The following is a 57406-nucleotide window of genomic DNA, read 5'->3' as shown; positions in this document are numbered from 1 at the left end:
GCTTGTTCGAGCGCGCGTACATGTCGGCGATGAAGATAGCCAGTTGCTTGCCGTCGGCGTCGAACACGTCGAACACACGCACGTCCGGGTTGTACACCGGCAGATCCTTGCGCTCCTTGAACGACAGGCCATACAGCTTGTTCGCTGCATAGAACACGCCGTTGGTCAGCACATTGTTCAATTCGAAGTAAGGCTTGAGCTGATTCTCGTCGAAAGCGAAGCGCTGTGCGCGCACCTTGTCGGTGTAGTAGGCCCAGTCGGCGGCGCCGATCTGGAAGCCGCCTTTTTCCGCATCGACCACGGCTTGCAGGTCGGCCGCTTCTTTCTTGGCGTTGTTGACGGCCGGCTTGGCCAGTTCGCCCAGCAGCTTGTTGACCGATGCGGTGTCGTGCGCGGTCTGGTCTTCCAGCGAGTAGGCGGCGAAGTTGGCATAGCCCAGCAGCGCGGCTTTGTCGGCGCGCGCCTTGGCGATTTTCAGCACCAGCTCGCGGCTGTCGAATTCACCGCCATGGCTGCCGCGCGCCAGCGACAAGGCCATCAGCTTTTCGCGGGTGGCGCGGTTGGTCAACTCGGCCAGCGGCGGCTGGCCGCTGGTGTTGACTACGGCGACCAGGAATTTACCGTCCATGCCTTTGGCCTTGGCGGCAGCAGCGGCAGCATCGATGGCGGCGTCGCTCATGCCGGCCAGTTCGGCGCGGCTGTCCACCACCAGCGACGATGCGTTGGTTTCTTTCAGTACGTTCTGGGTGAACGCGGTTTGCAGCTTGGCGATGTCGCCGTTGATGACTTTCAGCTTGTCCTTGTCGGCGGCCGACAGGTTGGCGCCGGAGCGCACGAAGTCGGTGTGATAGCGTTCCAGCAGGTGCCTGGATTCAGCATCCAGTTTGAGCGAGTCGCGTTTTTCGTACAGCGACTTCACGCGCGCCCACAGTTTCGGATTCAGGAAGATGGCGTCATTGTGCGCGGCCAGTTTGGGCGACATTTCGCTGTCGATCGCATCCAGCTTGTCGTTGGTGTTGGCGCCTTGCAGGTTGTAGAACACGGTCTGCACACGGATCAGCAGCGCGCCCGATTTTTCCATCGCCACGATGGTGTTGGCGAAAGTCGGCGCAGCCTTGGTGTTGACGATGGCGTCCACTTCCTTCAGTTGCTGGCGCATGCCTTCGTTGAAGGCTGGGATGAAGTGCTCGTCCTTGATCTTGTCGAACGCTGGATAGTGGAATGGCAAGCTGCTGGCGGTCGCCAGCGGGTTACCGGCCAACACGGCAGCAGGAGCCGCCAGAACGGTTTGCGAAAACGCCACGCCAAGCGCAGCGGCAATGACAAGCATGTGAGGACGGGTCATGGGCTTCTTTCTCTGAGGTGCAGGAAAAATGCTGGCACGCAACAAGGCGCAGCATAGAAGCCGATGATCATATCAGGGGAGTTACGCACGCGTCACCCGTAAAACGTGCTGCACTGCAATTGGTTGGAAAGCGCTGTCGTTTTCCAAACATTGCTTGGCAAAACAGGAATTTAGGCGATGGATGCAGGAAACCCGCCGGCCGTAGCCGGCGGCGCAAGTGCTTCAGGCGGGGTGTGAGGTATGGCGGCGACGGCGGCTAGTCCAGCCCAGCAGGCCTAGGCCGGCCAGCAGCATGGCCCATGTGCCGGGTTCCGGCACGGGGCTGGTCAAGTCCCAGCCGATGGCGTCCATGGCGGCCAAATCCTTGTTGCTGGCGTCATACCATTCGCCATCGCCAACAAAGGGACGCATCAGGTTGACCTGGTTGGGGCCGAAATGGCTGGCCTGCCAGCCGTTGCCGTGCTCGGTGCCGGTGGAGAACGGCGCGATGCTGGTGACGCCGCCGTCGACCGAGAAGTAGGGCGTGCCGCCCACGCGCACATCGGCCACGCCGGCGGCGGAATAGCGGAACAGGTCGAGCGGCTCGTACCACCAGTCGCCCTCGAAGCGGTCGGCGGTGTTACTGATGCCGCAAGCCGCGCCGTTGCGCGGCGCCATGCAGTAATCGATGTCGTCCACGCCCGAGGTGAAGCCCAGCGCGTGGCCGATTTCATGCTGGGCCACGGTGATGAAGTCGACCTTGTCGCTGGGGATGCCGCCGGCGCGGGTGTAGACGAAATCACCGGCGTAGGCATTGGCAAATACGATGCTGGCGTCCGGCGACGCGATACTGGTGCCGATACCGAAGCCCATGGCCTTGGCGTTGGCGGTGGTCATGCCGAGATAGATGTTGTTGGCCGAGCCGTCGTTGTCAAAACGCGAGCTTCCGTCGCCCTGTGTGGCCCAGAATTTCAGCGCCGGGCCGCTCTGCATGTGCGCCATCGCGGTGTTGTCCAGCGCCGAGCTGGCGTCAGCCAGCAGTGCGTTATGGATGTTGTTGTAATCCGTGATCGCAAAAGTGGAGCTGGTACTGCCCAGGATGTTCTGGCCAAGATTGTTAAAACCTATGTCGAGGTAGATCGTGACAGGATCGCTGAGCTTGCCCGACCAGTAATTGGCGGCGGTCTGGAACGCCGCCAATTGCTGGGCGCTCATGCCGCCGGCAGAAACGTCATGCAGGACAAAGGTCAGGGCGTGCGCGGAAGGTGCGAGAAAGGCGAGGGCGAGCGAGGCCGCCAGCATTGGGCGCTGGTATATCTGCTTCATGGTAGATCCCCTTTATTGGAATTATTTTTTTCCCACTGAAACAGATAGATTGTGTGAGTATCGCTATTGAAAGTCTAAGTGATAATTTCTATGCGACTTTCTAGCAACAACTCACTCACGACTTGTATCGTGATTCGATCCGGCGGTCGGGGAGGAACCAGATGATGGCCACCAGCACGTAGACGGCAAAGCCGAGCAGCGGCGTGATGCAGGCGGCGCCGATGCCAACTGCGTACAGCAGCATCGAAATCTTGCCCTTGCGGTCGCTGCCGAGTGCATCCTTCAACGCCTCGTTGTGCGATTCGAGGCAGCGCACCAGCAGCAGGTAGGCAAAGCTGGACATGAACAGCACGAAGCCATACGCCGCCAGCGGCACCGCCGAAAAATGGTGCTCACCGACCCAGCCGGTCACGAACGGGATCAGCGACAGCCAGAACAGCAAGTGCAAATTGGCCCACAGCACGCCGCCGGTGGTCTTGGTGACGGCGTGGATCAAGTGGTGATGGTTATTCCAATAAATCCCGACGTAAATAAAGCTCAGCACGTAACTGAGGAACACCGGCCACAGCGGCTGCAACGCATCCCAATCGGCGCCATGCGGCACCTTCAACTCCAGCACCATGATGGTGATAATGATGGCGATCACGCCATCGCTAAATGCTTCCAAGCGGCCTTTGCCCATGTGTATCTACCCGAGGTTGTGATGACCAGCACTTTACGCGATCCGCCAACGCCAAGGCCAGTGCATTTTGCTCAAAGCCGCTGACCTGCCTCAATCGTGCGCGCTACGCAGCCCGCGCGCGTAAAGTAGGAGAAGATTCGTACCGTAGATTTCCGCATTCTCGTAGGCGTCAATCTCTTTTCGGCCATCGGTACCTTGGTTCTGGTAGCCAAGATTTATTCCTAGTCAAAGCAAGGTGACAGCAACCCCTAGGGTTGCTCCAGCTAGCGCCATACCTCGATCAAGTGTGTATGTTGTCGCGCCATGGCCGCTAGATATCGCCAAGTGCAAAGAGTCTGCAGCACGCACGCTAGTTTTCCAACCGTCCAAAAGCATCGCAGCCCTCTTGAGGTCTGCATCTGTAACCGGGATGAGACGTACGTGCGACGATATCGATTGCCTGTACTGATGAACAATGCTGTCGGCTAAAGACTTCGTCAACTGCTTGGTTCGCAGTTTCTTACCGAGGGCAGATAAAAACTCGACTTCGGTCCAAGTGCTCATGACCAACGGTGTGCCTTGACTCAGCATAAATGCTTCTGCCTCCACGCTGTGGGCCTCACGCGTGAGATAAGCCACCAACACGCTGGTGTCGATGTAACGCATCAGTAGCGATCCGTATCGCGCAACTTACGAATGAAATCGCCGGCTGATTCACTTTGCCATGGCTGCTGTGCACGAAACTCGGCCAAACTGGGCAACCGCTGAAGTCGTGATGCGCTGGCGACGACGCAGGCAACTGCCACGCCATCCTTGATGATCGTCACTTCTTCCCCGGCCTCAACGAGCGCGATCAGGCGGTCTAGTTGTTCTTGGGCTTCGGCTATGGTCACTGTTTTCATGATGTCCTCCACGGTCTTTTGAGCTTAGCACCGGGAGGCAAAATGACTATGACATTTGTCTACTCGCGGATTTCCGGCTCCACCAGCTGGGCCAGCAGGATCAGCGATTCTTGCCAGCCGAGGTAGCAGGCCTCGGCCGGGATGACGGCGGGGATGCCTTCCTGTACCACCTTCATCTCGACGCCGCAAAACACTTCGCGCAAAGTGACCGTAGTTTGCATTTGACCCGGCAGGTTGGGATCGTCGAATTGCGCGGTGTAGCGCAGCTTTTGGCCCGGCACCAGTTCCAGGTATTCGCCGCCAAACGAATGGCTGCCGCCGGTGGTCAGGTTGGTGAACGACATCCGGTACTTGCCGCCCACCTTGGCGTCCATCTCGTGCACAGTGCCGAAAAAGCCGTGCGGCGGCAGCCACTTGGCCAGCGCGTCGGGATGCACAAACGCCCGGTAGACGCGGTCCGCCGTTGACTTGAACACGCGGTGCAGTTGTACGGTATTGGTAGTCATGATCGATTCCCTCAAAAGAAGTCAGAGGACAGCCCTCTACAAGCCACGACGAACGAGGGTAGCGGAAATCGACACCCGGCGCTAGCCGATTTCCAGCGCCTGTTCGTCCAGCGTCATGTTCCGGCCCAGCATCTTGGCGCTGTAGAGCAGGGAGTCGGCACGGCGCAGCATGGATTTCACCGTGTCTTGCGGATCCAGCAGGATGGCGATGCCGGCGCTGTAACTGAGCGGCACCCCCAGCTCGCGCGGCCCCGCCTCCTCCAGCCACGCGCGCAGCCGTGCATCGTAGGCGCGGATCAGATCCAGACCGGCACCGCGCTTCAGCACGCAGAACTCGACGCCACCGTAGCGGCACACCAGGTTCTGCTCGCGGCTCACCGCCTGCATGCCTTGCACCAGCAATTGCAGCGCCTTGTCGCCGGTCTCGTGGCCGTGGGTGTCGTTGATGTCCTTGAAGTGGTCGAGCTCAAACAGCATCACGCACAGCGGCTGCTGCAGGCGCTGGGCCTCGGCGACGAACGCGGTTGCTTGCGCCTCCCATGCGCGCCGGTTCAGCGCGCCGGTCAGGCCATCGGTGCTGGCCAGCCGCTCCAGCTCGCGCGCGGCTTCCTCGCGGTGCGCCAGCAAGATGGCCACCATCGACATCACCACCGTCACGTTCGCGGCCAGCGCAAACAGCATATTGGCCGGGTGCGGCGCAAAGAAGTTGGGGAACTGCCCGGTGTACAAGGCGCCCAGCACGCCGCGCGAGGCAGTCACCACCAGTTGCACCAGCAGCGACACTACCAGCAGCCAACGCCAGCGCCCCACCGGCAACACGGGCCGGCGGCATAGCGTCAAGGCCACCAGCGCCAGCTGCAAGGCCAGCAAGCCATTGGCCCAGCCGACGCGGAACGCGTAGTGGTCGAAGCCGATGCAGTAGCCGGCCGTCATCACCAGCGCGATCACGCCCGGCGCGCGCGCCATCGCTACCCGGCCGCACCACAGGTCGAAGGCCATGGCGCTGTAAGCCAATCCGCTGGCGATGCCGGCCATGGCCAGTGTCGACAGCAAGCGGTCGCTCCACGTACCGGCCGCAACCAGCCCGGAACCCAGCAGCAACACCCAGCCTGCCGCTTGCAACACGATACCGATCTGTGCCCGGCGCGCGGCTTGATTCACCCTGCCCATGACAGCCAGCAGCGCCACTGCCATGGTCAGCAGGTTGAGTGTCATGGCAATCAGCAAGGAAGCGACGTCGATATACATGGGATAGCGAGCGGGACCAGGAGCAAACAGTATATCTCGGCTACACTCTAGCCTGGCAACTAACTCAGAAAGCAAGCATGGAAAACTACGCGGACCTGCTGGACACGATCACGCAGCAGGAAAAGGAATTGCAATTTACCGCCTTCAGCAGCGATACCGCGCTGGCGCTGGGCTTGAAGCTGGTGGAGCTGGCCAAGGCCGGCGGCAAGATCATCACGATCAACATCACCATCAACGGCAAGGTGCTGTTCCACCATGCCATGCAGGGCGCGTCGGCCGACCAAGCCGACTGGATCCGCCGCAAGAACAATGTGGTGGCGCGCTTCGGCCGCTGCTCGTTCTACGTCGGCATCGACCACAAGCACCGCGGCGTGGTGTTTGAGGACATCAAGTATCTCGACCCGCAAGACCACGCGGCCAACGGCGGCGCTTTCCCGATCACCATCAAGGACACCGGCATCATCGGCACCGTCACCGTCTCCGGCCTGCGCCAGGCCGAAGACCACGCCCTCGCCGTCGAAGCCCTGCGCTCAGTACTGGCTTAACCAGCCCAGTTGTCCCACGCCTCCTGCATGCCTAGCCAGCTGCTTGGAGTCGTCCTGAGAAAAACTGCAAGGCGGTACGCCATATCAGGCGTAAGCGGGCTTTTTTCATGGAGAACTTCGGCCATAGTCCGCTGGCTCACACCGATACGCTCAGCAAATTCTACTGGCGATAACGCCAATGCTGGCAGGACGTCTTCACGCAAGATAGCGCCGGGATGCGTTGGACGCCGATAGGGATCACGTAGCGAGTTCATCAGTGATAATCCTCCAAATTAACGGCAACCGCATCATGGTTATCAAAGCCAAATGTGATGCGCCAGTTACCTGACACATGCACGCTGTAGATTCCCAGCCGCGCCCCCTTAAGCGCATGGAACTTATAGCCGGGCAAATCCATATCATCAGGATTGTGACTGCTGTCCAAGCGATCCAGCATGCGCTCGATCCGGGGTGCAAATGCGGCAGGAATACCACGCAGGTCTGCGTGTGCAAAGAATCTATGCAATCCTTTGTGTTTGAATGAGACGATCACGATACCACCTCGGTAGGTTAGATCTAAACCTACCGGATCGCAATCGGAACACGTTTGCGCTATGTCAGGCGCAGCGCTTTTTAGTAATGCGGCGGGCGCTCGTGGGGGAGTTGGCCGCCGTTGTTCTGGGCGGCGTTGCGCATGTGCTGGACTAGCGCCGCGCACATTTGTTCCAGCTTGTCGATCTGCTGTTGCTGCTCGTGGATGCGCTGGCTCAGCGAGTCCACCATGTCCTCGGCGTAGGCGAGCTTGATTTCGATGTCGATGAAGCGGTCTTCGGTAGTCATGGTTGTTCCTTGTCGGGCTTGGGCGTGGCCAGCAGTTCCTTCATGCGCGCCAGGCGTTCTTTCGGCGTCAGCACTTCGGATTCCATCGGCGGCGCAGTGCCCTCGTCCAACTTCATTTCTTTGATAAAGCGCGATGGATCGCAGTGCACCTGCTCCCCTGCGCGCTTGCGTTTCTTGCACCACGTGATGTGCAGCGTGCGCTGCGCCCGCGTGATACCGACGTACATCAGGCGCCGCTCTTCCTGCACCCGCGCCGCAATCGATTCGGCAGGCGCGTCGGCGTCGCCCTTGTGCGGCAAGATGCCTTCCTCGCAGCCGACCAGGAACACGTGCGGATACTCCAGCCCTTTCGATGCGTGCAGCGTTGACATGCGCACCGCGTCCGGGTCTTCGTCCTGGCCTTCCAGCATGGACATCAAGGCCACCATCTGGGTCAGTTCCAGCACGTTCTTTTCTTCGCCGTCGCGATCCTTGCCGCCGCGCCCGCGATCCTTCAGCCAGTTGACGAATTCCAGTACGTTCTGCCACTTGCTCTGGGCCGCGCGCTCGTCAAACATATCGTATAAATAGTTTTCATAGTTGATCGCTTCCAGCAGATCATCGAGCACCTGCGCCGCATTGTCGCCGCTGCCCGAAGGGCCGGGGCGGCTGGCGCGCGATTCCAGGTTGTTGATGAAGTTGCAGAAGTCGCGCAGCGGCGTCAGCTGGCGGTCTTGCAGCAAGGCCTCGATGCCGCCTTTGAACACGGCCTCGAACAGCGAGCAATTCCACTGCGCCGAGAAGGTGCCCAGCGTTTCCAGCGTCGACTGGCCGACGCCGCGGCGCGGCGTGGTCACGGCACGGATAAACGCCGGATCGTCGTCGGTATTCGCCAGCAAGCGCAGGTAGCTGATGATGTCCTTGATCTCCGCCTTGTCGAAGAAGGACTGGCCGCCCGAAATCGTGTAAGGAATGCGCTCCTTGCGCAAGGCCTGCTCGATAATCCGCGCCTGGTGGTTGCCGCGATACAGGATCGCATAGTCCGACCACTTGTTCTTGCGCGTGAAATGGTCGACCGAGATCAGCATGGCTACCTGGTCGGCTTCCGCATCGTCGGTCGGCATCGAGGTCACCTGGATAGGCTCGCCAAGGCCGTGCTCCGACCACAGCGACTTCTCGAACAGCTTGGGATTGTTGCCGATCACCGCATTGGCCGCTTGCAGGATGCGGGTGGTGGAGCGGTAGTTCTGCTCCAGCTTGATGACTTCCAGGTCGGGGAAGTCGGTCTGCAGGGTTTTCAGGTTTTCCACCGACGCGCCGCGCCACGCGTAAATCGCCTGGTCGTCGTCGCCCACGGCGGTGAACATCGGCTTCTTGCCGATGCCGGTTACCAGCAGCTTGACCAGCTCGTACTGGCAGGTGTTGGTGTCCTGGTATTCGTCCATCAGCAGGTAACGCAGGCGGCGCTGCCACTTGTCGCGCACCTTTTCGTGGTCGCGGAACAGCTCCACCGGCAGGCGGATCAAGTCATCGAAGTCCACCGCTTGATAAGCAGACAGCGTCGCCACGTAGCTGGCGTAGACGCGCGCCGATTGCGCCTCGTCTTCATCCTTGGCGAGGCTCAGCGCCTTGACAGGATCGATCAAGCCGTTCTTCCACAGCGAGATATCGGTCTGAATGCGCCGTACCACCTGCTTGTCGGTGGTCAGCGCCATGTCCTGGATCAGCGAGCCGCAATCGTCGCTGTCCATGATGGAGAAACGATCTTTCAAGCCCAGTTCATTGCACTCCTGCCGCAAAATCTTCACGCCCAGCGAGTGGAAGGTGGAGACGGTCAGCTGCTTGGCCTGTTTCGGCTGCTTGAGCAGCTTGGCAATCCGTTCCTGCATCTCCAGCGCCGCCTTGTTGGTGAAGGTCAGCGCGGCGATGGTGCGCGGGTCGTAGCCGCGATCCTCGATCAGGTGGGCGATTTTCTGCGTAATCACGCGCGTTTTGCCCGAGCCGGCGCCGGCCAGCACCAGGCATGGGCCATCGAGGTAGGTGACGGCCTGACTTTGCGGCAAATTTAGGCCGAATACTGGAACTTTGGTGGACATAGCCCCACATTGTATCAGTCGCAGGGGCTGCTACTGACCTGCCGCATGAAGCGTTTGTGTCATTTGCGTTACCATGCGGAGATTCGGGGCGCCACGCCTAACCTTACATTGGTTGCAATCATGAAATTTGAACATTTAATCGAAGTTAACGACCCGCTCAATCCGCTGATTGACGCTCTCACCGTGCAGCAAGTCTGGCGCGGCCTGGTGCTGCGCGCCGAGTCGCCCAAGCTGTTCGTGCCGCATCTGGACGAAAGCACCATCGACCAGCGCACCGACAGCGGCTTCCGCCGCCGCCTGCGCTACGGCGAGCTGGTGGTGGAAGACCAGGTCGAACTGGAGCCGATGCGCAGCGTGCGCTATCGCGTGGCCGCGCAGCAGGACATCGCCGAGTCCAGCCTGACCATGACCATTGAGCAGCCGACCGAGGACACGCTGTTCGTGCGCTTCCAGTACGAGGACAGCCACGACGCGGCTACCGACGAGGCCAACGCCATGTACGATGAGTTCCGCCGCTCGGCCTACGTGGAATCGGACATCGACACCATCGGCATGCTGCGCGAGCTGGCGCAGCAAGGCCGCCTGGACGCGCTCTTAAATTAAGCGACCGCCGCCCGCCCCCACACCTGCGCCATGCGCAGCGGCGGGGCATCCAGCGCGGCCACCTGCGCATTGCTCAGCACATCGCGGATGGTGTGCAGCTCATTGCGGGTATCGCGCTGCAAGAACACCTCCAGCGGCGCGCCGCGTGGGCCGATCACCGATTCCACGTGCGGCGTGGTCGATTGCAGGCCGCGCCGCGCCACCACGCCCACCTCGCCGTTAATCATGCGCACGTAGCTGCCGATCGGGTAGATGCCGAGTTCGCGGATCACCAGCGACACCAGATTGGTGTCAAGCGTGGTGCGCGCCTCCATCAGCATATCGCGCAAGGCGCCGTGCGCCGTCATGGTCGGACGGTAGCTGCGTTCCGACACACGGGCGCAATAACGGTCGGCCAGCGCCACCAGCTTGGACAGCAGAGGAATCTGCGCGCCCACCTTGGCGTGCGGGTAGCCGGTGCCGTCTTCATTTTCGTGATGATGGAGCACGCAGTGCAGCCACGCCTCGTCGTTGACGCCGGCCGCGCGCAGCAATTGCACGCTGAGTTCCGGGTGCGCCAGCTTGCGCGCATGGTCGGCCGAGTCCAGCACCGCGCTGCTGTCATGCCAGCGCTGGTGATGTTCGAGCATGCCGGTATTCATGGTCAGCGCCGCCAGGGTGACGGTCATGACGTCGTTGCGCGAGCGCTGGCGGGCGCGCGCCAGCAGCATCGCAATGATGGCGGTGTTGACGCTATGCCGCGCCGCATACGGCGCCTGCTCCTGATTGTGCAGGATGCTGGCAGTGGCGATGTCCACGTTCAAGTCGACGGCCGCTTGCACCATCAGCGCAATGTCGTCCAGCCTGCGGCGGAAATCCGGCGGCGCAGCGCCCTGCGACGCCGCCAGCAGCAGCGTGTGCAATTCGAGATAGGCGGCGTTCAGCTTACGCAGCACGGACGGCGGCTCGGACAGTATCGAACTCGGCTGGCCGTCTTCAAACACGCCGCGTTCAACCAGATACTCGATCTGATTGGCGCTGGCAATCATGTGTCCCTTGCGAACCAGCAAAGCGCCATTTTCGCCGTAGACATCCCACGGCAGCAGCATGCCCAACTTTAAATCGGCTGCTGTCACTTTGCGTATATTCATGGGCGCAGGATAAGGCTTTTCGCTTGAGAATGTGCGACTATTTTGTATCTTTGCCTGAACAACCAAAATTCATGGCGCAGGCGTGCAATCGACGCAAGGACAGTCGTGCGCAGGCGGCTTTTCCAGCTGCACTGCGAGGTCGCGCAGCGCGGTGCGCACGCCTTCCTCCACCACTGGGTGGTAGAACGGCATGTCCAGCATCTCCCCCACCGTCAGCCGCGCTTGCACCGCCCACGCCAGCAAGTGGCCGATGTTTTCCGCGCGCGGGCCGATCATCTCGGCGCCGAGGAAGCGGCCGCTGTGATACTCGGCGTAGACACGCAGCATGCCCTTGTTCTGCAACATCACGCGGCTGCGGCCCTGGTTTTCAAACGACACCCGGCCGATGGCGAAACAGCCGGTGTGCGTCACGCACAGCTCGGCAAAACTGGCGCCCATGGTGACGATCTGCGGCTCGGTGAAGGTAATCGCCAGCGGCGTGCGACGCAGGCCCGGCTTGACATCCGGGAAGCGCGCCGCGTTGTCGCCGGCGATGCGGCCGTGGTCGGCGGCTTCCGGCAATTGCGGACGCTCATCGTTGGCGTCGCCGGCGATGAAGATGGCGCTGTCGCCGCATTGCATCGTTTGTTTGTCGTAGACAGGAATGCCGTGGTGATCGCGTTCCAGGCCGGTGTGTTCCAGCCCCAGCTTGTGCACGTTCGGGCGGCGGCCGATGGCCGACAGCAGGTAGGCAAACTGCTCGCTGCGCAGGTTGCCGTCGGCATCTTCGCTGGTGACCAGCAGGCCTTCGCCTTGCTGCTCCACCTTGACGACCTTGGTTTGGAAACGCACGTCCAGTTCATCGGTCATGGCGCGGCGCGCCACGTCCAGCAAGTCCGGGTCGCTGATCTGCGCCACGCTGCCGCCACGACCGAAGATGGTCACGCGCACGCCGAGCCGGTGCAGCGCCTGGCCCAGTTCCAGCCCGATCACGCCGGTGCCGGCCACGGCCACCGATTCCGGCAAGTCGTCCCAGTAAAACACCTCGTCGCTGGTAATCACGCGCGGGCCGGCGGCACGCCATTCGTCCGGGACAATCGGCGTGGAGCCGGTGGCGATGACGAAGCGCTCCGCCTCCACCACGGTGTGGTCATCGATCTGCAACCGGGTCGGGCTGAGGAAGCGGGCGTGGCCATGGATTTTGTCCTCGGCCGGGTAGCCTTCCACGCTTTCCACCACGAAGCCGACAAAACGGTCGCGCTCACTGCGCACGCGCGCCATCACCGCTTTGCCGTCGATACGCACCTCGCCCGCGTGCACGCCGAAGCCGGACGCCGCGTGCAGCGTGTGCGCCGCGTCGGCCGCAGAAATGAGAAGCTTGCTGGGCATACAGCCGACCCGCGCGCAGGTGGTGCCGTAGACATTGCTCTCGATGAGCAAGGTGCGCTTGCCGCCGGCCTTGGCGGCGCGATAGCCGGTCATGCCGGCGGTGCCTGCGCCGATGACGGCGACTTCTGTGCGTAGCGTTTTCATGGGGAACTAGTCTACTCCTAACTGCGTTTTACGTTTTACTTTGCAACAAAACGGTATTAGTATGGCTTATCGTTTTCAAATTTTATAAGCTTGACTTATGGATAATCTGGATTACCGGGCCTTGGCCGTGCTGGATGCCGTGGTCAGCCAAGGCAGTTTTGAGAAGGCGGCGCTCGCGCTCGGCATCAGCCAATCGGCGGTGTCGCAGCGCATCAAGGCGCTGGAAGATGCGGCCGGCCGCCTGCTGATCGTGCGCGGCCAGCCGGCCGTGCCGACCGGACTGGGCCAGCGGCTGGTGTCCCACCACCGCAACGTCAAGCTGATGGAAGCGTCGCTCGATATCGATTTGGGCAACAAGATCAGCATGCCGGAGATTTCGCTGGCGGTGGATGCGGCCAGCCTGGCCACGTGGCTGCCGCTGGGCTTGCAGCCGTTGCTGTCGCCGCCGCGCTGCCAATTGAATGTGCAGTTGGCGACCACCGAGATGGCCTTGCACCTGGTGCGCGAGGGCAGCGTGTTTGCTTGCGTGGCGGCTGGATCGCAGGAAGCGCAGGCCAACGGGCCGCAGGTCACGCCGCTGGGCCGCATGCGCTACGTGTGCGTGGCAACCAAGGCGTTTGCCGGGCACTGGTTTGGCGATGGCTTTTCGGCGGAGGCGGCGCAATTGGCGCCGGCCGTGGTCAGCGACCGCGACATGATGGGCGGATTCCTGCACCAGGTGCTGGGCTGGCGCGGCGCCTATCCGCATCACACGCTGCCGCTGTCGGCGGCTACCAGCGAGTGCGTGTTCGGCAGCCTGGCGTATGGCTTGATGCCCTTGCAGCAGGTATCGGCGGCGCTGGCGGTGGAAAAGCTGGTCGATCTGGCGCCTGATCATTACGTTGATGTAGCGCTGAACTGGCATGCGTGGAATTTGGATACGCCATTCACGCGCGCGCTGTCTGAACAAATCGTCGCAACAGCGCGGCGTTATCTGCTGCCTGCTTAAATATCGAGCGGGTCGACTTCCAGCGACCACTTCACGCGGCTCTTCATTTCGCGCAGCGCGTGCATCCACTCTTTCAAGAACGCCTGCAAGGCCGGGCGTGACGGCGACTCCACCAACAACTGCGCGCGGTCGACGTTATGCACGCGCGTCATGGTCATCGGAATCGGATCGTTGATGGTGATGCCTGGATGCTCAACGCAATCGCGCGCCATGTTGAGGAACTCGATGGCCGTCGCCAGCTCGCGCGCCTCGGCCCGCAGCAAGGCCTGGAACAGATAGGGCGGCAAGGCGGCCTGCTCGCGCTCCTCCAGCAAGGCCGAGGCAAAGTGATCGTAATCGTGATGCACCACCGCGCCGTACAGCGGATGCTGCGGATAGCGCGTTTGAATCAGCACCTCGCTCGGAATGCCCGCCCGTCCGGCGCGGCCGGCCACCTGCATCAGCTGCGCGAACAGGCGCTCGCTGGCGCGGTAGTCTTGCGAGAACAGCGCGGTGTCGGGATTCAAAATGCCGACCAGCGTCAGCTTCTTGAAGTCGTGGCCCTTGGCGACCATCTGCGTGCCGATCAGGATATCGACCTCGCCCCGGTGTACGGTGTCGAACGCCTCCTGCGCGCTGCCCTTCTTGCGCGTGGAGTCGGCGTCGATGCGCAGCACGCGCGCTTCCGGGAACATGGCTTGCAAGCCTTCTTCCACGCGTTGCGTGCCGCGCCCCAGCGGCTGCAGGTCGACGTTGCCGCAGGTCGGGCAATGGCGCGGGATGCGCATCTCAAGGCTGCAATGGTGGCAGCGCAGCCGATGCTCGGGACGATGCAGCACCATGAACGAGGTGCAGCGCGTGCACTCGCTGATCCAGCCGCAAGACTCGCAGCAAATCACCGGCGCATAGCCGCGGCGATTGAGGAACAGCAGCGATTGCTCGCCGCGTTCCATGCGCTGCTTGATGGCAGCCACCAATTGCGAGGTCAGGCCGTCGCTCGGCTTGTCGCGTTCCATGTCGATCAGCTTCACTGTCGGCAGCACGGCATTCTTCACCGCGCGTTCACGCAGCTCCAGCTTGCGGTAGCGGCCCGATTGCGCGTGGTGCCAGCTTTCCAGCGACGGCGTGGCGGAGCCCAGCACGATCGGAATCTGCAACTGCCATGCGCGCCACACGGCCAGGTCGCGCGCCGAATAGCGCAGGCCTTCCTGCTGCTTGTACGACGGATCGTGCTCCTCGTCGATGACGATCAGCTTCAAATGCGGCAGCGACGACAAGATCGCCAGGCGCGTGCCCAGCACGATGCGCGCCTTGCCCTCGTGCGCGGCCAGCCAGTGCAGCATGCGCTCGCCTTCGGACAGGCTGCTGTGCAAAGTGGCCAGCATCACGCCGGGGAAGCGCGCGCGGATATTGCCCTCTAACTGCGGCGTCAGGTTAATCTCGGGCACAAGGATCAGGATTTGGCCGTCCGGCTCACGCGCCAGCACCTGGGCGCAGGCTTGCAGGTAGACCTCAGTCTTGCCGCTGCCGGTTACACCGTACAGCAGCGAAGGCTTGAAGCCCTGCGCACCGCCGATGGCGTCCGCCGCCTCCTGCTGCGAGGCGTTCAACGACGGCGGGTTGGCCGGCGTCGGATCGTGCGGCACCTCCAGCTTGGCCAGCTTCTTGATGGCGCGATCCAGCGCCACCGTGGTCAGCACGCGCAGATTCTTGGGCAGGCCGGGCAGCGCCACCTCGCCCAGCGGACGCTGATAGTAATCGGCGGCAAAGCCGGCCAGCGCCAGCCACTTGGCCGACAGCGGCGACAGCTGGCTGCGCACCGCCAGCGCATCTTTCAACTTATCCACCGGCACGTCGGTGTGATCGGCCACGCCGACGATCAGGCCGACCACCTCGCGCCGCGCAAAAGACACCAGCGCCAGCTGGCCAATTTGCGGCCGCTGGCCGGCCTCGCACTGCCAGCGATAGTCAAAGACGGCGTTGAGGGGCGTATCAATCGCAATTTGCAGGTAGCAAGGGCGTGGATTATTCATGCTGCACCTTGCGAAAATCCTGATGCTGTATGTATCCACAGTTTCTGTGGATAACTTTGTGGACAATGGAAACTTAATGCCCGGAAAGCACTGACATGCATGTGGATATCATTGGAAACCGGGCGAAAATTCAAAATTTTTTCTCTTTAAAATCAGTCACTTGAAAAATGCTTCATAGGAGAGCCAAAAACGCTGTCGCTCGACCCTGGCTGTGCATAAGTGAAGTATTTAGGATGCTTTTTTTGGCGAAATCAAGCACTTTTTGGGGGCTGATTCACCATATTGCACAGCACAAGAACACCAAATTTTATACTTATGCGCAGACCAAGCTTTGTGCTTTGATAACTAGCTTGGCAAGCCTGCTATTTTTGCCTAAAAATCGTGCAACGCAACATGAATCTCAGGCAAAACAGCAATATTATGGCTAAGTCACGGTTTACTAAGTCATTTTATTTTTTATCCACAGTTTTTGTGGATAACTTTGTGGAAAATGAAGAAATAAACTACACGAAGCTTAGTTTCGGTGTTTACGGCTTACTAAATGTTGCATGATGAGCCACGAAATTAGACCTTAATAATCAAGCACTTAGTACATGCTCACGGGCTAGCCAAAAGCTGCTGCCTATTATTTCCGCAGCAAAAAAATTTGTGCATAAGTCGCCATGACTAGTCCGTTCGCACCAATGAAAAAGGGCACGCCCGGTACTGCAGCGTGCCCTATCAACGCCGGATTAGCTTAAGCGCGCTGCGCCTTGCTGTAGCTGTGCACCGCCTCCACCATGGCCGCCACGTTTTCTGGCGGAGTAAACTGCGAAATGCCGTGGCCGAGGTTGAATACGTGGCCATTGCCTTTGCCAAACGCATCCAGCACCTTGTGGACTTCGGCTGTGATCTGTTCCGGGCTGGCGAACAGAATCGCCGGATCCAGATTGCCTTGCAGAGCCACTTTATCGCCCACCAGGGCGCGCGCCTTGGTCAAGTTGGCGGTCCAGTCCAGCCCCAGCGCGTCGGCGCCGATAGCGGCGATTTCCTCGACCCAGTGGCCGCCGCCCTTGGTGAACACGATGGCCGGGATTTTCACGCCGTCTTTTTCGCGCTTCAGCAGGGAAATCACTTGCTGCATGTATTTCAAGGAGAACTGCTGGTACGCACCATCGGCCAGCGCGCCGCCCCACGAATCGAAGATCATCACGGCTTGCGCGCCGGCGTCGATCTGGGCGTTCAGGTAGTCGGCCACCGACCTGGCGTTGATGTCCAAGATGCGGTGCATCAGGTCAGGGCGGTTGTACAGCATCTTCTTGATGGTGTGGAACTCGCGCGAACCCTCGCCTTCCACCATGTAGCAGGCCAGCGTCCACGGGCTGCCGGAGAAGCCGATCAGCGGCACGCGGCCGTTAAGTTCGGTGCGGATCTGGGTGACGGCGTTGAATACATAGTCGAGCGAACCGGCTTCTGGCGCGCGCAGGGCCAGCACATCGGCTTCGGTTTTCAGAGGGCGCTCGAATTTCGGGCCTTCGCCTTCCACGAAATGCAGGCCGAGGCCCATGGCGTCCGGCACGGTCAGGATGTCGGAGAACAGGATGGCGGCGTCCAGCGGAAAGCGATCCAGCGGCTGGATCGTGACTTCGGTGGCGTAGTCCGGGTTGGTGGCCAGGCCCATGAAGGAGCCGGCCTTGGCGCGGGTAGCGCGGTATTCCGGCAGATACCTTCCAGCCTGGCGCATCAGCCACACAGGGGTGTAGTCGGTGGGCTGGCGCAACAACGCGCGCAGGAAGGTGTCGTTCTTGAGCGGAGCAAATTGTGGCATGGAAGGCAATCAATGACGTTCAAAGGAGCTATTATCGCATCCCGCGCGGTTTTTTTCCGGCGTAACAATTCAGGGTCAGCTCTGTCATTTGGACATCCAGACGCGAAGTTTGAGAAATATCAATATGCTCCACTAAATGCCTGCCAGCCAAGTCCCCGTTGAAAATCTTTTGTTTGGTCGGAAAGCACGGCAGCATTGAGAAAGATCAAAAGTGCGTTCTGCGTGTCCAAATGACAGAGCTGACCCTGAATTGCTGCTTTTTTTTTCGCTGGCCTTTCTCTATCATGCCTAGCACTGCGCAACGACCATTTCTGGAGCCGCTTTCATGACCTCTCAAGCTTCTGCCACTATCGCTCCGTACGGCGCTTGGCCTTCGACCATCAGCGCTGCGCGCGTGGCGGCCGGGGCGACGCCTTTGTCGTCGCTGATGCTGGGCGGGGCCGATGGCAGTGATATTTTCTGGCTGGCCGGCCGGGCGGCGGAGGCGGGGCGGAATACGCTGCTGCGCTACCACGGGGTGAATACCGAGGAATTGACGGCGGCGCCATTCAATGTACGTTCGCGGGTACATGAGTATGGCGGCGGCGCTTATACCGTTGATGGCGAGACGGTGTATTTCACCCACTTTAAGGACAACTGCGTCTACCAGATGGTTGCTGGCGAGGAGCCAATACGGGTGACGCAGGCCGGCAAGCAGCGCTTCGCTGATTTTGCCGTGAACCGCGACCGCCAGCGGCTGATCGCTGTGCGCGAGCTGCATGGCGGCGACGAGCACGCTCAGCCAACCAACACGATCTGCGCGATCGCGCTAGGCGACGGTGCCGAGACGGTGTTGGTGCAGGGGGCTGACTTTTATTCGTCGCCGCGCGTCTCGCCGGATGGCCGTTCGCTGGCCTGGCTGAGCTGGGATCATCCACGCATGCCATGGCAAGGCACCACGCTGTGGCTGGCCGATTTTAACGACGACGGCACTCTGGCCACGCCAGTCCGCATCGCCGGCGGCGCCGACGAATCGATCTGCCAGCCCGAATGGTCGCCCGACAATCTGCTGCACTTCGTCTCCGACCGCAGCGGCTGGTGGAATCTGTACCGCCTGTGCCGCGACCGCCAGCGCACCGAAGGCCTGTGCCCGATGCAAGCCGAATTCGCCACGCCGCACTGGACATTCGGCAACAGCATGTACGGCTTCCGCTCGGCCAGCGAAATCATCTGCACTTATATCGACAAGGGCGTGAGCCGCCTCGCACGCCTGCTGCCGGGCAGCGGCAAGCTGGAATGCATCGCCAATCCATACGAAGAAATCCGCGAACTGCGCGTCGGCAACGGCTACATCGCCATGCTGGCCGGCGGCCCAACCATCCCGATGGAACTGGCGCGCATCGACTTCACCGAGGAAGGCGTCGAAATCCTCGCGCAATCGATTGAAGACCTGCCGGATGAAGCCAATCTCTCGATCCCGACCAGCATCAGCTACAGCAGCGCCAACGGCCGCACCTCGCACGCCTTCTACTACCCGCCGCGCAACAAGGACGTGCAAGCACCGCAAGGCAGCAGGCCGCCGGTGATCGTCATCGGCCACGGCGGCCCCACCGGCATGACCGTCAACACGCTCAACCTGAAGACCCAGTACTGGACCAGCCGCGGCTTCGGTGTGCTAGACGTGAACTACGGCGGCAGCACCGGTTTCGGCCGCGACTACCGCGACCTGCTCAAAGGCCAATGGGGCATCGTCGACGTGGAAGACTGTGTGGAAGGCGCCAAGGCGCTGGTCGAACGCGGCCTCGCCGACGGCGATCGCCTGATCATTCGCGGCAGCAGCGCCGGCGGCCTCACCACCCTGTGCGCGCTGACCTTCCACGATGTCTTCAAGGCCGGCGCCAGCTACTACGGCGTCTCCGACCTGAAAGGTCTCGATCAAGACTCGCACAAATTCGAGTCCCACTACAACGAATACCTGATCGCGCCGAAAGCGCAAGCGGACGCCGTCTACGCACAACGCTCGCCAATCAACCACACTGATAAACTGTCGCGCCCCATGATCTTCTTCCAAGGCCTGGACGACAAGGTAGTGCCGCCGCAGCAATCGCAAATGATGGTCGATGCGCTGAAGAAGCGCGGCATCCCGGTCGAATACGTGGAACTGGAAGGCGAAGGCCACGGCTTCCGCAAGGCCGAAAACATCATCCGCACACTGGAAGCGGAACTGAACTTCTACCAAAATATCTTTAAGCTGAACCACGCATGACCGATCCCAAGCTGCTCGCTGAATTCGACGCGCTGCCCTTTAACGAAAAAGCGATACTGGCGCTGCTTGCGCTGGTCGGCGAGCCTATGGGCCGTACCGCCATCCTCGATCACCTGAACCACGCCCGCATCGAATACAACGACGACGGCAAGCAGTACACGGTCGCCACACTGGACGACGCGATGGCCAAGCTGGAACGGCTGGCCTTCATCAGCGTGGTGACCGGACGCGGTTTTATCTGCAATCCGAAATTGCGCTGGCCAGCGATCCGCTCCGCTATCGGCACCCACGCAATGGAAGACCTGTGCGCGGCCTACGCCGAACTGGTGCCAATGCGCCAGACGTGGAACAGCATGGAGCCACGCAGCTACCGCGCCGGCATGGCGCGCCTGCGGATGGGCCTCTTGCGCGGCCATAATCCGCAGCAGATCCAGTCGGTGCTGGCATTCTGCCTTGGCAGCTACGAGGCGGCGCAGCTGCATCCTATCGTTGACATCTTTGGCCGCCCGTTCGAGCCGGGGATGATCGCGCTAGTGAGTCCACTGCTGCAAGACGACGTGCTGGCAGTGCTGATGCATCACTCCGAGCAAGAACCGCACACCGCACCGGTGTTGCGCGAATACTGCGAGATGCACATGCAGCGCCGCCACGGCGACATCAACTCCGAACTACGCATGGCAATGGCTGAAGACGCGCTGCTGTGCGGCCGCCTTGATGACGCCAAGCGCTATCTGGAACGCACCACCGGCGCGCAAAGCCAGTACCTCGCCAGCATCGTGGTGCTGCTGCGCGGCGCGGCCAGTGCCGCCATCGTCGGCTTTGACGTGGCGCTGAAAACGCTGCGCCGCGATACCGGCAAACGCAAGCAGCTATTCACCGGCATGGGCGGCAATCTGTATCTGCTGTCGGCGCTGCGCAGCGGCGATCCGCGCCATTTGAAATCGGCCGAAGCGTACTTGGAAATCGCCGTCAAGCTGCCGAAGAATCACGACAGCTCGGTGCATCAGATGATTGATCTGCTGCGCCAGATCCGCGCCGGTGTGATGCAGGTCGATACCGTGTCGGCGCTGCCGTGGGAGCCGGGCCTGCAAACGCAGATGTTCCAGTTCCTGCTGTACTTCTGGCTCTCGCTGCCGGAACTGCAGGAGCGCAAGGAACAGTTGCAGGACTTGGTGAAGAATGCCGAGCGCGCAGGTTATCTATTCATCGCCGGCCAGGCCGCAGCGCTGCTGGGCCAATTGGGCGACAGCGAAATGCAGATCCACGCGCAAGCACTGCGCTCGCGTCTCGGCTTCCCGGATATGACGACGTGGTTCGAGCGGCAGGAAGGCTGGCAGCGCCAGCTCACGGCCCTCATCAACTTGCAGCAGCCGGCAACCGCTGATACGGCGGGCAGCACGCGCCTCGTGTGGCTACTGACCTACGATAATCGCAACGGCCTGACCGACATTTCGCCGGTAGAGCAGAAGCGCGATGCGCGCGGCTTGTGGAGCAAGGGCCGCGCGGTGGGCTTGAAGCGCTTGCGATTCGAGTCCGAACAATTCAACTTCCTCACGCCGCAGGATATCCGCGCGGCGGAAGCGATCACTGTGGCGCATCGCGGCTATCAGTCCACCGGTCTCACTTACGAGATCGATCCGCAGCGCGCCGCACCGGCCCTGGTCGGCCACCCGCTGCTGTTCTGGTCTGATCTGCCGGATATGCGCGTGGAGATGCTGTCCGGCGAGCCGGAACTGCTGGTCAAGCGCAGCCCCGGCAACCTCGAACTGCGCTTGCAGCCGCCGATCCCGGACGATAACTCCTCGGTGGTCATCACCAAGGAGACGCCGACGCGCCTGCGCGTGGTGAACATCCTGGAAGAACACCGCAAGATCGCCGCCATCGTTGGCGATGCGCTCAATGTGCCGTCGCACGCGGAGCAGCAAGTGCTATCGGCCATCAGCGCTATCTCCTCGATGGTGACGGTGCAGTCGGATATCGGCGGCGCCGCGCCGGACATGGAGCAAATGGAAGCCGATATGCGCTTGCACCTGCACCTGCTGCCTTACCAGCACGGCCTGAAGATGCAAATCCTGGTACGCCCGCTGGTCAACGGCGCTTACTACAAGCCGGGCGACGGCGCCGATAGCGTAATCGCCGACATCGGCGGCAAGCCGGTACAGGCGCGCCGCAAGCTGATTGACGAACGCGATGCGGAGCGCGATCTGATCGCCAAGTGCCCGGTGCTGGAATCGGCCGAACAAGATCACGGCGAATGGCTGATGGGCCAACCGGCACTATGCCTGCAACTGCTGGTGGAGTTGCAGGAGCTGGATCCGGCCAGCATCGTCATCGCGTGGCCGGAGGGCGAGAGCTTCCGCGTCACGAACAAGGTCGAGACCAAGCAGCTGCGCCTCGCCATCAAGAGCAACAAAGACTGGTTTGCCGCCAGCGGCGAACTGCAAGTGGACGAGGGCAAGGTCATCGACCTGCGCACACTGCTCGAAATGATGGAAAAGAGCCACGGCCGCTTCGTAGAGCTGGGCGAGAACCGCTACATGGCGCTGACCGAGGAACTGTATCGCCGCCTGCAGGAAGTATCAGCTTATGGCGAGATCACCGCCGACGGCATCCGCCTGCATCCACTGGCTTCGTTCGCGCTGGAAGAACTGGCCGACGATGTCGGCGGCCTGAAATCGGACAAGCTGTGGAAGGAACACTTGTCGCGCATGCAGGAGCAGGAAACCTTCACGCCTGAACTGCCAAGCACCCTGCAAGCGGAACTGCGCGACTACCAAGTGGAAGGCTACAACTGGCTGTCGCGCCTTGCGCATTGGGGCGTGGGCGCGTGCCTGGCCGACGATATGGGTCTCGGTAAAACCTTGCAAACGTTAGCGCTGATGCTATCTCGCGCACCGAAAGGGCCAACGCTGGTAATCGCGCCAACCTCGGTGTGCATGAACTGGATGAGCGAAGCGGCGCGCTTCGCACCGACGCTCAATATGCAGCTGTTCGGCGCCGGTGACCGTGCCGCGATGCTCGGCAATCTGCACGCCTTCGATGTGGTGGTGACCAGCTACGGCCTGCTGCAATTGGAGTCCGAGCTGTTCTCCAAAGTGCAGTGGAATACCATCGTGCTGGATGAAGCGCAGGCCATCAAGAACAGCGCCACCAAGCGCTCGGCCGCCGTGATGGCGCTAAAGGGCGAGTTCCGCATCGCCGTCACCGGCACGCCGCTGGAAAATCACCTCGGCGAATTGTGGAACCTGTTCCGCTTCATCAATCCGGGCCTGTTGGGCAGCATCGAGCAATTCAACCTGCGCTTTGCCGCGCCGATTGAAAAGCCGCAGGATCACCGTGCCGAACTTGGCGCGCGCAAGCGTCTGCGCCGTTTGATCCATCCATTCATCCTGCGCCGTACCAAATCGCAGGTGTTGACCGAGCTGCCGTCGCGTACCGAGATCACGCTGGAAGTGGATTTGTCGGCCGACGAAACGGCGCTGTACGAATCGCTGCGCCGCGCCGCGCTGGAAAATCTGGAGAAGGTCGAAGGCCCGGCCGAGAAAAAATCGATCCAGATACTGGCCGAGATCATGAAACTGCGCCGCGCCTGCTGCAATCCGAACCTGATTGCACCGGAGCTCCAACTCACCAGCAGCAAGCTCGCGGCTTTCGCGCACTTGCTGGAAAACCTGTTGGACAACAAGCACAAGGTGCTGGTGTTCAGCCAGTTTGTCGATCACCTGTCCTTGATCCGCGCGCACTTGGACGAGCAGGGCGTCAGCTACCAATACCTGGACGGCTCGACCTCCATGGCCGACCGCAAGAAGCGCGTGGACGCCTTCCAGGCCGGCGAGGGCGATGTGTTCCTGATCTCGCTGAAAGCGGGCGGCGTCGGCATCAACCTGACTGCGGCCGATTACGTGATCCACATGGATCCGTGGTGGAATCCGGCGGTGGAAGACCAGGCCTCTGACCGCGCCCACCGCATGGGCCAGTTGCGGCCGGTGACGATTTACCGCCTCGTGGCGCGCCACACCATCGAGGAAGGCATCGTCGATCTGCACCAGCACAAGCGCGACCTGGCCGACAGCCTGCTGGAAGGCAGCGATGTCAGCGGCCGCATGTCGGCCAGCGAAATGTTAGCGATGCTGCAAGAGGGCTTGAAAAAATAAAACCAGAATAAGTCGGCTTGTATCGAACGCTCTCAAGCGAGCCGATTAGTGATAATCTCCTCCGCTTCTGATACAAGGCTGTATATGATGATTAAGACAAAATTTGCAGTGGCTGCGCTGATGGCGGCCCTCGCAGCCGCGCCTGCCGGTGCGGCAACGCAGCACCACAAAAAGAGCAGCGCCAAGGCGACCACGTCGAGCAAGGCCAAGAGCAGCAAGCCAAGCAAGAGCAAGGGTAAGACCACCACCAAGGCTTCCGGCAAGACCAAGGCGGTAGCTGCTGCGGCCGCCGTGCCTGCATTGAAGGTAGCGTCGGAGCGCTGGCAAGACCGCCAGTTCGACAACCTGAGCAACCAGTTCCTCAACGCGCTGTGGCGCATCGATTCGGAAAGCGCGATCTACGCCGGCAAGTACGACACCGCCGCCACCCTGACCGTGTTCGACAAGGCCGAGCAAGACAAGGAACTGGCCTTCATCGATGAATGGAAGGGCAAGTTCACCGCCGTCAACGCGAGCAAGCTGTCGTCCAAGCAGCGCACCGACCTGGGGCTGCTGATCAACAAGCTCGATAGCGACCGCTTCCGCCTGACCACCTTGCGCGAGTGGGAATGGAATCCGGCCAGCTACAACGTGGCCGGCCCGATCGACCTGATTCTGAACACCGAGTACGCGGCACAGCCACAGCGCCTGCGCACGCTGCTCAAGCGCATTTCCAGCATCCCGGCTTACTACGAGGCGGCGCGCGCCAACATCGTCAATCCAACGCGCGAGCACACCCGCCTGGCAATCAAACAGGCGCCCGGCGTGCAGCATTTGCTGACCGAGGTGGACAAGGCGGCGCAAGCGTCGATCCTGACGCCGGTGGAGAAGCAAATGTTCACCCAGCGCGTAAATGCGGCGCTGAACGCGGTCGATGGCTACGTCGCCTTCCTGACCGAGATGGACAAGCAAATGGACACCAAGGGCCGCCGCACGTTCCGCCTTGGTAAAGACTTGTACGAGCAGAAGTTTGCATTCGATATCCAGTCGGCCAGCACTGCGGAGCAAACTTACCAGAAGGCCTTGGCCACGCGCGAGGAACTGCTGTCCAATATGGACAAGCTGTCCGACGAGCTGTGGGATAAGACCATGGGCAGCACCGCCAAGCCGACCGATCGCTTTGCCAAGATCGGCATGGTGATCGATAAGCTGTCGGCGCGCCACGTGGCGCGCGAAGATTTCGTCAACGAGATCAAGCGCCAGATCCCGGTGCTGCAAGACTGGGTGATCAGCAAAAACCTGCTGACCCTGGATCCGAACAAGCCGCTGGAAGTGCGTGCAACGCCGGCCTACGCGGCTGGTGTAGCAGGCGCCAGCATTGATGCGCCGGGCCCGTATCGTCCACAAGACCGCACCTTCTACAACGTGACGCCGCTCGATGGCGCCACGGCGGAAGCGGCCGAAAGCAGCCTGCGCGAGTACAACTACTGGATCTTGCAGATCCTGAATATCCACGAAGCGATTCCGGGCCACTACGCGCAACTGGTCTACGCCAACCGTTCGCCGTCGATTGTGAAGTCGATCTTCGGCAATGGCGCGATGGTGGAAGGCTGGGCGGTGTACGGCGAGCGCATGATGCTGGAGTCCGGCTATGGCGATAACGCGCCGGAGATGTGGCTGATGTACTCCAAGTGGAACCTGCGCAGCGTGACCAACACCATCCTCGACTACAGCGTGCACGTGCTGGGCATGACGGAAGAACAGGCGATTGATCTGCTGACCCGCCAAGCGTTCCAGACGCGCAGCGAAGCGGTGGAAAAGTGGCACCGGGTGCAGGTATCCTCGGTGCAGCTGACCAGCTACTTCAGCGGCTACAGTGAGATCATGGAATTGCGCGAGCAGCGCAAGCAGCAGTTGGGCGCCAAGTTCAACCTGAAGGAATTCCACGAACAATTCCTCAGCTACGGTAGCGCCCCGGTCCGCGTGATCAAAGGCCTGATGACGCAGTAATCCTGCGCTCGCTCAAAGTGATGGGCATGTGATTCGATACGATGGAGAACGGCTGTAGTTCAGCCGTTTTCTGCTACGATCAAATCGGGGAGGTAGCATGGACATGCCTATCAAATTCGACACCCATCAGTACATCAGGAGCTTGATTGAAGCCGGCATTCCGGCAGATCAGGCGGAAGCGCAGGCGCTGGCACTAAGCCATGCGATGGCCGAGGCCACAGTGGCGCCAAGCGAGCTGGTGCTGCTTCGCACAGATATGACGGCACGCATAGAAATGTTGCGGGCGGATATCTACGCCAAGCTCGATGCATTGGCGGTGGGCATTAGCGCCAAGCTCGATGCATTGGCGGCGGGCATTAGCGCCAAGCTCGATGCATTGGCGGCGGGCATTAGCGCCAAGCTGGAGGCACTGGAGGATCGCTTCAACGCTAAGCTTGAAGCGCTTGAACAGAGCATGCGGGCCTATGTGGACCGCAAGTTCACCACGGTATATTGGATGCTTGGCGTGTCGTTTGCCTTGCATGCGGTTACGATCGGCATGCTGCTGAGAATAATGGACCGACTGCCCTAGCTCAGGCTTTTTCTTCTGGGGCGGTGGAGATGCGGACGAATAGGGGGGCGACTAGCAGGCCCAGTTCGAACAGCAGGCACATTGGGATGGCCAGCGAAAACATCGAGACGGCATCAGGCGGCGTCACGATCGCGGCAATCACGAAGGCGCCGACAATCGCGTAAGGACGAATCTCTTTCAGCTTGGCCACACTCACCAAGCCCATGCGCACCAGGATCACCACCACCACCGGCACCTCAAAGGTCGCGCCAAACGCCAGACACATCGACATGACGAAATCGAGATAGTTCTCGATATCCGGCGTCACCGCAATCGACTGCGGCGAAAACTCGGCAATGAACTGGAACACCCGGCCAAACACGAAGAAGTAGCAGAACGCCACGCCGGCCATGAACAGCACCGACGACGAAATCACCAGCGGCGCAATCAGGCGCTTCTCGTGGGCATACAGGCCCGGCGCCACGAACGCCCACAGCTGGTACAGCACCCACGGCAAAGCCAAGATAATCGACAGCACCAAGGTCACCTTCATCGGCACCAGGAACGGCGAAATCACGCCGGTGGCGATCATCTTGGAGCCGACCGGCAGCGAACGGATCATCGGCTCGGCAATGATGTCGTAGATGTGCGAAGGCCCCGGCCAAATCATCAGGCCGATGCACATCAGCGCAATGCCGATCGAAGCCTTGACCAAGCGGTCGCGCAGTTCGATCAGGTGAGAGATAAAGGTCTCTTCGCCCGGATTAGGAGTGGTCATTTAAAAGAAAGAGCTATGGGTAGGGCCGCGGGGACGGAAGCGGGCCACCCGCGCCGCGCCCGAGGTCACATGCAGCTTGCCGCCGTGGCGCTGCTTATACCAGTTGGGAATGGCTGAGTTGCGCACCAGCTTCTTGCGGCGGAACTCGCGCGCCTTGCGCGACAAATCTTCCGTGGTGACGTTGCTGAACGAAGCCGGCTCGTACGAATACGGATCGGCAGCCGGCGTTTCGCTGAACGCGTTTTCCACCTCAGCCATATTCTGCGAGATCGAATTTTCCACATCCGACTTGATATTCTGGGCAGCGTCCTGCACTTCCTTCTTCATGTTGCGCAGTTCTTCCAGCTCGATTTCGCGCGAGACCTCGGATTTCACTTCGTTCAGATAGCGCTGGGCGCGGCCATACAGCGTCCCGGCCATGCGCGCCACCTTGGGCAGCTTTTCAGGGCCGATGACGACCAGCGCAACCACGCCGATGACAGCAAGTTTGGTAAGACCGAGATCGATCATAAGAAGTGATTACGTAAGCGAATGCTTACTTCTTCTCTTTCGTATCGACGTCGATGGTGCCCGGTGCTGGAGCGGCTGGCTTGTCTTCGTCCGCGCCCTTCACGCCATCTTTAAAGCCCTTGACGGCTTTGCCGATGTCCGAACCCATGTTACCCAGTTTCTTGGTGCCGAAAACCAGCATCACGATGACCAGAACGATCAGCCAATGCCAAATACTAAAAGAACCCATCATATTCCCCTAAATTCGTTGATTCCCAGAACTGCTGCGACAGTATAAGCGAAGCGCAGTCGCTGCGGTAAATGTAGTCGCTCAGCAGCAATTAACGCTGGCCGCGCCACGGATGCGCGCCGCCGATGACGTGCAGGTGTAAATGGTACACCTCCTGTCCGCCATCCGGCCCACTGTTGATTAGCGTCTTGTAGCCGCGCTGTGGCGCGCCGTCGGCATCATAGCTTACTGCACAGCCGTTTTCCTCCGCCAAGCGAGGGGCCAGCGCCAGCATTTTGCCCAGCAGTGCAGGCTCGGCGGCCGCATCTTGCAGCGTGGCGAAATGTTTCTTTGGAATCACCAGCAAGTGCACCGGGGCGGCTGGGTTGATGTCCTTGAACGCCAGCAGGTCATCATCTTCATACACGGTGGTCGAAGGGATTTTCTTTTCGGCTATTTTGCAAAAGATGCAGTTTTCCACTCGAAGGCTCCGATTATTCTTTACGGGATGCTTTTTCCTCGATGCCGGACACGCCCTCGCGGCGCGCCAGTTCATCGAGCACTTGTTGCGGTTTCAGGTCGAACTGGGCCAGCAGCACCAGCGTATGGAACCACAAGTCGGCCACTTCGTACAGCACCTTGCCGCTGTCGCCGCCGGCGCGCGCGTCCTTGGCGGCCATCACGGTCTCGGTGGCTTCTTCGCCGATCTTCTTCAGGATGGCGTCGTCGCCCTTGGCAAACAGCTTGGAAGTGTAGGAGGTGGCGGGGTCGCCGCCATTGGCCGGCTTGCGCGATTCGATCACGTCGGCCAAGCGGTCAAGAATGGTGCTCATTTGCCTGCCTTGTAAATATCGTTAGGATCTTTCAGCACCGGCTCGGTGTTCTGCCAGTCGCCTTCGTGCTCATCGCCTTCAAACTTCTGGAAGAAGCAGGAGTGGCGACCGGTGTGGCAAGCGATGCCGCCGGCCTGCTCGATTTTCAGCAGTACCACGTCTTCATCGCAATCAAGGCGGATTTCCAGCACTTTCTGCGTGTGGCCGGACTCTTCGCCCTTGTGCCACAGCTTCTTGCGCGAACGGCTCCAGTAGACGGCCTCACCCAGCTCCACGGTCTTGGCCAAGGCCTCGCGGTTCATCCAGGCGAACATCAGCACGTCGTTGCTGCCCGCTTCCTGGGCGATCACCGGCACCAGGCCGTGTTCGTCCCACTTAATTTTTTTCAACCAGGCCGCCTTCGGCTGGATGCTTGGAGTACTCATTTTTAATTCTCTTAAACCAGGCGCATCGGGATGCCCTGTTGTGCCATGAAGCGCTTGGCTTCCTGCACCGTGTGTTGACCGTAGTGGAAGATGCTGGCGGCCAGCACCGCATCGGCCTTGCCCAGCTTGACGCCGTCGGCCAAGTCTTGCAAACCACCGACGCCGCCGGAAGCGATCACCGGAATGCTGATGGCATCCGACACGCCGCGCGTCAGGCCCAGGTCGAAGCCGGACTTGGTGCCGTCTTTATCCATGCTGGTCAGCAGGATTTCACCGGCGCCCAGCTGTTCCATCTTCTTGGCCCACTCGATGGCGTCGATGCCGGTGGCTTTGCGGCCGCCGTGGGTGAATACTTCCCACTTGCCCGGCGATACCTGCTTGGCGTCGATCGCCACCACGATGCACTGCGAACCGTGCTTTTGCGAGGCGTCGTACACCAGCTGCGGATTCGACACTGCCGACGAATTCATGCTGACCTTGTCCGCGCCGGCGTTGAGCAGGCGGCGTACATCGGCCACCTCGCGCACGCCGCCGCCTACGGTCAGCGGGATGAACACTTGCGACGCCACCGCCTCGATGATGTCGAGAATCAGGCCGCGGTTATCGCTGGTGGCGGTGATGTCGAGGAAGGTCAGCTCATCGGCGCCCTGCTCGTCGTAGCGGCGGGCGATTTCCACCGGGTCGCCGGCGTCGCGCAGCTCGGTGAAGTTGACGCCTTTAACGACACGGCCATCGGTCACGTCGAGGCAGGGGATGATGCGTTTAGCCAGCATTATTCTTCCGTATCTTCTTCGAGCAAGTCACCGCTCAGTTCGTCAGCACGTTCCTGTGCCGAGGCCAGATCGATGGTGCCTTCGTAAATCGAACGGCCGCAGATCACGCCTTCGATGCCTTCGTCCTGCACTGCGCACAGGGCTTCTACGTCGGCCAGGTTATGCAGGCCGCCGGAGGCAATCACCGGGATCTTGACGGCTTGCGCCAGCTTGACGGTGGCTTCGATATTCACGCCGCCCATCATGCCGTCGCGGCCGATGTCGGTGTAGATGATGGATTCCACGCCGTAGGCTTCAAATTTCTTGGCGAGGTCAATCACTTCGTGGCCGGACATCTTGCTCCAGCCGTCGGTCGCTACCTTGCCGTCCTTGGCATCCAGGCCAACGATGATGTGGCCAGGGAAAGCGCCGCACGCATCGTGCAGGAAGCCCGGCTCTTTCACGGCGGCGGTGCCGATGATGACATAGCTGATGCCGGCGTCCAGATAGCGCTCGATGGTGTCGAGGTCGCGGATACCGCCACCCAGCTGTACCGGGATTTCATCGAGATCGTTTTCTTCCGCGTAGTCTTGCACCACTTTCAGGATGGCTTTGACCGCGCCCTCGTTCTTCGGCTTGCCGGCAAAGGCGCCGTTCAAGTCAACCAGGTGCAGGCGGCGCGCGCCTTGCTTCAGCCAATGCAGGGCCATCTCGGCCGGATCTTCGGAGAATACGGTGGCGAGTTCCATATCGCCTTGTTTCAAGCGAACGCAGTGACCGTCTTTGAGGTCGATGGCAGGAATGAGCAGCATGATGGTTTAAGTTAAATTAAAAAAGAGAATCAAGGGTTCCAGTGAACAAAGTTTTTGTATAGCTGCAGTCCGGCCGCGGCGCTTTTCTCCGGGTGGAACTGGGTCGCAAAAATATTATCACGGGCGACAGCGCAACTGAACGGCGCACCGTACACGGTTTGACCGACGGTGTGCGCCGCCTGTTCCGGCTGGGCAAAATAGCTGTGCACGAAGTAGAAGTAGGCGTTGTCCGCAATATCCTGCCACATCGGATGAGACGCCGTTTGCTTGACTTGGTTCCAGCCCATTTGCGGAACCTTGAAGCGCGAACCGTCTTCCTGCACTTGGCCATCGAGCTGGAAACGCACCACCTTGCCCGGCAGCAGGCCCAGGCCGGCGGCATTGCCTTCCTCGCTCACATCAAACAGCATTTGCTCGCCGATGCACACTCCCATGAGAGGTTTGCTGCGCGACGCTTCCAGCAGTGCCTCCTGCACGCCGGATTCGCGCAAGCTGCGCATGCAGTCCGGCATGGCGCCCTGGCCCGGCAGCACGATGCGGTCGGCCGATTGAATGTCGGCCACTTCGCCCGAAATCAGCACGTTGGCTTCCGGCGCCACGGCGCGCAGCGCCTGCGCAACCGAACGCAGATTACCCATGCCGTAATCAACTACTACGATTTTTTTCATGACGTATTTATCAACCCGTTACAGGGTGCCCTTGGTCGACGGGATGGTGCCGGCAGCGCGCGGATCCAGCTCGGACGCCATGCGCAGCGCGCGGCCAAAGGCCTTGAACACGGTCTCGCACTGGTGGTGAGCGTTGGTGCCGCGCAGATTATCGATGTGCAGGGTGACCAGCGCGTGGTTGACGAAGCCGCGGAAGAATTCCAGGGTCAGGTCGACGTCAAAGGTGCCGATCATCGCGCGCGTGAACGGGATGTGGTATTCGATGCCTGGGCGGCCGGAGAAATCCAGCACCACGCGCGACAGCGCTTCGTCCAGCGGGACGTAAGAATGACCGTAACGGACGATGCCCTTGCGGTCGCCGATGGCTTTGGCCACCGCCATGCCCAGCGTGATGCCGACGTCTTCCACCGTGTGGTGGTTGTCGATATGGATATCGCCAGTGGCTTCGACTTCCAGATCGAACAGGCCGTGGCGCGCGATCTGATCCAGCATATGGTCGAGGAAAGGCACGCCGGTGTTCAGTTTCTGTTTGCCGGTGCCGTCCAGGTTGATGGATACGCGGACTTGCGTCTCGTTGGTGTTGCGGATGATTTCTGCGGTGCGGTTCATGAAAAGCTCGCGATGGTGTCAGGCTGCCTGCGATGCGGCGAAGGCATCGAGGAAGGTGGAATTTTCTTCCGGGGTGCTAACGGTGATACGTAAACAATTGGCCAGCACACTATGCATTTTACTCACATTTTTAATTAATACCTTGTGAGACAGCAGTTTTGCGTGGATGGCGTCGGAATCGGGCACGCGAATCAAGATAAAATTCGCCGCCGATGGAAATACCTCGACACCCGGCGTGGCGGCCAATGCCGCCGTCAGATCGGCGCGTGCGGCGCGCAACGCGGCTGCCTGCTGGTTCAGCACCTCCACGTGGTCAAGCGCGAATTCGGCTGCAACCTGGGTCAGCACGTTGATGTTGTAAGGAGGCCGCACTTTGTCGAATTCCGTCAGCAATTGCGGCGCGGCTGACATGTAGCCGAGGCGGATGCCGGCCAGTCCCAGCTTCGACACGGTGCGCATCACCACCAGATTCGGAAATTCAGGCAAGCGATTCATAAAGGTTTGCTGGGCAAACGGCTCGTAAGCCTCATCGACGATGGCGAGGCCGAAACCGTCCAGCGCCTTGATGATGGCGACGATGTCCTCTTCCGCAAACAGGTTGCCGGTTGGATTATTCGGGTAAGACAAAAATACCAGGGCAGGCTTGTGCTCTGCAATCGCGGCCAGCATGGCCGGCAGGTCGAGCGTGAGGTCGGCTTTCAACGGCACGCCGACGTAATCCATGCCGGCGAATTGCGCCGAGCGCTGATACATCACGAACGACGGCGTCGGCGCGACCACGGTGGCGCGGCGATCCTGCATGGCGCAGGCCATGCACAGGATCGAAATCAGCTCATCCGAGCCGTTGCCGAGGATGACGTCATAGCCGGCCGGTACGCCCAGCTTGTCCTTGATGCGCTGCTTGATGGTGCTGTAGGCGGCCGCCGGGTAGCGGTTCAGCGCCACGTCGGCCAGGCGCTGGGCCAAGTCCTCCCGCAGATGATGCGGCAGGTGGTAAGGGTTCTCCATCGCATCCAATTTGATGAAACCACTCGCATCGGCAACGTGGTAGCTGGCTACAGCTCTTACGTCGGGGCGGATGGTGCTGTTGATCAGCGTATCGATGGGGGACATCTTACTTGGGCTCCTATGAGTTGACTAAACTTCGAGACTTCTTAATGGGCACCTCTGGTGCTGAGAGGCGTTCCGCGATAATGCTGCAGTATTCAGGGTTCAATTCAAAGCCGACAAAATTGCGGCCGCAACGCTGGGCTGCCACCGCTGTCGTACCGCTGCCCATGAACAGGTCGAGCACCACGCCGTCCGGCGGGCACGAGGCCTTGACCATGCGCTCGATAATCTCCAGCGGCTTTTGCGTGGGATGATCGGCGCGCTCGGGATGCTCGCGATGCAGGCGCGATACGCTCCACAAATCTTTCGGGTTGTAGCCGACTTCCAGCCATTTCGCGCCGACGAAGATCGAGCGCGTGCGGGCTTTCTTGGTCTCGGCGTCGTACGGAATGCGCACGGCGTCCAGATCGAAGTAGTAGTCCTTGCGGCCGACGAAGAAGCCGATGGTGTCATGCACCGACGAGAAGCTGCGCACGCTGCCGCCCATCGACGGCACGCGGCGGTCCCAGATAATTTCGTTCATCATCGTCATGCGCTTTTTCAGCATGACGAAAATCTCCGGCGAAAAACGCCAGGTCAGGAAAATGTACAAGCTGCCGTTGGGCTTCAGCTTGGGCAGGGCGGCGTCGATCCACTGCTCAGTCCAGAGCAGGTAGTCGTCTACCGACTTCTGGTCCGAGGCATTGCCGTAGTCCTTGCCGAGGTTGTACGGCGGGTCGGTCAAAATCAGGTCGATAGAACCATCCGGGATGCGCGCCAAACCGGCCAGCGCATCCTCACAGAAGACCTGATTGAGCCAATCACTCATTTGAGGCGCAGCTCCGCGCTGCGGGCGTGTGCCTGCAGGCCCTCACCGTAAGCCAGTTCCGCCGCAACCTTGCCCAGCGTTTGCGCGCCGGCTTCACTGACGTGAATGATGGACGAACGTTTCTGGAAATCGTACACGCCCAGCGGCGACGAGAAGCGCGCGGTGCGCGACGTCGGCAGCACGTGATTCGGGCCGCAGCAGTAATCGCCCAGCGACTCGGACGAGAAGCGGCCGAGGAACATGGCGCCCGCGTGGCGGATCTTGTCGGCCCATTGCTGCGGCTCGACGGCGGAGATTTCCAGGTGCTCGGCGGCGATGCTGTTGGCGATGGCGCAGGCTTCGTCCATATCGCGCACTTTGATCAGCGCACCGCGGTCGCCCAGCGAGGTCTTGATGACTTCCTGGCGCGGCATGGTCGGCAGCAGCTTGGCGATGCTGGCTTCCACTTTGGCGATGTAGTCGGCGTCTGGGCACAGCAGAATGGCTTGCGCGAGTTCGTCGTGCTCCGCTTGCGAGAACAGGTCCATCGCGATCCAGTCAGGATCGGTGGTGCCGTCGGCAACGATCAGGATTTCCGACGGGCCGGCGATCATGTCGATGCCCACCACGCCGAACACGCGGCGCTTGGCAGACGCCACGTAAGCGTTGCCGGGGCCGACGATCTTGTCGACCGCTTGAATGCTTTCGGTACCGTAGGCCAGTGCAGCCACGGCTTGCGCGCCGCCGATGGTGATGACGCGGGTCACGCCGGCAATCGCGGCGGCGGCCAGCACCATCTGGTTCTTCACGCCGTCCGGCGTTGGCACCACCATGATGATTTCTTCGACGCCGGCGACGTGCGCGGGAATCGCGTTCATCAGCACCGACGATGGGTAGGCAGCCTTGCCGCCCGGGACGTAGATGCCGACTCGGTCCAGCGGCGTGACGCGCTGGCCCAGCACCGTGCCGTCAGCCTCGGTGTAGGTGAAGCCGTTCAGTTCCTGCTTCTGGCGTTCGTGGAAGACGCGCACGCGTTGCGCGGCGATTTCCAGTGCTGCGCGCTGGGCCGCAGGGATGGCTGCGAGGGCAGCTTGCAGTTCTTCCTGCGAGACGTCCAGCGCCGCCATGCTGGTGGCGCCGCCGTTGGGCAGGCGATCAAACTTGTTGGTGTATTCGAGGACAGCGGCATCGCCGCGTGCTTTCACATCGGCGAGGATCTTGCCGACGGCGGATTCGATGGCGTCATCGGTGCTGGCTTCAAACGCCAGCAGGGTGTCCAGACGCTGTTTGAAATCGGCCTGGCTGGAATCGAGCTTGGTAATCATTTTTTGGATGCGCGTTCAAATGCTTCGATAATCGGTTGCAGGCGCTCGCGCTTCATCTTCAGTGCTGCTTGATTCACGATCAGGCGCGACGAAATATCCATGATGGCCTCGACTTCTTTCAGGTCGTTGGCGCGCAGCGTGCCGCCGGTGCTGACCACGTCGACAATCGCGTCCGACAGGCCAACCAGCGGCGCCAGCTCCATCGAGCCATACAGCTTGATCAGGTCAACGTGCACTCCCTTCTTGGCGAAGTGCGCGCGCGCGGTCTCGACGAACTTGGTGGCTACGCGCAGGCGCGCGCCTTGGCGCACGGCGGTCTCGTAATCGAAACCGTTGCGCACCGCGACCGACATGCGGCACTCGGCGATATGCAGATCGATAGGCTGATACAAACCTTCGCCGCCGTGCTCCAGCAGCACATCCTTGCCGGCCACGCCGAAGTCCGCCGCACCATGCTGCACATAGGTCGGCACGTCGGTGGCGCGCACGATCAGCACGCGCACATTAGGATCGTTGGTCGGCAGGATCAGCTTGCGCGAAGTCTCCGGGTTCTCGGTGACGGTGATGCCGGCTGCTTCCAGCAGCGGCAAGGTGTCCTCGAAAATGCGGCCCTTCGACAGCGCAAGAATCAGCTGCTGGGAGTCGGCTTGGAATGCACTCATGGTGATTATTTGATTCGCTTGATGTTAGCGCCTACGGCGGAGAGTTTGACTTCCATCTGATCGTAGCCGCGATCCAGGTGATAGATGCGGTCGATCAGCGTTTCACCGCGCGCAGCCAGGCCGGCGATCACCAGCGAAGCAGATGCACGCAAGTCGGTCGCCATCACAGGCGCGCCAACCAGCTGTTCCACGCCTTTGATAAAGGCGGTGTTGCCATCGGTTTCAATTTGCGCGCCCAGGCGGTTCATCTCCTGGACGTGCATGAAGCGGTTTTCAAAAATGGTTTCCGTCACGCGGCTGGCGCCGTTGGCGATGGTGTTCACCGCCATGAATTGCGCTTGCATGTCGGTCGGGAAGCCAGGGTATTCGGTGGTGCGGAAGGTCACGGCGGTCGGACGCTTGTCCATCTGCGCGCGGATCCAGTTGTCGCCGATGGTCAGTTGCAGGCCGATCTCGCGCAGCTTGTCCAGCGCCGCATCCATGATGTCGACGCGGGTGTTGCGGATGGTGATGTCGCCGCCGGTGGCCGCCACGGCGCACAGGAAGGTCGCCGCTTCGATGCGATCCGAGATCACGGCGTGCTTGGCGCCAGTCAGTTCCTTCACGCCCTGGATCACCAGGCGGTTGGTGCCGATACCTTCGATCTTCGCGCCCATCGCCACCAGCAGGTTGGCGAGGTCGGTCACTTCCGGTTCGCAGGCGGCGTTTTCCAGAATGGTTTCGCCTTCAGCCAGCGTAGCGGCCATCAGCAGGTTCTCGGTGCCGGTCACGGTGATCATGTCGGTGACGATGCGCGCGCCTTTCAGCTTGGCGCACTTGGCGTAGATGTAGCCGCCTTCAACGGTGATGTCGGCGCCCAGCGCTTGCAGGCCTTTGATGTGCTGGTCGACAGGACGCGAACCAATCGCGCAGCCGCCCGGCAGCGAGACCTTGGCTTCGCCGAAGCGCGCCAGCAGTGGGCCCAGTACCAGGATCGACGCGCGCATGGTTTTCACCAGGTCGTACGGCGCTTCCAGCTTGGTGATGGCGCTGCCGTTCAGGGTGACTTTGTCGCCGTCCTGGGTGACTTTCAGGCCGGTCTCGCTCAACAGCTTGAGGATGGTGGACACGTCATGCAGGTGCGGCACATTGGACAGCTCGACGTCGTCGGAAGTCAGCAAGCCCGCGCACAGGATAGGCAGTGCCGCGTTCTTCGCGCCGGAGATGGTGATGTCGCCTTGCAGGCGGTTACCGCCTTGAATCAGAAGCTTGTCCATGCTTATCCTTGGTATTCGTCAGGGGTGAGGGTTTTCATCGACAGCGCGTGGATTTCTTCGCGCATGCGGTCGCCCAGTGCGGCGTACACCAGCTGGTGGCGCTGGATCAGGCGCTTGCCTGCAAATGCAGGCGACACAATGATGGCCTGGAAGTGCTGGCCGTCGCCTTCCACTTCGAGGTGGGTGCATTCGAGACCGGCCGAGATGTAGCCGTGGATGAGTTCTGGAGTAGTGACCATGATGAATCCTTAGAATTAGTGGCGCAAGCGATAGCCGCTGCGCAGCAAACGAATCGCCAGGAACGCCAGCACCACGAGGAAGGCCGAAACAATGGCCACACTCGCCAGCGGGTTGACGTCGGACTGGCCGAAGAAGCCGTAACGGAAGCCGTCGATCATGTAGAAGAACGGATTCAAATGCGACACCGCCTGCCATACCGGCGGCAGCGAATGGATCGAGTAGAACACGCCGGCCAGGAAGGTCAGCGGCACGATCAGAAAGTTCTGGAACGCGGCCAGCTGGTCGAATTTCTCGGCCCAGATACCGGCGATCAGCCCCATGGTGCCGAGGATGGCGGCGCCCAGCAGCGCAAACACCAGGATCCACAGCGGCGCGGCAAACGACAGATGGGCAAACCACGCGGTCACGAGGAACACGCCCAGACCCACCACGATGCCACGCACCATGGCGGCAATCACGTAGGCCGAGAAGATTTCCCAGTGCGACAAGGGCGTCAGCAGCACGAACACCAGGTTACCGGTGATCTTCGATTGAATCAGCGACGACGACGAGTTGGCGAAAGAGTTCTGCAATACGCTCATCATCACCAGCCCCGGAATCAGGAACGAGGTGTAGTTGACGCCATCGTAGACATTGACGCGGCCTTCCAGCACGTGGCCGAAGATCAGCAGATACAGCATGGCGGTCAGAATCGGCGCGGCGATGGTTTGCGTAGCCACTTTCCAGAAGCGCAGGGTCTCCTTGAAGACCAGTGTACGGAATCCGGCGGAGATAAAGTTCATACAGTACCCTTGTCCATGATCTGCAAGAAGATATCTTCCAGGTCAGCTTGTTGCAGTTGCATTTCGTCGATGACGGCGCCCGATTCGCGCAGGCGTTTCAAGATCTGTTCGACTTCAGCGTATTCGTTGATGCGCAGGCTGTACTTCTTGCCGTGCTCAGTCGCTTCCGGGTGGGTGACCAAGTGACGCAGGTCATCCGAGATATCGCCGTGCGTCAGGTTGACGATCAGCTGCGAGCCGGAGATGCGGCGGATCAGCGAAGCCATGGAATCAAGCGCCACCACCTTGCCCAGCTTGAGCATGGCGACACGCTTGCACATGGCTTGCGCTTCTTCCAGGTAGTGGGTGGTCAGCACCACGGTGTGGCCTTCGCGGTTCAGGCGCGAGATGAATTTCCACAGCGTTTGGCGCAGTTCGACGTCGACACCGGCGGTCGGCTCATCGAGCACGATCACGGGCGGCTTGTGCACCAGCGCCTGCGCCACCAGCACGCGGCGCTTCATGCCGCCGGACAGGGCGCGCATATTGACGTCGGCCTTGTTGGTGAGGTCGAGGTTGTGCATTACTTCGTCGATCCACGCGTCGTTGTTTTTCAGGCCAAAGTAGCCCGATTGCAAGCGCAGCGTTTCGCGCACGGTGAAGAACGGGTCGAACACCAGTTCCTGCGGCACCACGCCCAGCGCCTTGCGGGCGGCGCGGAAATCGCTGACCACATCGTGGCCGTGGATCTTGACCGAGCCGGCATCCGGGCGGATCAAACCGGCGATGATGGAAATCAGGGTGGTCTTGCCGGCGCCGTTCGGGCCGAGCAGGCCGAAAAACTCTCCCTCTTCAATGGTGAGGGACACGCCCCCCAGTGCCTGGAGCGACTTGTAGCGCTTCTCGACATTGCTAATTTGGATCGCTGTCATTCTTGACTTATCTATAAGGTTGCGGCGGCAGGGCCGGCGCGCGGGAAGATGCTGCGGAACGCCACGGCTCTAGGGCTGTGGCAACGTTCAATTATATTGGAAATTCAATCGGTTCGAGCCGAACCGGGGATTTTGCAGTTATTACTGCGGGCGGCGGGGTGGGGCGGAGGTCAATGGTGATGGTGGGCGGAGTCGTCGCCAACCTGGGTCTTCTTGGAGAAGACCGATTCCGGTGCTTTGACCGGGGAGAATTCGTCGAGCGCCGGGTTGCGGTAAGCAACGCCATCGGTGTCGAGCTTGACGTCGGTCGGGAACAGCAGCGAGCACACGCCGTACAGCTTGGTCAGGCTTTGCAGCGCCGGCGGCAGGTTGTTCAGTTGCAGCTGCACGCCGGCCTGCTGCGCGGCGCGCTGCCACGCCAGCATGACCGACACCGCCACCGAATCCACCGTCAACACATGGCGCAAGTCAAACGCGGTCTGGCCGGCCTTGAGGGCGGCAAAACCACGCTCCAGTGCCGCCGTGGCGTTTTCCACGGTCAGGGACGTGAGCGACTGCAGGTTGTCGATGGGTTCGGTAACGGCGTTCATGGCGTAGATTACTTTGGTGCGTTGGTTTTCAGCGGTTTGCTGGCGAGTTTTTTGTTTTTCTCGGTCAGCGCCTTGATCAGGCCGTCCATGCCGCCTTTCGAGATTTCCGAAGCGAAGGTGCCTTTATAGGTCTCGACCAGCCACGCGCCCAGCACGTTGATGTCGTAGATTTTCCAGCCTTGCGGGCCCTTGGCAACACGGTAGTTCAGCGGAATCGGCTCGCCGCGGGTCATGTTCACTTGCGAACGGACTTCGACTTCGGTGTCGGCCGGGTCAGCGCGCAGTGGCTTGAATTCCACGGTTTCGTTCTTGATCTGCGACAGCGCGCCCGAGTAGGTGAACACCAGCAGCGAGCGGAATTGCTCGGTCAGGGCTTTTTGCTGATCAGGGGTAGCGTCGCGCCAGAAACGGCCGGCGGCCAGCGCGGTCATGCGCTGGAAGTCGACGTACGGCAAGATCTTGGTTTCCACCAGCTCCATTACCTTCTTGGTGTCGCCGGCCTGGATCGCCTTGTCGGTCTTGGCGGTATCGATCACTTCCTGGCTGATGCGCTTGACCAGCGCGTCCGGCGCCTCATTGGCCGGCACAGCGGCGTGGGCGTTGACGGCCACGGCAACAGTTGCTAAAGCGATAAATTTTTTAATGAAGTTCATCTTGTGTATGCCTTATGAGTGGTTCTTCGGGTCACTGGCTGTCAGGTTTTGCAGCCGGTGTGCCGGAGTTTAACTCTTTTGGGGCCGATTCGGATGACACGGGTGCGGAAGTTTCCGCGTCGTCATCTTTTTTACGCTTGCTCGATGGGCCGTCGCCGTCCGGGTGGATCTGGCTTTCGCGGCGCTGCAGGTAGCCGTCGCGGATGAATTCGTAGCGATCAAGCGCAGCGTCTTCCAGCAAGGTGGACGCGTCCAGCAGGCCGGCGCGGGTGTCGACCACGCGCAACGCGGTGCCGATGTTGCGCACATTGGTCGGATCCTTGTAGCGCCAGATGTCGCCGGCGATATCTGCCGGCAGGGCGGCGGTGTCGCGCACGGTCGATGGGCCGAGCAGCGGCAGCATCACGTACGGGCCGGATGGCACGCCCCACACGCCGAGGGTCTGGCCGAAGTCTTCCTTGTGCTTGGGCAGGCCGGCTTCCGAGGCGATGTCGAACAGGCCAACGATACCGAGCGTCGAGTTCAGCGCGAAGCGGGCGAAGTCCGACATACCGTCTTCACCTTTGCCTTGCAGCAAGTTGTTGATCGAGCTCCAGGCGTCGCTCAGGTTGCCGAAGAAGTTGCCGACGCCGGTCTGGACGAAGCCCGGGGTCACGGTCTTGTAGGCAGTGGCCACCGGTTTCAGGGCGTAGGTGTCTACCGTGTCGTTGAACTCGAACATGGCGCGGTTGAAGCCTTCGTACGGGTCGCGCGGGTTGGGGCCGGCGCAGCCAGCCAGCATCACGGTGACGCCCAGCGCCAGCGCGGCCTGGCGGAATTTGGTGGTACGGATCATTTATCGTCCTTTCCTTCTGCGGCCTTGCTGTAGATGAACTGATTAATCAGGTCTTCCAGCACGGCTGCCGATTGGGTGCGGGCGATTTTATCGCCGGCCGCCAAGTTGTTGGTGTCGCCGCCGGCCTCGATGCCGACGTATTGTTCGCCGAGCAGGCCTGCGGTCAGGATTTTGGCCGAGCTATCTTTCGGGAACTTATAGCCCTCTTCCATGTTCAAGGTTACCAGTGCCTGATAGCTCTTGTCATCAAACTTGATCTCTCCCACACGGCCGACTACCACGCCGGAGGCCTTGACCGCCGCTTGCGGGCGCAGGCTGCCGATGTTGTCGAACTTGGCGGTCACGGCGTAGGACTTGGCGAAGGACAGCGAACCCATGTTGCCGGCCTTGAGCGCCAGGAACATCAGCGCAGCCACGCCGACAACGATGAACAGACCGACCCAGACATCCAGAGATTTGCGTTGCATATTATTCTTCCTCAGTTTCTTAATCTTTGCAGTTTGCTGCTTATTTGCTGCTTATTTGCTGCTTATTTGCTGAACATCAACGCCGTCATCATGAAGTCCAGCCACCAGATCATCAGCGATGAGATCACGACCGTGCGGGTGGTGGCGCGGGCCACGTCTTCCGGGGTCGGCTGGGCTTCATAGCCCTGGTACAGGGCGATGAAGGTGATGGCAATGCCAAACACCACGCTCTTGGCGAAGCCGTTGAAAATGTCCTTGTAGATATCGACGCCGCCTTGCATCTGCGACCAGAACGCGCCGTCGTCCACGCCGATCAGCTGCACGCCGACCAGCCAGCCGCCCAACACGCCAACGGCGCTGAACACCGAGGCCAGCAGCGGCACCGACAGGGCGCCGGCCCAGAAACGCGGCGCCAGCACGCGCTGGATCGGGTTGACGGCCATCATTTCCATGGCGGACAGCTGCTCGCCGGCCTTCATCAGGCCGATTTCTGCGGTCAGCGAAGTGCCGGCGCGGCCGGCAAACAGCAGCGCGGTGATCACCGGGCCCAGTTCGCGGGTCAGGCCCAGCGCCACCAGCAGGCCCAGCGATTGCTCGGCGCCGTATTTGTTCAAGGTGTAGTAACCCTGCAAGCCCAGCACCATGCCAACGAACAGACCGGACAGGGTGATGATCAGCATCGAATAGTTACCGATGAAATGCAGCTGCTCGACCACCAGGCGCGGGCGTTTCAGCAGCCCCGGCGACAAGCCCAGCATGGCGCCGAACGTGCGCGCGCCGAAACCGATGCTTTCAATGTAATCGCGCAGCGGCGCGCCCAGCCGGGACAACCAATTCTTCAAACTCATACTTTCACTCCCAGGCCCAGGTCGTCGGCCAGGGACTTGCCTGGATAGTGGAACGGCACCGGGCCGTCCGCTTCCGCGTTGACGAACTGCTTCACGTACGGATCGGTGGACACCAGCATCTCGGCCGGCGTGCCGCTGGCAACGATCTTGCCTTGCGACAGGAAATAAACATAGTCGGCGATGGCGAAGCTCTCTTTGACATCGTGCGACACCAGCACCGTGGTCGAACCGAGCGCCGAATTCAGGTTGCGGATCAGGTTGGCGGTAACGCCCATCGAGATCGGATCGAGGCCGGCGAACGGCTCGTCATACATAATCAATTCCGGGTCGAGCGCGATCGAGCGCGCCAGCGCCACGCGGCGCGCCATGCCGCCGGAGATTTCTCCGGGCTTCAGCTTGGCGGCGTTGCGCAGGCCCACCGCCTGCAGCTTCATCAGCACAAGGTTGCGGATCAATTCTTCCGGCAAATCGGTGTGCTCGCGCAGCGGGAAGGCGACGTTTTCAAACACGGTCAGGTCGGTGAACAAGGCGCCGTGCTGGAACAGCATGCCCATCTTGCGACGCAGCAGATACAGGCCGGCGGTATTCAATTTATGCACCACCTGGCCTTGCACTTTAACGTGGCCCTTCTGCGGACGCAACTGGCCGCCGATCAGGCGCAACACGGTGGTCTTGCCACTGCCGGAGCCGCCCATGATCGCAATCACCTTCCCGCGTGGGAAGTCCATGTTCAAGCCCGACAGGATCGCCCGCTTGCCATAGGTGAAGTGTAAATCACGGATTTCGACTAGATTAGCCACGACTGAACTCATTTTTTGGAATGCCGTATTGTAGTGCAGAAAGCACAATCTCTGCTGGAGACCACCTCTTTTGGCGGTGGCGAATGGCAGATAATACAACACTACTGAATCCAAAGTCAGCAATTTACACCGGGCACCAATTGTTACATTCATGCAGTGCAGCAGGCGATACTTTCAAAAAAAACCGGGTACGGCTGGGGATCGCCCATCCGTACCCGGCAGGGAGTCAGGCGGAGCCTGATTGCCGTGTTTTGAGTTTAGCGCGGCAACTCGGAACTGCCCATCAGGAACTCGTCGACCGCGCGCGCGCATTGGCGGCCTTCGCGGATCGCCCACACCACCAGGGATTGGCCGCGGCGCATGTCGCCGGCAGCAAATACCTTGGCTGCGGAAGTCTTGTAGCAGCCTTCGCCATCGGTGGTGGCCTTGGCGTTGCCGCGTGCATCTTTTTCAACTGCGAAAGCGTCGAGGATGTTGGCGACCGGCGAGACGAAGCCCATGGCCAGGAACACCAGGTCGGCTTTCATTTCGAATTCCGAGTTCGGCACTTCGGTCATCTTGCCGTCTTTCCACTCGACGCGGCAGGCGATCAGCTTCTCAACCTTGCCGCCCTTGCCTTCCAGGCGCTTGGTGGCCACGGCCCAGTCGCGCTCGCAGCCTTCCTCGTGCGACGACGAGGTGCGCAGCTTGGTCGGCCAGTATGGCCACACCAGCGGCTTGTTCTCTTGCTCCGGCGGCATAGGCATCAGTTCAAACTGGGTCACCGAGGCGGCGCCGTGGCGATTCGAGGTGCCGACGCAGTCGGAACCGGTGTCGCCGCCGCCGATCACCACCACGTGCTTGCCGGTGGCCTTGATCTGGTCTTTCAGCTTGTCGCCGGCGTTGACCTTGTTTTGCTGCGGCAGGAAGTCCATGGCGAAGTGCACGCCTTTGAGCTCACGGCCCGGCACCGGCAAGTCGCGCGGCGATTCGGAACCACCGGCCAGCACCACGGCGTCGAAGTCTTTTTGCAGATCTTCAGGGAAGATGGTTTCCTTGGCCCAGTTGTTGACGTTGGCCGGGAAGTCCTTGCCGATCAACACGCTGGTGCGGAATACCACGCCTTCGGCTTCCATCTGCTTGATGCGGCGGTCGATGTGCGACTTTTCCATCTTGAAGTCTGGAATGCCGTAGCGCAGCAGGCCGCCGATGCGGTCGGATTTTTCAAATACGGTCACAGCGTGGCCGGCGCGCGCCAGCTGCTGGGCAGCGGCCAGGCCGGCTGGGCCGGAACCGACCACGGCGACTTTCTTGCCGGTTTGCTTGGCCGCAGGCTGCGGCACCACCCAGCCGTGTTCCCAGCCTTCGTCGATGATTTTGTGCTCGATCGACTTGATGCCGACCGGCAGTTCGTGGATACCCAGGGTACAGGCAGCCTCGCACGGGGCCGGGCAGATGCGGCCGGTGAATTCCGGGAAGTTGTTGGTCGAGTGCAGGGTGTCCAGTGCCTCGCGGTAGTTGCCGCGATAAACCAGGTCGTTCCAGTCCGGGATGATGTTGTTGACCGGGCAGCCGTTGTTGCAGAACGGGATGCCGCAGTCCATGCAGCGCGCGCCCTGTACCTTGGCTTGCTCGTTGGTCAGCGGAATGACGAATTCCGCGTAGTTTTTCAGGCGCGTCGCTGGCGGCAGATAGCCTTCTTCCTGACGCTGGAATTCCATGAAGCCGGTGATTTTACCCACGATATTTTTCCTTCGTAATCTTTTGAGCCGTCGTCCCGGCGTAGGCCGGGACAACGTGGCGTTGTATTAGGCAGCGATCGGTTGAGCGGATGCGGCTTCGTTTGCCACGTCTTCGGCCATCTCGGCCAGCGCGCGCTTGTATTCGCTTGGGAATACTTTGACGAACTTGCCGCGGCTCTCGGCCCAGTTATCGAGCAACAGGCGGGCACGGGTGCTGCCGGTGTGCTTGAAGTGACGCTCGATCAAGCGCTTCAGGATCACCTCGTCCGACTCGCGGCCGATGTCCTTGTGCTGGATGTGCCAGGTTTCGCTCTGTGCTTCCTGCTCCTTGGTGGTCAGCACCGGCTCCAGCGACACCATGGCAGTGTTGCAGCGCGATTCGAAATCGCCGTCCGGGTTGTACACGTAGGCGATGCCGCCCGACATGCCTGCCGCGAAGTTACGGCCGGTGTTGCCCAGCACCACGACCGTGCCGCCGGTCATGTATTCGCAACCGTGGTCGCCGGTGCCCTCGACGATGGCGGTGGCGCCCGAGTTACGCACCGCGAAGCGCTCGCCGGCCACGCCGTTGAAGAAGGCTTCACCGGCAATCGCACCGTACAGCACGGTGTTGCCGATGATGATGTTGTTCACGGCCCAGCCACGGAACTCGGTGTTCGGACGCACGATGATGCGGCCGCCCGACAAGCCCTTGCCGACGTAGTCGTTGCCTTCGCCCACCAGGTCGATGGTGATGCCGTGCGCGAGGAAGGCGCATGCCGACTGGCCGGCCGTGCCTTGCAGCTGGATGTGGATGGTGTCGTCCGGCAGGCCGGCGTGGCCGTAGCGCTTGGCCACTTCGCCCGACAGCATGGTGCCCACAGTGCGGTTCAAGTTCTTCACCGGCGAGATGAAGGACACGCGCTCGCCTTTTTCCAGCGCCGCCTTGGCTTGCGCGATCAGCTTGTGATCGAGCGCCTTGTCGAGGCCGTGATCCTGCTCCATCGTGTGGTAGACGGAATCGCCATTCGGCACTTCCGGCGCGTAGAAGATGTTGCTGAAGTCGAGGCCCTTGGCTTTCCAGTGCGAGATCGCCTTGGATTTGTCCAGCAGGTCGACGCGGCCGATCAGCTCGTCGTAGGTGCGGATGCCCAGTTGCGCCATCAGCTGGCGGGCTTCTTCGGCGACGAAGAAGAAGTAGTTCACAACGTACTCAGGCTTGCCCGAGAACTTGGCGCGCAGCACCGGATCCTGGGTCGCAACGCCGACCGGGCAGGTGTTCAGGTGGCACTTGCGCATCATGATGCAGCCTTCCACCACCAGCGGTGCGGTAGCGAAGCCGATTTCGTCGGCGCCCAGCAGCGCGGCGATGACGACGTCGCGGCCGGTACGCATCTGGCCGTCGGCCTGTACACGGATACGGCTACGCAGGCCGTTCAGTACCAGGGTCTGCTGCGTTTCAGCCAGGCCCAGCTCCCACGGCGTGCCGGCGTGCTTGACCGAGGACAGCGGCGAAGCGCCGGTGCCGCCGTCATGGCCTGCTACCACCACGTGATCAGCCTTGGCCTTGGTCACGCCCGCAGCCACGGTGCCGATACCCACTTCCGACACCAGCTTGACCGAGATCGAAGCGCGCGGATTGGCGTTTTTCAGATCGTGAATCAGCTGCGCCAAGTCTTCAATCGAGTAGATATCATGGTGCGGAGGAGGCGAAATCAGGCCCACGCCCGGCACCGAGAAGCGCAGCGTTGCAATGTATTCCGACACCTTGTGGCCCGGCAGCTGGCCGCCTTCGCCCGGTTTTGCACCCTGCGCCATCTTGATCTGAATCTGGTCAGCCGAGTTGAGGTAAGCAGCGGTCACGCCGAAACGGCCCGACGCCACCTGCTTGATGCGCGAACGCAGCGAGTCGCCTTCTTGCAGCGGAATATCGACCACCATCTGCTCTTTGCCCATGACCGAGGCCATGGTCTCGCCCTGCTTGATCTTGATGCCTTTCAACTCCATGGTGTAGCGCGATGGATCTTCGCCGCCTTCACCGGTGTTGGACTTGCCGCCGATGCGGTTCATGGCCACGGCCAGCGTGGCGTGCGCCTCGGTCGAGATCGAACCCATCGACATGGCGCCGGTGGCGAAACGCTTGACGATTTCCTTGGCTGGCTCCACTTCATCCAGCGGAATCGCCTTGCTTGGATCGATCTTGAACTCGAACAGGCCGCGCAGGGTCAGGTGGCGCTTGCTCTGGTCGTTGATGATTTGGGCGTACTCTTTATAGCTCGAATAGTTGTTCGAGCGGGTCGAGTGTTGCAGCTTGGCGATGGCGTCCGGCGTCCACAGGTGGTCTTCACCGCGGATGCGGAAGGCGTACTCACCGCCGGCGTCCAGGTGGTTGGCCAGCACTGGGTCGTCGCCGAAAGCCAGGTTGTGCAGGCGCAGCGCTTCTTCCGCCACTTCAAACACGCCGATGCCTTCCACGTTGGAGGCGGTGCCACGGAAATACTTATCGACCAGCGACTTGTTCAGGCCGACAGCTTCAAAGATTTGCGCGCCGCAGTAGGACATATAGGTCGAGATGCCCATCTTCGACATCACCTTCATCAGGCCTTTGCCGATGGCCTTGGTGAAGTTGTAGATGGCTTTTTCAGCCGACATATCGCCCGGCATGCCGTGTGCCATCTCGGCCAGGGTTTCCATCGCCAGGTACGGGTGGATCGCTTCCGCGCCATAGCCGGCCAGCAGGGCGAAGTGATGGGTCTCGCGGGCCGAGCCGGTTTCCACCACCAGGCCGGTCGAGGCGCGCAGGCCTTTGCTGACCAGGTGCTGGTGAATGGTCGAGGTGGCCAGCAGCGCAGGGATCGCCACGCGGTCTGGGCCGATGCTGCGGTCGGACACGACCAGGATGTTGTGGCCCGATTTAACGGCGTCCACGGCTTCCGCGCACAGCGAAGCGAGGCAGGCTTCCACGCCTTCCTTGCCCCAGGCCAGCGGGTAGCAAATGCCCAGCTCGTACGACTTGAACTTGCCGCCGGTGTGCTGGCTGATGTTGCGCAGGCGTTCCATATCGTCGAAGCCCAGGATCGGCTGCGACACTTCGAGGCGCATCGGTGGGTTGACGTTGTTGGTATCCAGCAGGTTAGGCTTGGGGCCGATGAACGATACCAGCGACATCACCATCGCTTCGCGGATCGGGTCGATCGGCGGGTTGGTCACCTGCGCGAACAGCTGCTTGAAGTAGGAGTACAGCGGCTTCAGCTTGTTGGACATGACGGCCAGCGGCGAGTCATTGCCCATCGAGCCGGTCGCTTCTTCGCCGGCGGCGGCCATCGGCGCCATCAGGAATTTCAGGTCTTCCTGGGTGTAGCCGAAAGCTTGCTGGCGATCCAGCAGCGATGGCACGGCTTTTTCGCCGGCGGCAGGCTTGTCCTTGGCGCGGTTGTGCGCCAGCTGGCTTTCGCTCAGCTTGATTTCGTTGAGCTTGATGCGCACCGCGTTAATCCATGCCTTGTACGGCTTGGCGTTGGCGTAGGTGTCTTTCAGTTCTTTGTCGTCAACGATGCGACCAGCTTCCAGGTCGATCAGGAACATCTTGCCCGGCTGCAGACGCCATTTCTGGATGATTTTCGACTCAGGAATCGGCAACACACCTGATTCCGACGCCATCACCACCAGATCGTCGTCGGTCACGATGTAACGTGCGGGACGCAGGCCGTTACGATCCAGCGTGCCGCCGATGTAGCGGCCGTCGGTGAAGGCCATAGCGGCCGGGCCGTCCCACGGTTCCATCATGGCGGCGTGATATTCGTAGAACGCGCGGCGATTGTCGTCCATCGTGCCGTGATTTTCCCAGGCTTCCGGGATCATCATCATCATCGCCTGGGCCAGCGGGTAGCCTGCCATCAGCAGCAGTTCCAGCGCGTTGTCGAAGCAGGCGGTGTCCGACTGGCCTTCGTAGATCAGCGGGAACAGCTTTTGCAGGTCTTCGCCCAGCACAGCCGACTTCATCACGCCTTCGCGGGCGCGCATCCAGTTGAAGTTGCCTTTAACGGTGTTGATCTCGCCGTTGTGGGCGATCAGGCGGTACGGGTGGGCCAGCGGCCATTCCGGGAAGGTGTTGGTTGAGAAGCGTTGGTGCACCAGCGCCAGCGCCGACACGCAGCGCGCGTCTTGCAGGTCTTTGTAGTACACGCCCACCTGGTCAGCCAGCAGCAAGCCCTTGTAGACGATGGTACGGGCCGACATCGAGGCCACGAAGAATTCTTTGCCGTGGATCAGTTTCAGCGCCTGGATCGCGTGGCCCGACGATTTGCGGATCACGTACAGCTTACGCTCGAGCGCGTCGGTGACCATGATGTCGGCGCCGCGACCGATGAAGATCTGGCGAATGACCGGTTCCTTGGTGCGCACGGTCGGCGACATCGGCATATCGACGTCCACCGGCACATTGCGCCAGCCCAGCACCACCTGGCCTTCGGCACGCACGGCGCGCTCGATTTCCTGTTCGCAGGCGATGCGCGAGGCGTTTTCTTTCGGCAGGAATACCATGCCGACGCCGTATTCGCCCGGTGGCGGCAGTTCCACGCCTTGCTTAGCCATTTCGTCGCGGTAGTACTGATCCGGGATCTGGATCAGGATACCGGCGCCGTCGCCCATCAGCGGATCGGCGCCCACCGCGCCGCGGTGATCGAGGTTCTTCAAGATCAGCAGACCCTGTTCCACAATCGAGTGACTCTTGTTGCCCTTGATGTGGGCGACGAACCCGACGCCGCAGGCATCATGTTCATTGGACGGATCGTAAAGACCTTGCGCTTTCATGGCTAAACTCCAGGGACTGTGGCTCGAAACGCAAGGTTAGTGCAATGCAGCGTAAACCTCAACAAGAAAAATTAGGGTCGGAGTCGAATTAAATTTTCCTCAGAAGCTTATTTTTTTAATTGGGGACAGAGTGAAGCCTTATTCGGTGGCAGGCTTTATTTTGAACGGCCGGCCGCGTTTTGCCGGCAATACCTGCCGTTTTACCTTGGCTTGCAGAGCGGTCTGGAACTGCTGCGAGCCCAGCGGCCAGCCTTTGAGTAGCGATTTGCCAATTAAAGTGATTTCGTCAGCAGTCAGCGCCGGCTGGGACAGCGCGCTGTAGGCGGCCTCGCGCTGGAATGGCGTGTTACCGAGTTCCCACACCTTGGCGTGGTCGGTCACCAGGCCGTCCGGGCGGATGCCGGCATGGTGGCAGTAGCTCGACCACGGATAGTCCTCGGCCCGCGCCACCATGCCGTTGCGTACAGGATTGAACTCGATGTAACGGCTGCACAACATAAAGTAGGCGTCAGCGTCGATCAGCGAGGTTTTGTAGCGCCCGTTCCACAAAGTTCCACTGCGGGAATACTTTTGGTTGAAATAAGGCACGTAATAGCGGCCCACCCATTGCATCATCTGGCCCAAGCCGGTGTCATCGGAGGGCGTGACCAGCAAATGCAGGTGATTTGGCATCAAAACGTAGCAGTGGACTGCCACTTTGTAGGTTTTGGCGGCGGTACGCAGCCAGCCGAGGAAGGTTTGGTAATCTTCAGCGTCAAGGAACACGTCTTGATTGTTGGCGCCGGTCTGGATGACGTGATGCGGCTGGTGGGGAACGATTAAACGGGGCAGGCGTGCCATACAAATAATAAAAAGGGGGTGATAAAACCCAAATTCTACCCCCTTAATATGACTCCGTCCCCATTAGATTCAGCGCCTGTGCAAAACGGCGTGACTCCGTCCCTATTTGTACCCCGCACTGCGGTCCGCTGCGGGGTCTGACCCCGTACGGGGTCAGACCCCTCTATCGGTTTGGGTTTTAGGATAAATTAAAGCTGGCCGACAGGCTATAGCCCTCGCCGTACGCGCTGCGCAGCGGCAGGTCTTGGCCGAGACCGGTACGCGCTTTTTTGCGCAGGCGGTACACCAGCATGTCCACGCGGCGGCCCGCATCCGGGTCGTCACCACCAATGCCCGCCACGATCACCTGGCGCGGCACCGGCCGCGTGTTGATGGTCAGCAGGTGCAGGAAATTGCACTCTTTCTCGGTCAGCGTAATCGCCATGCCTTGCAGTTCCAGCTGGCGGGCGCTGACCTTGAGCGTCCACTTGCTTGGCGCCGGAATCGTCTCTTGCGGGCCGACGCGGCGGTCCAGCGCTTCAATGTGCGCCGCCAATTCCGGGAATTTGATAGGCTTGGTCAAGTAATGGTCCGCGCCAAGGCGCAAACCCAGGATGCGATTGTCGAAAGCCACGCGGCCAGTCAGCACCAGCAAGCCGATTTGCGGATAAAGCTGGCGCATGCGCGGAATCACATTGAAGCCGTCCTCGTCCGGTAGGCCGAGGTCGAGTACGACCACGCCCACATTGCCCTGGCTGAGGGCCGACCACATATCGCTGGCGTTGTTGGTGATGTGTACTTCGTGTTCAAGTTCAGTCAGGAACTCCGCCATTTCTTCGGCGTAGTCGAGATTGTCTTCCACGATGAGTATTTGCGTCATTGATGCGCCATTCGTTCAATTGTTGGGCAATTGTGCCCAGACCTGGGACAATCAGCTTGCGTCCAAGGAATTATCACTGCTGGCATCGGCAGGCGCAAGGCTTTTCCCGGCATTGGCCGCCACGGGCAACCAAATCCGAAATTCCGTGCCGCTTTCAGAAACATTCCGGGCCGTCACCGTGCCGCCGTGGACATCGACTATCGAGCGTGCCATGTACAGGCCCAGCCCTGATCCCGCCACGCTTGCAGCGTTACTGCCGCGATAGGCTTTGTCGAAAACATGCGGCAATTCCGCTTCCGGGATGCCGGCGCCATGATCGCGCACTAAAAATTCGACGCCACCTTCTGTTGCAATTCTCCCCACCAATTCTATCGGAATATTATCGCTTGTGTACTTTATTGCATTGTCGAGCAGGATTTCGAGACACAAACGCATGCCGGAAGGGTCGCAGCGCATCCACTGCGGCAGCTCCTGGGTCTGCACCGTGACCGTTTTGCGACGGCGCTGGGCTTGCTCGGCCGCAGATTGCAACAGCATGGACGGGTTGATTTCGTTGGGTTGGCGCTCGCGGCCAATGCTGGCCATGCGCTCCGGCGACAGATATTCATCCAGCATGGCGAGCATGCGGTCTACGGCCGTCTGGATTTTGCGGTAGCGCTTGCGGGTGCCTTCGTCGTGATGGCTGCCGGTCATTTCCAGCCGCTGCACGGCGCCGTCGATGGTCGATAGCGGTGTGCGGAATTCATGCGACAGCATGGAGGCGAATTTTTTTTGCTGCACGGCCAGCTCGCGCCGCGCGGTGAGGTCGCGCACCACGCCGACCACGGTGGACGGCGTGCCATGCTCGTCCAGGATGAGGGTCGATTCGATTTCCACCGGCACCGCGTGGCCATCGCTGTGCGCCAACTCGGTTTCACGCAGCAAGCGACGACGGCTCAGGTCGCCCTCGGCGTAGCGCGACAGCCGCGCCTGCAAATCCTTGAGCAGGCCGGCAGCCAGCGCCTGCGCGGTTTCCAGGGTGTAGCCGAATTGCCGCTCGGCCGCCGGACTCAGCCACGTCAGCTGGAGACTGGCGCAGTCGGCCATCCAGCTGATTTCGCTGCTGTGATCAAGCAGCAGCCGGTAGCGGGCCTCGTTCGCTTGCGACTGCTTGAGGGCCGCCTGGAGTTCCGCTATCGTCTGCGTCATCGCCGTCTCCTATTCAACCAGCGGTGCAAAGATCTGCTGCAGGTCTTCCTGCGTCAGCGCCATCTTCTGCGATTCGCCTTCGGCCAGGATCGATTGCGCCAAGTCGGATTTCTTCTGTTGCAGGACTTGGATTTTTTCTTCCAGCGTGCCTTTGGCGATCAGCTTGTACACGAACACCGGCTTGTCTTGTCCGATACGCCACGCGCGGTCGGTGGCCTGGTTTTCCGCAGCCGGATTCCACCATGGATCGTAGTGGATAACCGTGTCGGCCGCCGTCAGGTTGAGTCCGACACCGCCTGCCTTCAGCGATATCAGGAAGATAGGCACGGCGCCCTGCTGGAAGGCCGCCACTTGGGCGCTGCGGTCTTTGGTGTCGCCGGTCAGCAAGGCATAGGGAATATCGCGCGCTTCCAGTTCTTCCTCGATCAGCTCCAGCATGCTGGTGAACTGCGAGAACACCAGGATCTTGCGCTTCTCTTCCAGCAAGTCTTCGACCATCTGCATCAGGTCGGCCAGCTTGGCCGAACCGGCTGCTTGCTGTTTCTTGGTGGTGGACTTGACCAGGCGTGGATCGCAGCACACTTGGCGCAGCTTGAGCAGCGCTTCCAGAATCACGATCTGGCTGCGCGCCACACCCTTGCGGTCGATTTCCTCGCGCACTTTTTGATCCATGGCGAGACGCACAGTTTCGTACAGGTCGCGCTGGGCGCCGGTCAGTTCGACCTTGCGCACCATCTCGGTTTTCGGCGGCAGCTCTTTCGCCACGCTGTCCTTGGTACGGCGCAGCAGGAAGGGCTTGATGCGGCGGTTCAGCAGCGCGCGGCGCAGCGGATCATCTTGCCGTTCGATCGGATGGCGGAACACGGTGTTGAAGCCCTTCTCGTCGCCAAGCAAGCCCGGCAACAGGAAGTGGAATTGCGACCACAGCTCGCCAAGGTGGTTTTCCAGCGGCGTACCCGACAGGCACAGGCGATGGCGCGCACGCAGCAGGCCGGCGCTCTGGGCCGCCTTGGAACGGGTGTTCTTGATGTAGTGCGACTCGTCGAGAATGACCAGATGGAAATCGTGCTCGCGCAGCTTTTCCTCGTCGCGCGGCAGCAGGGCGTAGGTGGTCAGCACCAGATCGGCTTCATCGATCTGGTCGAACTGGCCCATGCGATCTTTGCCTTGCAGCAGCAGCACTTTCAGGCCGGGAGCGAAGCGCGCAGCTTCTTCCTGCCAGTTGCCCATCAGGCTGGTTGGCGCGATCACCAGCGCCGGCGCGGTCAGGCGGCCGGCTTCTTTTTCCACGAGGATGTGTGCCAGCGTTTGCACGGTTTTACCGAGGCCCATGTCATCGGCCAGGATGCCGGCGAAGCCGTACTCGCGCAGGAATTGCATCCACGACAGGCCGTCGGTCTGGTAGTCACGCAAGGTGGCTTGCAAACCGGCCGGTGTGGCGACACGTTTCACCGCGCCAAACTGGTTCAGGCGCGCCCCCATTTCACGCAGCTCGGCGCCGCCGGTCCATTCCAGTTCCACGTTGCGGGCCAGTTCGTCCAGGCGCGCAGCATCCAGCGTGGCCATGTGCAGCGAGTTCTTGATCTTGTCGCTGAAATACAACTCGCCCAGCGTGTTCAAGATCGGACGGACGCGGCCCCATGGCAGGGCAACGCGCGAGCCATCCGCCAGCGTAGCCAGCATCTGGTCTTCCTCGCCGTGGTTGGCGATGACTTTCGGATTGAAATCGTTGGGCGCATTGCGGATCAGTTGCACCAGCACCGGCAGCAACGGCACGCGCTCCTGGTTGACCATGATGCCGAGTTCGAGATCGAACCATGCACGGCCACCATCAGCCTCGTCTTCCACTACTTCCGCGTACCAGTCGCCGACTTCTTGCGTGTCGTAGCGATACTTGACGGTTTTTTCGATTTTCCAGCCAGCTTCTTTCAGCGCGGAGATGCCGTCGCGGGCAAAGCGTATCCACTCGGCTTGGCTAGGCAGCAACAGGCCGCCCTTGACGCTGCTCAGCGGCAGAGTGCTAGGCGCAACGAAATGGCGCTCGGTCAATGCGGCCAGCGCGTCGTCCTCAGCGCTGCTGTCGCGCTGGATGATTTCGGTAACGTCGCCTTTTTGGCGCACCACGCGCTGCGATGGATCGAACGACACGCGCTCGCCGTCGTAATCGAAGGACAGCACGGCAAAGTCGTTCCAGCGTTGCAGCGAACCATCGGCCAGCATGGCCGCATCCAGCGTCAGCACCGGACGCGGCTTGACGTCGTCGCGCATGCGCTGCGGCAGCGGTTGCGGCAGCGGCATCAAGCCTTGCAGGCCGTGCGCCAGCAGCAGCTGCGACACGCGCATCTTGTCGTTATTGGTCAGCAGCGGCGCTTGCGCCACCAGCGCTTGCAGGTCGGCCAGCGGGATCTCGGTGCCGCCCTGGTTCAATTGCAGCACGCCGCACGACAGGTTATCGATGTACCACGGCGGATCGGTCGGCAGCATGTAGTCGACCTGGTCGGCGCCGACATGCTTGGCGCCCGGCGGCGGCGCGACCTGCCAGCCCAAGCGCAAACCCTTGCCCTCTTCGCGCCACGCCAGATTCGCTTCGCGCAACACGCCGCCCTTGAGCGGATAGACCAGACCATTGCCGACGTCGGCCCACGAGTTTGCCCACAACAATTTGTCCTGCTCGGCCAGCATATTCAGCAGCGCCGCGCCGATCTTGCCGCGCGGCTCGGTAGCCGAACCGGTCTGCGAATTCTGGCCGCTGCGCATTGCGACAAAGAAACGGATCAGGTCTTCGTCGGCTTGCGTCATGAAAGTCGGTGGCGTCGACAGCAGCGAAAATACCTCGCTGACCGGACTGGCCGCCGCCACGTCGCCGTTCGGGCGCAGGCGGGCCTTGTACAGGCACAGCGCTACGTGGCGGCCGCCGCTGGTGGGCGCCATCACGTAGATCAGTTTGTATTGGGTTTGCTTGGGGTCGTTATCGACCGGCGGCGGAGTGAGCTTGGCCTTGGGATGCGCTGCCGCATCCACACGCTGCAGCCAGGTGGCTACGGCGTACGACAATTGATTCGCAGGCGGCGCTGGGCGTGTGGTAGCCGGTGCTGGAGCAGCAGGGGCGGCAGGGGCGTCGTCGCGGGTAAGATCCATAGGTCGCATTGTTGGTCAAAGATAGTTCAAAAACAGCAACAGGCAATATTATCCGCCATTGAAGCGTTCGTGTTCACGTAATTCTTGTAAAACCTGTTCGATAGCGTGGGCTTCCCCACGTTCGCCCTCCTTTCAGACGGCTGATGGCGTATTATTCCGGGCTTGTCTGTCTAGGAATCATCACCATGTTGCCTTCTATCGAACAACGTCTTGCCCTCGAACTGGCCGCCAAGCCGGCCCAAGTTGCCGCCGCCATCGCCCTGTTGGACGAGGGCGCCACCGTTCCTTTCATCGCCCGCTATCGTAAAGAGGCGACCGGGGGGCTCGATGACACCCAGCTGCGCCTGCTCGAAGAACGCCTGCGCTACCTGCGCGAGCTGGAAGATCGCCGCGCCAGTATCGTGGCATCGATTACCGAGCAAAACAAGATGACACCAGAGTTGCTAGATGCTGTCATGCACGCAGAAGACAAGACCCGTCTGGAAGACTTATATCTTCCGTACAAACAAAAACGCCGCACCAAGGCGCAAATCGCCATCGAAGCGGGCCTGGCGCCGCTGGCGGACGGCTTGCTCGACAATCCAGAACTGAATCCTGAGACGGAAGCCGGCAAGTACCTGCGCGAAGCCTTCACCACCGCCGACGGCAACAATCCGGGCGTGGCCGACACCAAAGCCGCCCTCGACGGCGCGCGCCAGATCCTGATGGAACGCTTTGCCGAAGACGCTACCTTGCTGCAATCCTTGCGCGAATATGTGCAAGAGCATGGCATTGTTGAGTCGAAAGTTATTGAAGGTAAGCAAGAAGAGGGCGAAAAATTCGCCGATTATTTCGATTATTCCGAGCCGCTGGCCAGCGTGCCGTCGCACCGCGCCCTGGCGCTGATGCGCGGCCGCCGTGAAGGCGTGCTGGATGTGGCCCTGCGCCTCGATTCCGAGCCGGAAAAACCAAAGTGGGACGCGCCGCACAATCCGTGCGAGAGCCGCATTGCCGCCCGTTTCGGCATCAAGAACGCCGGCCGCCCGGCCGACAAGTGGCTGTCAGACACCGCGCGCTGGACTTGGCGTGTGAAAAGCTTCATGCATTTGGATACAGAATTGATGGGCGCACTGCGCGAGAAATCCGAGCTGGAAGCCATCAACGTATTCGCTACCAACTTGAAAGCCTTGCTGCTGGCAGCCCCGGCCGGCCAGCGCGCCACCATGGGCCTCGATCCTGGCCTGCGCACCGGCGTCAAAGTGGCGGTGGTGGACGCCACCGGCAAGGTTGTGGATACCGCCGTGATTTATCCACACCAGCCGAAAAATGACTGGGAAGGCTCGCTGCACACCCTGGGCAAGCTGGCCATGAAGCACAATGTATCGCTGATTTCGATCGGCAACGGCACCGCTTCGCGCGAGACCGACAAGCTGGCGCAAGACCTGCTCAAGCGTTTCCCTGAGCAAAAAATGAGCAAAATCGTGGTGTCCGAGGCGGGTGCGTCGGTGTACTCGGCGTCGGAGTACGCCTCGAAAGAGCTGCCGGACATGGACGTGTCGCTGCGCGGCGCGGTGTCGATTGCGCGCCGCCTGCAAGATCCGCTGGCTGAGCTGGTCAAGATCGATCCGAAATC

At 60.9% G+C, this 57406-nt stretch carries 53 protein-coding genes (2 of these 53 only partly in view); 8 read left to right on the top strand and 45 right to left on the bottom strand.

Annotated features, from left to right (window positions below; all coding sequences use genetic code 11):
* The 7 genes from GTP45_RS22645 to GTP45_RS22615 form a co-directional block, all read right to left on the bottom strand.
* Positions 1–1345: the 5' portion of a M3 family metallopeptidase gene (locus GTP45_RS22645; RefSeq protein WP_166454696.1), read on the bottom strand. The gene continues 779 nt to the left of window position 1, outside the view; 1345 of the gene's 2124 nt are visible here — the first part of the coding sequence; its start codon is at positions 1343–1345; its stop codon lies beyond the left edge, outside the window.
* A 222-nt stretch (positions 1346–1567) separates the two neighbouring features.
* A complete protein-coding gene (locus GTP45_RS28780) occupies positions 1568–2650 on the bottom strand; it encodes an NF038122 family metalloprotease (protein ID WP_161016092.1) in 1083 nt (360 codons plus the stop codon).
* Between the two features lie 115 nt (positions 2651–2765).
* Positions 2766–3332 (bottom strand): TMEM175 family protein, encoded by a 567-nt coding sequence (locus GTP45_RS22635; protein ID WP_161016091.1) that lies wholly within the window; start codon positions 3330–3332, stop codon positions 2766–2768.
* Positions 3333–3557: 225 nt separating this feature from the next.
* A complete protein-coding gene (locus GTP45_RS22630; RefSeq protein ID WP_161016090.1) occupies positions 3558–3977 on the bottom strand; it encodes a type II toxin-antitoxin system VapC family toxin in 420 nt (139 codons plus the stop codon).
* A complete protein-coding gene (locus tag GTP45_RS22625; RefSeq protein ID WP_161016089.1) occupies positions 3977–4213 on the bottom strand; it encodes a type II toxin-antitoxin system Phd/YefM family antitoxin in 237 nt (78 codons plus the stop codon). The genes GTP45_RS22630 and GTP45_RS22625 overlap by 1 nt, the downstream gene beginning before the upstream one ends.
* A 59-nt stretch (positions 4214–4272) precedes the next feature.
* Positions 4273–4719, bottom strand: a complete 447-nt coding sequence (locus GTP45_RS22620) for an SRPBCC family protein (protein ID WP_161016088.1) — start codon at positions 4717–4719, stop codon at positions 4273–4275.
* Between the two features lie 81 nt (positions 4720–4800).
* A complete protein-coding gene (locus tag GTP45_RS22615) occupies positions 4801–5967 on the bottom strand; it encodes a GGDEF domain-containing protein (RefSeq protein ID WP_161016087.1) in 1167 nt (388 codons plus the stop codon).
* Positions 5968–6044: 77 nt separating this feature from the next.
* Between GTP45_RS22615 and GTP45_RS22610 the strand changes: the two genes are divergently transcribed.
* Positions 6045–6512, top strand: a complete 468-nt coding sequence (locus tag GTP45_RS22610; RefSeq protein WP_161016086.1) for a heme-degrading domain-containing protein — start codon at positions 6045–6047, stop codon at positions 6510–6512.
* On the opposite strand, the gene GTP45_RS29365 is transcribed toward GTP45_RS22610, so the two are convergent.
* The 4 genes from GTP45_RS29365 to GTP45_RS22590 form a co-directional block, all read right to left on the bottom strand.
* Positions 6509–6766 carry a HigA family addiction module antitoxin gene (locus tag GTP45_RS29365; RefSeq protein WP_161016085.1) on the bottom strand — a complete coding sequence of 86 codons (258 nt, stop codon included), beginning with the start codon at positions 6764–6766 and terminating at the stop codon, positions 6509–6511. The genes GTP45_RS22610 and GTP45_RS29365 overlap by 4 nt on opposite strands.
* Complete coding sequence (locus GTP45_RS22600) at positions 6766–7044, bottom strand: type II toxin-antitoxin system RelE/ParE family toxin (protein WP_161016084.1); 279 nt, start codon at positions 7042–7044, stop codon at positions 6766–6768. The genes GTP45_RS29365 and GTP45_RS22600 overlap by 1 nt, the downstream gene beginning before the upstream one ends.
* An 80-nt stretch (positions 7045–7124) precedes the next feature.
* Positions 7125–7331, bottom strand: coding sequence for a SlyX family protein (locus GTP45_RS22595; RefSeq protein ID WP_161016083.1), 207 nt, complete (start codon positions 7329–7331; stop codon positions 7125–7127).
* Positions 7328–9406 (bottom strand): UvrD-helicase domain-containing protein, encoded by a 2079-nt coding sequence (locus tag GTP45_RS22590; protein ID WP_161016082.1) that lies wholly within the window; start codon positions 9404–9406, stop codon positions 7328–7330. The genes GTP45_RS22595 and GTP45_RS22590 overlap by 4 nt, the downstream gene beginning before the upstream one ends.
* Before the next feature lie 120 nt (positions 9407–9526).
* Between GTP45_RS22590 and GTP45_RS22585 the strand changes: the two genes are divergently transcribed.
* The gene (locus GTP45_RS22585) at positions 9527–10009 is read left to right on the top strand and encodes an SRPBCC family protein (RefSeq protein WP_161016081.1); all 483 of its coding nucleotides are present in this window, start codon (positions 9527–9529) and stop codon (positions 10007–10009) included.
* Here the strand turns inward: GTP45_RS22585 and GTP45_RS22580 are convergent.
* Positions 10006–11139: an HD-GYP domain-containing protein gene (locus GTP45_RS22580; RefSeq protein ID WP_229258588.1), complete on the bottom strand. Its 1134-nt coding sequence runs from the start codon at positions 11137–11139 to the stop codon at positions 10006–10008. The genes GTP45_RS22585 and GTP45_RS22580 overlap by 4 nt on opposite strands.
* 69 nt (positions 11140–11208) lie before the next feature.
* Positions 11209–12651: a dihydrolipoyl dehydrogenase gene (locus GTP45_RS22575; RefSeq protein WP_161016080.1), complete on the bottom strand. Its 1443-nt coding sequence runs from the start codon at positions 12649–12651 to the stop codon at positions 11209–11211.
* A gap of 97 nt (positions 12652–12748) precedes the next feature.
* Between GTP45_RS22575 and GTP45_RS22570 the strand changes: the two genes are divergently transcribed.
* Complete coding sequence (locus GTP45_RS22570) at positions 12749–13639, top strand: ArgP/LysG family DNA-binding transcriptional regulator (RefSeq protein WP_161016079.1); 891 nt, start codon at positions 12749–12751, stop codon at positions 13637–13639.
* Here the strand turns inward: GTP45_RS22570 and GTP45_RS22565 are convergent.
* Together GTP45_RS22565 and hemE are read right to left on the bottom strand one after the other, a co-directional pair.
* Positions 13636–15651: a primosomal protein N' gene (locus tag GTP45_RS22565; RefSeq protein ID WP_161016078.1), complete on the bottom strand. Its 2016-nt coding sequence runs from the start codon at positions 15649–15651 to the stop codon at positions 13636–13638. The two genes, GTP45_RS22570 and GTP45_RS22565, sit on opposite strands and share 4 nt — an antisense overlap.
* Positions 15652–16387: 736 nt before the next feature.
* Entirely contained in the window at positions 16388–17458 is a 1071-nt protein-coding gene (hemE, locus tag GTP45_RS22560; RefSeq protein ID WP_161016077.1) for a uroporphyrinogen decarboxylase, read from the bottom strand.
* 325 nt (positions 17459–17783) lie between these two features.
* Here hemE and GTP45_RS22555 point away from each other — a divergent pair, with 325 nt between their 5' ends.
* From GTP45_RS22555 to GTP45_RS22540, 4 genes are all read left to right on the top strand, one after another.
* Positions 17784–19703: a S9 family peptidase gene (locus tag GTP45_RS22555; RefSeq protein ID WP_161016076.1), complete on the top strand. Its 1920-nt coding sequence runs from the start codon at positions 17784–17786 to the stop codon at positions 19701–19703.
* Positions 19700–23857 carry a DEAD/DEAH box helicase gene (locus GTP45_RS22550; RefSeq protein WP_161016075.1) on the top strand — a complete coding sequence of 1386 codons (4158 nt, stop codon included), beginning with the start codon at positions 19700–19702 and terminating at the stop codon, positions 23855–23857. The genes GTP45_RS22555 and GTP45_RS22550 overlap by 4 nt, the downstream gene beginning before the upstream one ends.
* Positions 23858–23944: 87 nt before the next feature.
* Entirely contained in the window at positions 23945–25846 is a 1902-nt protein-coding gene (locus tag GTP45_RS22545; RefSeq protein ID WP_161016186.1) for a DUF885 domain-containing protein, read from the top strand.
* A 97-nt stretch (positions 25847–25943) separates the two neighbouring features.
* Entirely contained in the window at positions 25944–26417 is a 474-nt protein-coding gene (locus tag GTP45_RS22540) for a CCDC90 family protein (RefSeq protein ID WP_161016074.1), read from the top strand.
* Position 26418: 1 nt separating this feature from the next.
* On the opposite strand, the gene tatC is transcribed toward GTP45_RS22540, so the two are convergent.
* The 30 genes from tatC to GTP45_RS22390 form a co-directional block, all read right to left on the bottom strand.
* A complete protein-coding gene (gene tatC, locus GTP45_RS22535; RefSeq protein WP_161016073.1) occupies positions 26419–27174 on the bottom strand; it encodes a twin-arginine translocase subunit TatC in 756 nt (251 codons plus the stop codon).
* Positions 27175–27684, bottom strand: a complete 510-nt coding sequence (gene tatB / locus GTP45_RS22530; RefSeq protein WP_161016072.1) for a Sec-independent protein translocase protein TatB — start codon at positions 27682–27684, stop codon at positions 27175–27177.
* A gap of 25 nt (positions 27685–27709) precedes the next feature.
* Complete coding sequence (tatA, locus tag GTP45_RS22525) at positions 27710–27913, bottom strand: Sec-independent protein translocase subunit TatA (RefSeq protein ID WP_072783665.1); 204 nt, start codon at positions 27911–27913, stop codon at positions 27710–27712.
* Between the two features lie 91 nt (positions 27914–28004).
* A complete protein-coding gene (locus GTP45_RS22520) occupies positions 28005–28373 on the bottom strand; it encodes a histidine triad nucleotide-binding protein (RefSeq protein WP_161016071.1) in 369 nt (122 codons plus the stop codon).
* A 13-nt stretch (positions 28374–28386) separates the two neighbouring features.
* Positions 28387–28725 carry a phosphoribosyl-ATP diphosphatase gene (locus GTP45_RS22515; RefSeq protein WP_161016070.1) on the bottom strand — a complete coding sequence of 113 codons (339 nt, stop codon included), beginning with the start codon at positions 28723–28725 and terminating at the stop codon, positions 28387–28389.
* Positions 28722–29150 carry a phosphoribosyl-AMP cyclohydrolase gene (hisI, locus tag GTP45_RS22510; RefSeq protein WP_092281005.1) on the bottom strand — a complete coding sequence of 143 codons (429 nt, stop codon included), beginning with the start codon at positions 29148–29150 and terminating at the stop codon, positions 28722–28724. The genes GTP45_RS22515 and hisI overlap by 4 nt, the downstream gene beginning before the upstream one ends.
* An 11-nt stretch (positions 29151–29161) precedes the next feature.
* Positions 29162–29923 (bottom strand): imidazole glycerol phosphate synthase subunit HisF, encoded by a 762-nt coding sequence (hisF, locus tag GTP45_RS22505; protein WP_161016069.1) that lies wholly within the window; start codon positions 29921–29923, stop codon positions 29162–29164.
* Entirely contained in the window at positions 29923–30714 is a 792-nt protein-coding gene (gene hisA, locus GTP45_RS22500) for a 1-(5-phosphoribosyl)-5-[(5-phosphoribosylamino)methylideneamino]imidazole-4-carboxamide isomerase (protein WP_161016068.1), read from the bottom strand. Before hisA ends, hisF begins: the two co-directional genes overlap by 1 nt.
* A 29-nt stretch (positions 30715–30743) precedes the next feature.
* On the bottom strand, positions 30744–31382 hold the full coding sequence (hisH, locus tag GTP45_RS22495; RefSeq protein WP_161016067.1) for an imidazole glycerol phosphate synthase subunit HisH: 639 nt from the start codon (positions 31380–31382) through the stop codon (positions 30744–30746).
* Positions 31383–31400: 18 nt separating this feature from the next.
* Entirely contained in the window at positions 31401–31991 is a 591-nt protein-coding gene (gene hisB / locus GTP45_RS22490) for an imidazoleglycerol-phosphate dehydratase HisB (protein ID WP_092280997.1), read from the bottom strand.
* Positions 31992–32009: 18 nt separating this feature from the next.
* Complete coding sequence (gene hisC, locus GTP45_RS22485; protein ID WP_161016066.1) at positions 32010–33104, bottom strand: histidinol-phosphate transaminase; 1095 nt, start codon at positions 33102–33104, stop codon at positions 32010–32012.
* A gap of 13 nt (positions 33105–33117) precedes the next feature.
* Positions 33118–33909, bottom strand: coding sequence for a DNA-methyltransferase (locus GTP45_RS22480; protein ID WP_161016065.1), 792 nt, complete (start codon positions 33907–33909; stop codon positions 33118–33120).
* A complete protein-coding gene (gene hisD / locus GTP45_RS22475) occupies positions 33906–35213 on the bottom strand; it encodes a histidinol dehydrogenase (RefSeq protein ID WP_166454694.1) in 1308 nt (435 codons plus the stop codon). The genes GTP45_RS22480 and hisD overlap by 4 nt, the downstream gene beginning before the upstream one ends.
* Entirely contained in the window at positions 35210–35875 is a 666-nt protein-coding gene (gene hisG / locus GTP45_RS22470; RefSeq protein WP_161016064.1) for an ATP phosphoribosyltransferase, read from the bottom strand. Before hisG ends, hisD begins: the two co-directional genes overlap by 4 nt.
* Positions 35876–35880: 5 nt before the next feature.
* Complete coding sequence (gene murA, locus GTP45_RS22465) at positions 35881–37131, bottom strand: UDP-N-acetylglucosamine 1-carboxyvinyltransferase (RefSeq protein WP_161016063.1); 1251 nt, start codon at positions 37129–37131, stop codon at positions 35881–35883.
* A 2-nt stretch (positions 37132–37133) separates the two neighbouring features.
* A complete protein-coding gene (locus GTP45_RS22460) occupies positions 37134–37370 on the bottom strand; it encodes a BolA family protein (protein WP_161016062.1) in 237 nt (78 codons plus the stop codon).
* 15 nt (positions 37371–37385) lie between these two features.
* Positions 37386–38153 (bottom strand): ABC transporter permease, encoded by a 768-nt coding sequence (locus tag GTP45_RS22455; RefSeq protein ID WP_161016061.1) that lies wholly within the window; start codon positions 38151–38153, stop codon positions 37386–37388.
* A complete protein-coding gene (locus GTP45_RS22450; RefSeq protein WP_161016060.1) occupies positions 38150–39064 on the bottom strand; it encodes an ABC transporter ATP-binding protein in 915 nt (304 codons plus the stop codon). The genes GTP45_RS22455 and GTP45_RS22450 overlap by 4 nt, the downstream gene beginning before the upstream one ends.
* A gap of 170 nt (positions 39065–39234) precedes the next feature.
* Complete coding sequence (locus GTP45_RS22445; RefSeq protein ID WP_161016059.1) at positions 39235–39654, bottom strand: STAS domain-containing protein; 420 nt, start codon at positions 39652–39654, stop codon at positions 39235–39237.
* Between the two features lie 8 nt (positions 39655–39662).
* A complete protein-coding gene (locus tag GTP45_RS22440) occupies positions 39663–40307 on the bottom strand; it encodes an MlaC/ttg2D family ABC transporter substrate-binding protein (protein WP_161016058.1) in 645 nt (214 codons plus the stop codon).
* A 31-nt stretch (positions 40308–40338) separates the two neighbouring features.
* On the bottom strand, positions 40339–41142 hold the full coding sequence (locus GTP45_RS22435; protein ID WP_161016057.1) for an MlaA family lipoprotein: 804 nt from the start codon (positions 41140–41142) through the stop codon (positions 40339–40341).
* Positions 41139–41609 (bottom strand): outer membrane lipid asymmetry maintenance protein MlaD, encoded by a 471-nt coding sequence (gene mlaD, locus GTP45_RS22430; RefSeq protein WP_161016056.1) that lies wholly within the window; start codon positions 41607–41609, stop codon positions 41139–41141. Before mlaD ends, GTP45_RS22435 begins: the two co-directional genes overlap by 4 nt.
* A gap of 62 nt (positions 41610–41671) precedes the next feature.
* Positions 41672–42457, bottom strand: a complete 786-nt coding sequence (mlaE, locus tag GTP45_RS22425) for a lipid asymmetry maintenance ABC transporter permease subunit MlaE (protein WP_161016055.1) — start codon at positions 42455–42457, stop codon at positions 41672–41674.
* On the bottom strand, positions 42454–43257 hold the full coding sequence (locus tag GTP45_RS22420; protein WP_371874496.1) for an ABC transporter ATP-binding protein: 804 nt from the start codon (positions 43255–43257) through the stop codon (positions 42454–42456). Before GTP45_RS22420 ends, mlaE begins: the two co-directional genes overlap by 4 nt.
* A gap of 257 nt (positions 43258–43514) precedes the next feature.
* The gene (locus GTP45_RS22415) at positions 43515–44978 is read right to left on the bottom strand and encodes a glutamate synthase subunit beta (RefSeq protein ID WP_161016053.1); all 1464 of its coding nucleotides are present in this window, start codon (positions 44976–44978) and stop codon (positions 43515–43517) included.
* Positions 44979–45044: 66 nt separating this feature from the next.
* Complete coding sequence (locus GTP45_RS22410; protein WP_161016052.1) at positions 45045–49769, bottom strand: glutamate synthase-related protein; 4725 nt, start codon at positions 49767–49769, stop codon at positions 45045–45047.
* A 138-nt stretch (positions 49770–49907) separates the two neighbouring features.
* Positions 49908–50609, bottom strand: a complete 702-nt coding sequence (locus GTP45_RS22405; RefSeq protein WP_161016051.1) for a transposase — start codon at positions 50607–50609, stop codon at positions 49908–49910.
* 178 nt (positions 50610–50787) lie between these two features.
* A complete protein-coding gene (locus GTP45_RS22400; protein WP_008443102.1) occupies positions 50788–51468 on the bottom strand; it encodes a response regulator transcription factor in 681 nt (226 codons plus the stop codon).
* Between the two features lie 51 nt (positions 51469–51519).
* Positions 51520–52656, bottom strand: coding sequence for a PAS domain-containing sensor histidine kinase (locus GTP45_RS22395; protein ID WP_161016050.1), 1137 nt, complete (start codon positions 52654–52656; stop codon positions 51520–51522).
* A gap of 9 nt (positions 52657–52665) precedes the next feature.
* On the bottom strand, positions 52666–55794 hold the full coding sequence (locus GTP45_RS22390) for a DEAD/DEAH box helicase (RefSeq protein ID WP_161016049.1): 3129 nt from the start codon (positions 55792–55794) through the stop codon (positions 52666–52668).
* Positions 55795–55979: 185 nt separating this feature from the next.
* On the opposite strand from GTP45_RS22390, the gene GTP45_RS22385 reads away from it, so the two are divergent.
* Positions 55980–57406 carry the 5' portion of a Tex family protein gene (locus tag GTP45_RS22385; protein WP_161016048.1) on the top strand. The gene runs 922 nt beyond the window's last position, so the window shows 1427 of its 2349 coding nt (coding positions 1–1427); the start codon lies at positions 55980–55982; its stop codon lies beyond the right edge, outside the window.

The organism is Duganella rivi, assembly GCF_009857435.1.
Taxonomy (GTDB): Bacteria; Pseudomonadota; Gammaproteobacteria; order Burkholderiales; family Burkholderiaceae_D; genus Rugamonas; species Rugamonas rivi.
This window is presented reverse-complemented; position numbering and strand designations above follow the sequence as displayed.

Bases quoted from the DNA above. Each gene is read 5' to 3' on its own strand.
- GTP45_RS22570 (WP_161016079.1), top strand. From the start codon at position 12,749: ATGGATAATCTGGATTACCGGGCCTTGGCCGTGCTGGATGCCGTGGTC.
- GTP45_RS22610 (WP_161016086.1), top strand. From the start codon at position 6,045: ATGGAAAACTACGCGGACCTGCTGGACACGATCACGCAGCAGGAAAAG.
- mlaE (WP_161016055.1), bottom strand. From the start codon at position 42,457: ATGAGTTTGAAGAATTGGTTGTCCCGGCTGGGCGCGCCGCTGCGCGAT.
- GTP45_RS22565 (WP_161016078.1), bottom strand. From the start codon at position 15,651: ATGAATAATCCACGCCCTTGCTACCTGCAAATTGCGATTGATACGCCC.
- GTP45_RS22575 (WP_161016080.1), bottom strand. From the start codon at position 12,651: ATGAAAACGCTACGCACAGAAGTCGCCGTCATCGGCGCAGGCACCGCC.
- hisB (WP_092280997.1), bottom strand. From the start codon at position 31,991: ATGAACCGCACCGCAGAAATCATCCGCAACACCAACGAGACGCAAGTC.
- GTP45_RS22580 (WP_229258588.1), bottom strand. From the start codon at position 11,139: ATGAATATACGCAAAGTGACAGCAGCCGATTTAAAGTTGGGCATGCTG.
- GTP45_RS22410 (WP_161016052.1), bottom strand. From the start codon at position 49,769: ATGAAAGCGCAAGGTCTTTACGATCCGTCCAATGAACATGATGCCTGC.
- tatC (WP_161016073.1), bottom strand. From the start codon at position 27,174: ATGACCACTCCTAATCCGGGCGAAGAGACCTTTATCTCTCACCTGATC.
- GTP45_RS22590 (WP_161016082.1), bottom strand. From the start codon at position 9,406: ATGTCCACCAAAGTTCCAGTATTCGGCCTAAATTTGCCGCAAAGTCAG.
- GTP45_RS22445 (WP_161016059.1), bottom strand. From the start codon at position 39,654: ATGAACGCCGTTACCGAACCCATCGACAACCTGCAGTCGCTCACGTCC.
- GTP45_RS22480 (WP_161016065.1), bottom strand. From the start codon at position 33,909: ATGAGTGATTGGCTCAATCAGGTCTTCTGTGAGGATGCGCTGGCCGGT.
- GTP45_RS22585 (WP_161016081.1), top strand. From the start codon at position 9,527: ATGAAATTTGAACATTTAATCGAAGTTAACGACCCGCTCAATCCGCTG.
- GTP45_RS22545 (WP_161016186.1), top strand. From the start codon at position 23,945: ATGATTAAGACAAAATTTGCAGTGGCTGCGCTGATGGCGGCCCTCGCA.
- hisD (WP_166454694.1), bottom strand. From the start codon at position 35,213: ATGATTACCAAGCTCGATTCCAGCCAGGCCGATTTCAAACAGCGTCTG.
- GTP45_RS22540 (WP_161016074.1), top strand. From the start codon at position 25,944: ATGGACATGCCTATCAAATTCGACACCCATCAGTACATCAGGAGCTTG.
- mlaD (WP_161016056.1), bottom strand. From the start codon at position 41,609: ATGCAACGCAAATCTCTGGATGTCTGGGTCGGTCTGTTCATCGTTGTC.
- murA (WP_161016063.1), bottom strand. From the start codon at position 37,131: ATGGACAAGCTTCTGATTCAAGGCGGTAACCGCCTGCAAGGCGACATC.
- GTP45_RS22595 (WP_161016083.1), bottom strand. From the start codon at position 7,331: ATGACTACCGAAGACCGCTTCATCGACATCGAAATCAAGCTCGCCTAC.
- GTP45_RS22625 (WP_161016089.1), bottom strand. From the start codon at position 4,213: ATGAAAACAGTGACCATAGCCGAAGCCCAAGAACAACTAGACCGCCTG.
- GTP45_RS22515 (WP_161016070.1), bottom strand. From the start codon at position 28,725: ATGAGCACCATTCTTGACCGCTTGGCCGACGTGATCGAATCGCGCAAG.
- GTP45_RS22440 (WP_161016058.1), bottom strand. From the start codon at position 40,307: ATGAACTTCATTAAAAAATTTATCGCTTTAGCAACTGTTGCCGTGGCC.
- GTP45_RS28780 (WP_161016092.1), bottom strand. From the start codon at position 2,650: ATGAAGCAGATATACCAGCGCCCAATGCTGGCGGCCTCGCTCGCCCTC.
- hisI (WP_092281005.1), bottom strand. From the start codon at position 29,150: ATGAGTACTCCAAGCATCCAGCCGAAGGCGGCCTGGTTGAAAAAAATT.
- GTP45_RS22450 (WP_161016060.1), bottom strand. From the start codon at position 39,064: ATGACAGCGATCCAAATTAGCAATGTCGAGAAGCGCTACAAGTCGCTC.
- GTP45_RS22435 (WP_161016057.1), bottom strand. From the start codon at position 41,142: ATGATCCGTACCACCAAATTCCGCCAGGCCGCGCTGGCGCTGGGCGTC.
- hemE (WP_161016077.1), bottom strand. From the start codon at position 17,458: ATGCCACAATTTGCTCCGCTCAAGAACGACACCTTCCTGCGCGCGTTG.
- GTP45_RS22395 (WP_161016050.1), bottom strand. From the start codon at position 52,656: ATGACGCAGACGATAGCGGAACTCCAGGCGGCCCTCAAGCAGTCGCAA.
- tatA (WP_072783665.1), bottom strand. From the start codon at position 27,913: ATGGGTTCTTTTAGTATTTGGCATTGGCTGATCGTTCTGGTCATCGTG.
- hisA (WP_161016068.1), bottom strand. From the start codon at position 30,714: ATGCTGCTCATTCCTGCCATCGACCTCAAAGACGGTCACTGCGTTCGC.
- hisF (WP_161016069.1), bottom strand. From the start codon at position 29,923: ATGCTGGCTAAACGCATCATCCCCTGCCTCGACGTGACCGATGGCCGT.
- GTP45_RS22400 (WP_008443102.1), bottom strand. From the start codon at position 51,468: ATGACGCAAATACTCATCGTGGAAGACAATCTCGACTACGCCGAAGAA.
- GTP45_RS29365 (WP_161016085.1), bottom strand. From the start codon at position 6,766: ATGAACTCGCTACGTGATCCCTATCGGCGTCCAACGCATCCCGGCGCT.
- hisH (WP_161016067.1), bottom strand. From the start codon at position 31,382: ATGAAAAAAATCGTAGTAGTTGATTACGGCATGGGTAATCTGCGTTCG.
- GTP45_RS22555 (WP_161016076.1), top strand. From the start codon at position 17,784: ATGACCTCTCAAGCTTCTGCCACTATCGCTCCGTACGGCGCTTGGCCT.
- GTP45_RS22620 (WP_161016088.1), bottom strand. From the start codon at position 4,719: ATGACTACCAATACCGTACAACTGCACCGCGTGTTCAAGTCAACGGCG.
- GTP45_RS22455 (WP_161016061.1), bottom strand. From the start codon at position 38,153: ATGAACTTTATCTCCGCCGGATTCCGTACACTGGTCTTCAAGGAGACC.
- tatB (WP_161016072.1), bottom strand. From the start codon at position 27,684: ATGATCGATCTCGGTCTTACCAAACTTGCTGTCATCGGCGTGGTTGCG.
- GTP45_RS22405 (WP_161016051.1), bottom strand. From the start codon at position 50,609: ATGGCACGCCTGCCCCGTTTAATCGTTCCCCACCAGCCGCATCACGTC.
- GTP45_RS22460 (WP_161016062.1), bottom strand. From the start codon at position 37,370: ATGGTCACTACTCCAGAACTCATCCACGGCTACATCTCGGCCGGTCTC.
- GTP45_RS22615 (WP_161016087.1), bottom strand. From the start codon at position 5,967: ATGTATATCGACGTCGCTTCCTTGCTGATTGCCATGACACTCAACCTG.
- GTP45_RS22630 (WP_161016090.1), bottom strand. From the start codon at position 3,977: ATGCGTTACATCGACACCAGCGTGTTGGTGGCTTATCTCACGCGTGAG.
- GTP45_RS22635 (WP_161016091.1), bottom strand. From the start codon at position 3,332: ATGGGCAAAGGCCGCTTGGAAGCATTTAGCGATGGCGTGATCGCCATC.
- hisG (WP_161016064.1), bottom strand. From the start codon at position 35,875: ATGAGTGCATTCCAAGCCGACTCCCAGCAGCTGATTCTTGCGCTGTCG.
- GTP45_RS22390 (WP_161016049.1), bottom strand. From the start codon at position 55,794: ATGGATCTTACCCGCGACGACGCCCCTGCCGCCCCTGCTGCTCCAGCA.
- hisC (WP_161016066.1), bottom strand. From the start codon at position 33,104: ATGTCCCCCATCGATACGCTGATCAACAGCACCATCCGCCCCGACGTA.
- GTP45_RS22550 (WP_161016075.1), top strand. From the start codon at position 19,700: ATGACCGATCCCAAGCTGCTCGCTGAATTCGACGCGCTGCCCTTTAAC.